We start from the raw sequence: 57671 nt of genomic DNA, 5'->3' as shown, positions 1-57671 counted from the left end.
CAGTCACTAACCTATTTACCAAATAATTGATTGATACAGTAAACGGACAATCACATAACCAAGCCTACAACTCGCTCTAAAAGGACGATAAGTAGCCGATTAATGTAATTGAAAGTGAATTGCTGACTGCTGATCTGCAAAGTGCAAATTGTTCCAATTTGATTAATTAAGTGATCGATTTAGAGACGAGAGCACCTTGTCGATAACACCGCAAAAAATTTGCTATTTAGTTGTTCTAAATAAGAAATTTTACGCTGTAGGCGTCAGATTTATGCTTTCAAATTGAGCAAGTATTAAGTCTAATTGGTATAAATATTGCGATTACGCAAACAGACAGCGGTATCTAAACGGAGGAGCACGACAACCATGTGCGCTGGGCGCCGGTTGAGGGTGTATAGCCTCTGTAGAGGCGAATACCATTTTGCGTAGCACGATGCCAGCGCGTGTAGGCAAAATAGTATGGAAAACTAACCAATAAATACCAACCAGCAAGTGTAATGATAAAATAGGCTGAGCCAAAAACGCTCCGAGCATCACCACAAGAGAGTCTGGTAACGAATTATCTGCAAATAATGCTTCTAATTCAGCTACATCACCTAACATACCACTGAATAATAATACTGAGTTGGCTACCATTAACAGGCTAAGTACCGCAGCAACACGCCCAAATAACCAAACACGCGACGTGGTACTTCCTGAAACGGCAGTATCACTAACGACTGGTTTATCTGTAGCAAAGCTGTGTGAGGGCACGGATAGTCCTGATCTTTAATTGGGCTTAGTTAGTTTTGAACTTTCAGTTTAAACTGAAAATTCGCGTCGAAGTATAACAAAGTCGAAATGTGATTCAAGCGCTTTATGCAATGATCTACATCAATTTATCCTGCTTTAGCTCACTGCTCAGTTTTTTATTGAATAAACTTAACAACCCCTTTTATGCTAATTTTCGCAACAGTTAACATTCACAATCCTTTACAAAAAATCATTGTTAACATTTGAGCTATCTATCAAATAGATAGTCACCTCTGTGACTGGATAGATTATTACTTCTTTACTCAGAGTATTTATTTTTGCGCTGTTCTCAGTATGATCGGCCACCAATTGACATCGCTGTCAAAACTATCAAACCATTGTTATTAGGGGATCTCATGAAGCAGATGAATAAATTATTAGGTTTAATGAAAGTGCCCAGCAAACTCAGGCTTAGCCTAATTTTATCTGTTGTCATCATTGCCCTCGTTAAACTTTCTTCAGCGCTTGCTTTACGAGATAGTTTAACTGAAGAACGACGTACTCATGCAAAAAATCTAATAGAGAATACCATTTCGCAACTTAATATGGTTGCCACTGAGACAACTCTTAGCGAAACACAAAGAAAAGAAAAAATCAAAAAGCTCATTAATGCAGCGCGCTATGGTGACTCAGGTTACTTTTTCTTGTTTGACCTACATGGCAACATGGTGACGCATCCTATCAAGCCAACACTCAATGGTGCATCGATGGTACGGCATGACAAGCGCTTTATTCGCGAAGCATTTAGTCAGTTTGTTGTGATTGCTAATCAAAACCAACAGGGGTTTGCACAATATAAATGGCCAAAACCGGGGACTCAAAAGCTGGAGAGTAAGCTTTCTTTTATTGCTAATCTAAACCACTATAACTGGGCTATCGGCACTGGCATTTACCTTGAAGACGTCGAAGCACAGTTTCATGACCAGCTTATTTCCATGACCGCGGAAACCCTCGGCTACGCTATATTGCTTATTTTCCTCTCTAGCTTGATAAGCAAAAATATTACCAAGCCTTTGGACAAGCTTACCCGTACTATGGGGATCATTTCGTCACAAAAAGATCTGACAATTTTACTTAAAAGTGAAGGCAGAGATGAACTTACACAAATGGCCATTGCATTTAACCACATGAATGCACACTTTCGTGATGTGCTTCACGATATTAATGGAAATACGCACTCTTTAGCCTCTCAAGCAGAGGAATTATCCTGTATTACCGAGCAAATCCAAGCCGGAATTGCCCAGCAAAATACTGAAACAGAGTCGGTACAAAATCGGATGCTTTCTTTGAATCAGGTAGCCCAATCGGTCAATCATGAATCTAAACGCGCCCTTGATAAAGTAATGGCAACAACAGAACTTACCACTAAAGGACTGGCGCATGTAGACGAAAACGTATCAGTCATAGCCCATGCCTCTCAGAGCGTCGACTCAGCACAACAGGCAGTGCTAGACCTGCAGCGCTCATCAACGGAGATAGGTGTGGTACTTGATGTCATTAAAAAAGTAGCAGAACAAACCAATTTATTGGCATTAAACGCAGCCATAGAAGCAGCAAGAGCCGGAGAACAAGGCCGTGGTTTTGCCGTGGTTGCTGATGAGGTAAGAACACTCGCTCAACGGACACAACAATCTACCGATGATATTCAAGCCATTATAAATAGCCTGCACCATGGCGTCGCCACGACCGTTGAAGAGATGCAAAACTGTCGTACAGCTTCCGAGAAAAGCCTTAAAGTCAGTTTGGAATGTAAGCAAGCACTAGAGCAAATAAACCACTCTATCGCAACCGTAAATGATATTAACCTCGATATCGCCAAGTGGAGTGAAAAGCAATCTGAAGACATCAATGAGATGACAACCAATATTAGCGGCATTGCAACTATCGCAAACCAAACTGCTCTTGGCGCTGAGCATACTAAAGCATCGAGTCAACAATTAAGCGAAATGTCGCAGCGACTATCGCAGATGGTCAGTGAATTTAAGGTATAGTTTGATCTCTACCCACATACGCGGAAGCACACACTTGCCCACATACGCGGAAGCACACACTTGCGCGCATAAAATAATTTAACTTGAGGTCTGGATAAGGAATGTTCCAACTCATTGTTGCGAAAGCACAACCACGGTGATGAAATACCCAATCAGAAAAACGGCTCGGCGGATAAACCGCCTATTATCGGATTGGATCCACACCAAAGAAGCGGCTTTACGCAGCGATCTTTAAAAAACCTCACACTTCTTGATATACACACCTGTCATTAAACTATTAGCCCAGCAAAATCTACAAAAATTAATCAGCATAAGGGTAATGCACGTGACGCTGCTCTTGTAGTGTCATACCTAAATATTCAAATGTGCCCACCAGCATCTCAGTAAATGGTGCTGGCGCTTGTGCTTGGCATGAAGTTGATAAGATCGAAAAATGTTTTTCGCGCAAGGCTCTTAATTCTGGTTTAAGCGCTTCAATATCCATAAAGTCCGTGATCCTATCAACAAATGCTTTCATCCTTGGCGTTACGGCATACCAATAAACAGGTGATGCAAAAATAATATGATCAAACCCGAGCACCCATCTAAATAGGTTTATAAAGTCATCATCGCTGTGAGAATGTTTGTAGCAATACTCCCCTATTTTGTAACGGTCTAGGTAGATAAGCTCAGCACTTTTTTCTTCTGCTAACGCTTTTGCTGATTGGTAAGTATTTCCATTTGGGTTTGAGCTTGAGTAAATAACGATTGTTTTCATAATGTTCAATTCCAGTTGCACTATTAATAAATTGGGTGCTACCTTAAAACCTCACCTTAAGTTGAGGTAAAGTACTATTTTATGAAAACTGAAAAATTATTAAGAGATGAGCCAAACTTGAGTGTTGGTAAGGTTGCAACCAGAGCAGATGTTGCCGTTTCTGCATTACATTTTTACGAAAACAAAGGATTGATCCGCAGTTGGCGTAACAATGGTAATCAACGTCGCTACAAAAAAGACGTGCTACGTCGTATTGCCATTATTAAAGCTGGGCAGAAAATGGGGATCACCCTTGGTGAAATAAAAGATACGTTAGATACCTTGCCCGATTCAAGAACACCAACCAAAGAAGACTGGGCAAAATTATCAACAGCATGGCAAATGAAACTAGATGAAAAAATCGCCTATATGCAGCGCTTACGTAGCTATGTGGACGGCTGTATTGGTTGTGGCTGTTTATCGATGAAGTCCTGCCCCATCTATAACCCGGGCGATATTGTTGCGACACAGGCCAATGGTGCCGTGTGGTTAGATGAGCCAGACAAAGCAAATAAAGCGAAATCTTGTTATGATAACGAAAACTAATAAATAGGACACAACAATGAAAAAAACTGCCTTGTGTATGGCACTTGCCATGGCAATGGGCCTAGCTGGCTGCACCGCGCCGTCTTCTTCTACAAAGACAGTAGCACTCACGGAAGAACAAACTGTGGTGAAAAACCAACAATTTGCTCAGTTTTCAGAGCAGTTTATTGACGAACTTTGGCAACAATATCCTGAAGCCTCCTTGTGGGCAGGTTTCGGTAAATATGACGACTTAATTACCATACCAACACAGGCTAGCCGCGACGCCAATGCTGCGTTTTCAAAAACACAGCTGGCAAAATTACAGCAATTCGACCTATCACAGCTTAGCAACAGTCAAAAAATCGACTATCACTTGATTGAAAATCGCCTACAGCGCGATATTTGGCACATCGAAACGTTTAAAAGCTGGCAGTGGAATCCTTCTTCTTACAATGTTTCCTATGGCTTTGCTACCATTTTGAACAGCCGCTTTAAGAGTGACGATGAAAAGTTAAAGCTAGTATTAAAGCGCCTTCAATATGTTCCTGCCTATTATGAAGCTGCACAGAGTAATATTCATAATCCAACCCTTGAATATACCCAACTTGCGATTTCACAAAACCAAGGGGCATTTAGCGTATTAAATGATGAGTTACTTGATAAATTAGCGACTTCATTGCTTAGCGCAGAAGATAAAGCACTATTCAAACAACGCTTTGCAGCTGCCAAATCAGCGATCAACGGCTATGTTTCTTTCCTCACTAACCTTGAAAAAGAGTTAAGTGAAAGCGGCAACGCGCGCTCCTTTAGAATTGGTGAAAAGTTATACGAAGAAAAGTTCGCATTTGATATACAGTCAGGGTATACAGCAAAACAAATGTATGAAAAAGCACTTGCTGATAAAGCCCGCATTACCGAGGAAATGGTGCAGATCACAGATCAGTTGTGGTCGAAATATTTTGCCGATACACCTCGCCCACAGTCAGACAGAGATGCCATTGCAACCCTTATCAAACATCTGTCAGTCAAACACGTCAAACGTGAGGATTTTGTATCTGAAATTAAGGCACAAATTCCAGAGCTTGAGCAGTTCGTGAAAGAAAAAGATTTAATCACGCTCGATCCTGAAAAGCCATTGGTTGTGCGTGAAACACCAGAATATATGCGTGGTTATGCTGGCGCCTCGATCAGTGCACCAGGGCCTTATGACAAAAAAGAAAACACCTATTATAACGTCACTCCCCTTGACTCAATGAGTGAAGAACAAGCTGAGTCATACTTGCGTGAGTACAACCATTGGATCCTACAGATCCTCAATATTCATGAGGCAATACCAGGTCACTATACTCAGTTAGTTTACGCTAACGAATCCCCTTCTTTGATCAAGAGCCTTTTAGGTAATGGTGCCATGGTCGAAGGCTGGGCAGTTTATACTGAGCGAATGATGTTAGAAGAAGGCTATGGCAATTTCGAGCCTGAAATGTGGTTAATGTACTACAAATGGAATCTGCGCGTTATCTGTAACACTATTTTAGATTATGACATTCAAGTCAATGGCATAGACAAGGAAGCGGGCTTAGACCTGTTAATGAATGGTGCTTTCCAAGAGCGCGCTGAAGCGGAAGGTAAATGGCGTCGCGCAACATTAAGTCAAGTACAGCTGACCAGCTATTACTCTGGCTATCGTGAGATTTACGACTTCCGTGAAGCACAGAAAAAGGAGCTTGGTGAAGCATTCGACCTTAAGGCGTTTCATGAAGAGTTTTTAAGCTTTGGCAGTGCCCCGGTGAAGTATATTCGTCAACTTATGACAAAATAATACCAATTTTCTTAATTAAGTGGTCTATTTTGAGGTGAGAAAATCTTGTCGATAACCCCGCTACCGCGTCCTGCAATCGCCAAGGTACCTACATCCGTGTAGGCAAGGCAAAAACTTTGCTATTTAGTTGTTCTAAATAAGAAGTTTTTAACGCCGTTAGCGTCAGATTTACTCCTTCAAATTGAACGAGTATTAAGTCAAATTGGTATAATTTCACCCAATAACACAAAAAATGCCGACCTCTCGGTCGGCATTTTTGTGTATCAATACAAATTAAACCTGCAGACTACTTCACTATTTTCATTTCATCTAATAGGTTTTGTGCATTGTCGACTTTGTCCATTATCCAAAGCATGTAACGCGAGTCAACGTGAATCGAACGGTTCAGGTTTTTATCATAATCCCAATCGCCAATAATGCTTTCATAAACACCATCAAACAATAAACCAACCAGTTCAGCTTTGCCATTTAACGTCGGCGAACCAGAGTTACCACCCGTTGTGTCAACATTAGAAAGGAAGTTTACCGGTACCGTGTTCATACCACCTGTATACTGGCCATACACTTTATCGCGGATCAACTGCTGCTGTTTTTTAGGTGCATTGAAAGGATCAACATCGGTGTTTTTAGCTAGCAGCCCCTCTAGAGAGGTAAACGGTGTAGCAACTAATCCATCTTGAGGTGAGTATCCACCTACTGTGCCGTAGGTAACTCTCAATGTGCTATTAGCATCAGCATAGACAGGCTTATTTTGAGACTTGTTGTAAGCAATGATTGCTTCCATAAGCGCAGGACGTGCAGCTTGCTGTTTACCGGCTAGCTCTTTTCCTTCATCTTCAATTTGCTTCATCACAGCAAAAATCGCTTTAGCATACTGCATAAATGGATCAGCGCTTTGATTGAGTTGTTCAAGATCTAAATCTAGCATCCATAGACGAACTTTCTCATCTGCCAACTTAGAGTTTGCATACATTTGATCAAGCAGTGCTTGATGATTTGCCTTATCGAAGCCTTCTTCCAGTTGTAGTTGCTTGTCTACCTCTGCAATGCGTTTTTCTTTAGGAAGCGCAGCATACAGCTCCATAAAGTAAAGCATAATTGCTTTGTCTACGGTTTCGTCGTAACGACGTGTCATGCGCTCAAGACCTGCTTTGAGCTTTGGCATATCACGTTCTTGATAACCGCGCTCGCGCTCAGCATCAGGCTTTTGCTTTTCAACGGCAAGACGATATAACTTCCTTGCCGTCGCAATCATTTGTGAGCGGTGAATATACCCCACCATCATATCGCGCACATAGTTTTCTTGTGCTTGTGATACCAGTTGGCTCAGCTCAGTCAACACATCGCCGTATTTTGCTTTGCGCTCAGCATCGGCATTGATCCACGCGATAAGGTCACGCTCAAATTGTTGCTTAGCACTATACATACTGCCCTTTTTAAAACTCTCAATCATAGAGCCAAAGTTTTTGATGTAATTGTTATAGCTAGCAATCGTACTTTCATAAGCGATTAATGCTTGAGAGCCTTCTGGCGCGTTCTCTTTGATAAGCTCCACATACTTTGCGTTGTGTTTGCGCACCATTGGATAGACAGTGTTAAACACAAAATCTACTTCTGAGGCAATACGATAACGATTAGTACGGCCCGGGTAACCGGTTACCATAACAAAGTCGCCTTCTTGCACACCTTTAGCACTCACACTTAAGAATGATTCAGGGTTATATGGTACGTTGTCTTTAGAAAACTCAGCAGGTTTGCCATCTTTTCCGACATAAGCACGATAGAATGCAAAATCACCAGTATGGCGAGGCCACATCCAGTTATCTATATCACCGCCGTATTTACCAACACCCATCGCTGGCGTGTAGGCTAAGCGTACATCTTTAATCTCAAGTGATTTAATCAAGTAGTACTCAAGACCACCGTGGAAGGTATAAACATTACAACGATAACTTTCGTCTTGCTCACACTCAGAGACAAGCTGTTTACGTTTACTATCGATGGCGTCAAAGCGTGCTTTACCGGTCAAGGAATCAACACCCTCATTGACTTTGTCTGTGACGTTCGAGACTTCTTTCGTTACATAAATACGCGAACCTGGCGCTGCAGGTAGATCTTCGCTTGGTGTTTTCGCCAAGAAGCCGTTTTCTAAAATATTGTTGTCAGTCGTAGAGTTATATTGAATAGAGCCATACGCACAGTGGTGGTTAGTAACCACTAAGCCCTTAGGGGAAACAAATGACGCCGTACAGCCGCCAAGGCCAATCACCGCGTTCATAGGAAACTCAGTTAATTTAGAAATCGACTTAGGGTCAATCTCAAGTCCTTTAGACTTCAAGATAGATTCTAGCTCAGGTAGTTGATGTGGTTGCCACATGCCTTCATCGGCTGCAACGTACTGAGAAAAGGCCAACACCATGGCCGCGGAGATAGCTTTGATACGCATATTCCAATCCTAAATTGTTATATTATTTTAATTACGGTCGGTAATGTGACCTAAGATTATGCTAAATAGCAATTTATTTCGATAAAATTTGATAAACCGATGTAAACAAACTCTCTGAACAGATGTTGCTAAATCCAGTTTTTTCTCGTATCAAATTTCATTGGCAAATCCAGTGGCTTCTCAAGTGCCTTAAATCCACCTGATGCTTTTAAAACTTACTTTTTCTCATTTTAGCAACGCCTAATAAAGCCAGTACTTTCATCCAAATTTAATGTCTTACCAGACACTAAATGAATGTTTGCATTTACCAAACTTTTTGCATCATTTACCCCTTATAAATGTTAGGATCGCCGCAATTGTCAGTAATGAGTCAAATTTATGCTTTCGTGTAACAACATCACTATGCAGTTTGGTGCAAAACCACTGTTTGAGAATATTTCCGTTAAGTTTGGTGACGGCAACCGCTACGGCCTAATAGGCGCTAACGGATGCGGTAAATCCACCTTTATGAAAATCCTAAGCAAAGAGCTTGAGCCAAGTGCAGGTAACGTAAACTACGATCCAAACGAGCGTATCGCTAAGCTAAATCAGGATCAATTTGCCTACGAGCAATATACGGTTGTAGACACAGTGATCATGGGTCATAAAGAGCTGTGGGAAATCAAACAAGAGCGCGATCGCATTTACTCACTACCTGAGATGAGCGAAGAAGACGGTATGCGTGTTGCCGATCTTGAAACGCAATTTGCTGAAATGGATGGCTATTCCGCTGAAGCAAAAGCCGGTGAATTACTCCTCGGTGTTGGTATTCCAACCGAGCAACATTACGGCCTCATGTCTGAAGTTGCTCCGGGCTGGAAACTACGTGTGCTACTAGCGCAGGTATTATTTGCAGAGCCAGATATCATGCTCCTAGACGAACCAACCAACAACTTGGATATCTACACCATCAAGTGGCTGGAAGATGTATTGAATCAGCGTGATTGTACTATGATCATCATCTCTCACGACCGTCACTTCCTAAACTCAGTGTGTACACACATGGCGGATATCGACTACGGTGAGCTGCGTATCTACTCTGGTAATTACGATGAGTACATGTTTGCAGCAACACAAGCTCGCGAGCGTCTGCTTTCAGATAACGCGAAGAAAAAGGCGCAAATTGCCGAGCTACAACAGTTTGTTTCGCGTTTCTCTGCAAACGCATCAAAAGCAAAACAAGCCACCTCTAGAGCTAAGCAAATTGACAAAATTCAGTTGGAAGAAGTTAAAGCGTCAAGCCGTCAAAACCCATTTATTCGCTTTGAGCAAGAAAAGCCACTATTTCGTAATGCCCTTGAACTTGAGTCTTTATCACAAGGTTACGAAGAGACGTTATTCTCAAACTTAAACGCACTGGTTGAAGTTGGTGAAAAGGTCGCGATTATCGGTGAAAACGGCGTGGGTAAAACCACCCTCCTCAACACCCTTGCCGGCCGTCAAGCGCCACTGTCAGGCGCGTATAAATGGTCAGAAAATGCCAACATAGGTTACTACGCGCAAGATCACGCTGACGAATTTGAAAAAGATCTCGACCTTTTCCAATGGATGGAACAGTGGCAACAGCCAGGCGATGATGAGCAAGTCGTACGCGGCTTCCTTGGTCGTATGCTGTTTTCTCAAAACGACATCAAAAAGTCCGTGAAGGTGATCTCAGGTGGTGAGCAAGGCCGTATGCTATTTGGCAAAATCATGATGCACAAGCCTAATATTCTGCTGATGGATGAGCCAACTAACCACATGGATATGGAGTCTATCGAGTCTCTAAACCTAGCATTAGAGCAGTACGAAGGCACACTATTCTTCGTCTCGCATGACCGTCAGTTTGTATCTTCTCTTGCTACGCGTATTTGGGAAATCAAAGACGGACAGATCATTGATTTCCAAGGTACTTATGACGAATACCTTGCGAAAAAAGCAGCCGAAGCACTGTAAATCTATCCTGTTCAGGGTCGCTTACTGGCCCTGAACACGCCCCGATACCTTCCTATCATGGTGTATAGTTCTTATATATCAAATAAAAGCAGCTGAATTGTTCAATGCTCAAGCATAATACCAATTAGCATCAATGCTTGCTCAAAATAGACCTCTTAATTAGGATAATTGGTATCAGTCAGCGAATAGGCTTTATAAAAAATAAGCGCACCGAAGTGCGCTTCCAAGTTATTAACCTGAGATCAGGTTAACTAGGGACTGTTGTGCAATCGCACTCAAAACTATTTCACTCTACGTCTAAAACCCAGCGCAGCTGCAAGTAAGAAAAGACCCGCAAACATCGACCCACCAGAAGAGCCCGAATCTTGATCTGTTGACGGTTTGTCAGTAACTTGGTCAATCAAGGTATTCGCTTTTTGTGTTAATCCCACAGCAGAGTTAGGATCGTCATCTAACACTGTAATTGCATTGAGTGTTACAAAATTAGCAGCACCTGGGTCTGTTTCAGTGTCTTTACACTGCTCATCGGTAAAGTTAACTAACGGCACATTCCCACAACGTGGAATTTGGGCGATGGCTTCTAGTACTTCCATACCGTCACCAATTACTTGACCAAACACGGTGTAGCCACCATTTTCTACATCTAAATTACTACTATTATCCTCTAAGTTTATAAACCACTGACTGGTCGCACTATCAGGTTTATAAGCCACCTTAGCCATTGCAATTGTGCCTTTGACATTTGACCACTTAGGTTCATTTTTAACCGCATTATAGGTTTCAATCGCATCAAGCGGAACTTTACCTTCATAAATAAAGCCGCCACCTTGCACGACAAACTCGGGGATCACTCGGTGGATCACAGTATCAGAGTATCGTTCGTTGTTTACATACTGCAAAAAGTTTTCAACTGTCTTAGGAGTGCTTTGATCATATAGATTCACTTGAAAACTACCGTGTGAGGTCTGAAACTCAACAATTGTCGCGTTAGCAGTAACACTTCCTAACATCGCTGAGGCGAGCAATAGCGTATTTAACTTGAACATACTTTTCCACTTAGTTATTTCATATTTATTTGCGTCTTAGAATAAAAATTAATTTTTAACGCGGCTAGCAAATCATTGTCGATGGTAACAATTAAAAACATTTACAGACGTAGGTTTACAAAAACGACACAGCGACAACTAGGTAATTGTGCAGGTTTTAGTCAAACAAACGTATTTCACCGCATAACTCCTCTGAGTAGACGGTTTATACATGCAACTCTTAACCATTTTTTATATGATCCGCCCGATTATAATTCTAAATCCAGGACAACAAGTTTATGAGTAATTCCTCTGAGGCAACGATGGAGATGAACTCCGTCAGTAATAGCCGCTGGACAAAACATGATACCCACTGGGTATTGAGCTTATTTGGAACCGCTGTTGGAGCAGGTATTTTGTTCCTGCCAATCAATATTGGGATCGGTGGTTTTTGGCCACTTCTCATTATGACTGCCCTTGCTTTTCCAATGACCTATTTAGCGCACCGAGGGCTCGCTCGCTTTGTGCTTTCTTCAAAGCAAAAAAATGCTGATTTTACCGATGTAGTCGAAGAACACTTCGGCGCTGGTGCTGGCCGCTTAATTTCCCTACTCTACTTTTTCTCTATTTTCCCTATTTTGCTTATTTACGGTGTTGGTCTGACTAACACTGTCGATAGCTTTATTGTCAATCAGCTAGGGTTTGGATCCCCTTCACGTATTTTGCTGTCAGGTTTATTAGTGGCGGGCATGATTGCCATTATGCTAGGCGGTGAAAAGCTATTGCTCCGTGCTTTCGCTATTTTGGTTTACCCACTTGTTGGTGTACTTCTGTTTTTGTCACTGTATTTAGTACCTAACTGGCAAATGCCCGTAGTCAGTACGCCAGATGTTGCCAGTTTAACGCAGTTATTGTGGTTATCTGTGCCGATCGTGGTGTTCTCCTTTAGTCACGCAGCGGCGATCTCAAGCTTTGCTAATGTGCAACGTCGCCATTACAAGAGTGAAGCGGTGCAAAAGTCTGAAGCCATCTTGCGTATCACCTCAATTATGTTGATTGTATTTGTCTTGCTGTTTGTATTTTCTTGCGTATTTTCATTAACGCCAGAACAAATGGAAGCTGCAAAAGAATCAAACGTTTCCGTATTGTCTTACCTAGCCAACGTTTATAACAATCCATTTATTGCTATGCTTGGGCCACTGGTTGCGTTTATTGCCATCACCTCTTCATTCTTAGGTCATTTCTTAGGTGCTCGTGAGAGCTTCAATGGGCTGGCAACCAAACAAACTAACATGAGTTACAAAGTAGCTGACAAAGCGGGTATCGCATTTATGTTTGTTGCTATCTGGATTTGCTCAGTGCTTAACCCAAGTATTCTCGATATGATGGGCGCAATTTCAGGCCCTATCATTGCGATGATCTTGTTTATTATGCCGACTATAGCGGTGTTTAAAGTCCCTGCGCTACAAAAATACAAAAGCCATATTGGCACCTATTTCGTATTAATTGTGGGCTTATTGGCGGTTTCGGCATTGCTATATAACCTAAGCTTTGGCTAGTCACAGACATACCCAAAATTTTAGTAATATTGGGAGGCATCGCCTCCCGCTCCAACGCATCACCTCCATGGTAGTTAAGCGCAAATTGTGGTAGTTTTCAGTGTCTTAAAATGAACACTGCGACTGAACAATGAACTTTGACTTTGTGCCATCCACTAATGAAGAAATTGTAGCCTTAACACATCAGGTAGATGCGCTACCAGCGCAAGAGCAAACCTTGCTCTGCATTTTGGCCGTCGTTTACAAGCCAGTCTCAGCAATAAAACTCAAACGCCTAATACAGGCTCTTGTTAGTAAAGAAATTATTCCTAGCACTGAGTTTGAACAAGGAATAAGCCATAGCCAGATCATGAAGTGGCGCGCTGACGGTTTAGTCACGTTTAATGAAGATGGCGTACAAATCAACCTAAAACTCGCGACCGGTTTAAGTCAAAAAGTCATGGCCGAGGGGCAGTTTTTACCCATACTCAATACTGCCGAAGAATTTATACCGGTTCTTAATGCTTATGAATGGGAAAGACAATTTGCTGATGAACAGCGCCTCATTCGCGATTTTTTATTTATAAATCAATTATCAAAAGCACGTGCGCAACTAGGGTTTAATAAAGACCCACAAGCCGTGTGCTATAAAACCAACCAAGTACTACTGCCACTTTATTTTTATCCGTTCTCGTTGGAGCGATTTATCACCCTCCCCGAAGATTTGCAGTACCAAGCATTTTCAACCTTGCTGTATACCTTAATACAAAGTGGCCAAAGTATTGCCTTTGCGCTAGACACGCTGGAACAGGTTGAGGCCAAAACACAAAACCCACCATTAACGGCACTATTAGCAGAATACCAACTGTACACATTACAGTTAGATGCCGCACAGAGTATGGTAACTCAACATCACAGCAGCTACGAGTTACAGATACGAGCTGCGATTGCTTTTTTGCAGCAAAGTGAAGATGCCGTCTCAGAGTTTACAACAGCCCTTAAAGCGAAGGATAAAATCACCAAGCGTAAAAAGCAGTACTTAGGCAGAACCCTTGGGTTATTTCATAAACTGGCATTACTACAACAAGCCAATAACCAAGATGCTGCGCTTTTTGAAGTGTTATCACTACAATTAGAGTATGAAAACCAAGACAATAAAGCTCCCTTTTGTAATTACTTTGCCAATAACGTCTTACTCTATTGCAGTGAAAGCCTCTCGCAAAATAACCCATACAGTAGCGCACATTTAAAGTACTCTGCTTTGAAGCAGTCGCACTATTTTGACTATTACATTGGCCGCTTACTTGACTGCTTTGCATACTTTTGGTGTAACAAGACTTTAGATGCAACGGCGCTTGAACACCTTGATGATTGCGTGAACGCTTTTGAACAGCTGTCGATGTCGCTTTTTGCTCAGCTTGCTAAACAACTGCAACTTGCTCAGCATGGAGAGTTTCAGCCACTGACAAATGCTCTCAACATTAACCTCAGTACGCTTGTGGCTAAAAAGTCACCGTGGGATTTGGCGCTTGATAAACTTATCGCATTAAACCCAAGCAGTAACGCCACTCAAGCGGCCGATACGCAATACCGACTGATCTGGCAGCTTAGGCAAGGTCGCTTTGATATTGAATTTTTAGCCAGAGAACAAAAACGGGGAAAAACCGGCTGGGGTAAGGGTAAGCCTTTACCTTGTAAGCAACTTAAACAGCATCCTGAACGCTTCAGTTACATAAGCCAATCAGATAAAAAACTCATTGAGGCCATCGCATTGCAAGCCAGTTATGGCTACAGCAGCAAGTCTGATTATGTACTGGCAGGGATCCCAGCTTTAAGAGCTGCGGTTGGCGCAACAAACCTCTATCATGAGGACGACTTAACGCAGCCTATTACCATAACCGAGCAGACCCCTGAATTACACATTCGTCAGCACGGTGATGAGCTTTTACTTTCAGTGCCAAATCTACCGAGTTATTTTACCCAGCCGCAAAGCTACTCATTTTTCCAGCATGACGAACATCAGTATACGTTTATTGTATTTAATCAATCACATATACAAGTCGCTGAAATCATTGGCGAATCAGGGTTAAGCGTACCTGTTAGTGCAAAGCAAAAAGTACTGTCGAGTATTAAAGCCATTGCTCCTTATCTGAATGTTCAGTCGGATTTAGCCGACATTGACACAGGTCTTGATGTCACTGCAGCGCAGTCTACCCTCGTTATCAATATTCAACCTTACCATCAAGGTTTAGACTTTCATTGTGTGGTGATGCCGTTTGGTGAAAAAGGCCCTGTTTTCCACCCTGGTCATGGTACTGCCACGGTTAGTGCAGAAATCGACGGCAAACGCTTGTCTACCACCCGGGATCTCCTGCTTGAGCAACAAGGGCTTGATGAGCTTGACACCCATTGTCCGTTGTTTTTAGAGATGATTGACAACCGCCTCAGCTTGGCGCAAATGGATGAAGCACTGGAGGTATTGCAAGAGCTTGAGATGGTAGTCAACCAAGATCCTTGCCCTATGCAACTCAGGCTAAGGTGGCCAAAAGGTAAAAAAGTCCGCCTCAGTAACAAGCTTGAAAGCCAACATTTGCAACTGGCTATGACCAAGAAAAACGAATGGTTTGATATCACCGGCGAGCTGCAAGTAAATAATGACCAAGTGATTGAGCTAAAAACACTACTCAAGATGGTTGCTACCAGTAATGGCCGTTTTATTGCACTGGACAGTGAGCAGGTGATTGCCCTTTCAAGTGAACTAAAGTCTCAACTTGATAAGCTCAATCATGCCACCGAAGGCGGTAAATTCCATCCACTTGCTACGCCTTTGATTGCTGAAGCCACCACCGGCATGCGCATGAAAACCTTACCTGCATGGGAAGAGCAAAATGATAAAATGCACCAAGCCGTGGCGTTAACTGTGCAGCTACCATCAACATTACAGGCCAAGCTTAGAGACTATCAACAAGCAGGATTTGACTGGGCCATGCGACTCGCCCATTGGGGCGCTGGCGCGTGTCTTGCCGATGACATGGGGCTTGGCAAAACCATCCAAGCACTAGCGGTGATATTGGCTCGTGCACATAAAGGGCCTACGTTAATAATTGCTCCCACCTCGGTTTGTTTTAATTGGCAGCAAGAAATTCAAAAGTTTGCACCAACGTTGTCGGTAAAAGTATTTGCCGACTCTGCAAATTCAGAGGCCAGAGCACAACTGCTCAGTGATCTGCAGCCACTGGACTGTGTCATTTTAAGCTACGGCTTATTACAGCGCGAAGTTGACATATTAAAGCCCATTGCATTCGAAACGATTGTCGCTGATGAAGCCCAGGCGCTAAAGAACCCGCTTGCAAAGCGCACTCAGGCAGCATGTGCACTTAAAGGCAAATTTAAACTTATTACTACAGGGACACCAATCGAAAACAACCTTACCGAGCTGTGGTCACTATTTCGGTTTGTAAACCCGGGACTACTTGGCAACCTGAAGCGTTTTAGCGAAAAGTTTTCTGCGCCAATTGAAAATGCAAATGAGGACAAAGTCGCAGCACACCGAGCTCGCAAAGGATTAAAACACCTGATCCAACCGTTTATTTTACGTCGCATGAAGCACCAGGTATTAACAGAGCTACCACCACGTACGGAGATAAATGTAGCGGTTCAGTTAAGCCAAGAAGAGCAAACCTTTTATGAAGCGCTTAGGCAAAATGCCATTGATGAAATCTCCCAGTCCGCGCAACAAGATAGCGCCAATGAGCAGCGCTTTAAAATGTTGGCAGCGCTTACTCGTTTACGCCAAGCCTGTTGTCATCCAAAACTCTTATTGGCTGAAAGCCAAGTCGCCAGTGCCAAATTAGCGGCATTAGATGAATTACTAACAGAGCTACAAGAAAATAATCATAAGGCGCTCATTTTTAGCCAGTTTGTAGGTCATTTACAGCTGATAAAAAGTCACCTTGAAAAACGTGGTATTCGCTTTCAATATTTGGATGGCAGTACCCCTCCTAAGGCGCGACAACAGGCGGTCAACGCCTTTCAAAAAGGTGAAGGCGAGGTATTCCTAATTAGTCTTAAAGCAGGCGGCTCTGGCCTAAACCTTACCGCAGCGGATTATGTCATTCACATGGATCCTTGGTGGAATCCAGCGGTTGAGGAGCAAGCTTCAGATCGTGTTCATCGCATGGGACAAACGCGCCCTGTCACGATATATCGCTTAATCGCTAAAGGGACTATTGAGGAGCAAATTGTTGAGCTGCATCATCATAAAAAAGATCTAGCAGATCAACTGCTAGCCAATACGGATAAAGTGATGAAGCTCGATGTCAACGATGTCCTCTCGATGCTTAAGGAGACGCTGTAGTACAGATCTCTGGCGCTCGATACGGTAATCTCAACAAATCAAAGTAGTTCTGACCAAGCGCGATACGACGAAAAGCATTATCGTCAAGGCTGGCCAAAACACGACTGTTAATGTCCACTTCCTCTTTGTAGTCAGCAAAACGTTTGTTTTTGCTGGCAACAAAGTCACTCCCCGGTAAAAAACGCTCAGCATGGGCGTTGATAAACTCAACATATTGGCTGTTGACGGTTGGAAAGCTAAAATAATAGTCGTATAAAATTCGCCAAGAAAGATCCACTTTAAGATTTTTATAGCGGGCAAACAGCTTCTGCATGGTGCGAATATGTAAGCTGGGGTCAATACGGCTTAGCTCTTTTGAGATCCCCATGTGCATCCAGATGATGTCATTATTCGGGTAGCGCGTTAATACTTCCTCAAGTAACGGTAAGTAGCGAAGCGGCGCCTCGTTATCGCCCAAATCGGCATGCAGTGCCAGTGGAGTCTTCTTCTCTTGTAGCACTTGCATAAATGGCTGCCACTTAGCGATAGTATCCAGATTTACTGCTTGATGACCGTTATCAAAGTGCGCAGCTTTCACCATATTAACCTCTCCCATCCAACGAAATAGATCACCAAACTCTTCCTCAAGCAGCGCCATATTGGTCAGTATCGTGTCTGGTTTATGGAGATCAGCAAAGGTCATTGATAGGGTTAGATGTACTTTATCTGCCCCATGTTTTAGATAGTTATTGGCATTTTTAATATCATTTTCAATACTTGGTGCGATGACATGTGTGTAGCACCCTCGCTCACCAACACATCCTGATTTGCGTGTATAGATTTGGCCAATACCATACACATTGACAAACAACACCCCAGCACGCTCCGCCCAGTTAACCAATTTATTAAAAGGGACAGCGTCGCCGCGAAACGGCTGAAAATGATGATGACTATCAACGACAAAATAATTAGACTGACGCTGTCTGTTATAACACTGACTATTTTCTGGGCTAAACATTGCTAAGCTGCGCACACTTGTTGCCGATATGGTTTCACAGCTGCTGAGTAAAAAAGCACACCCCATCGCTATAAGAGTTTGTTTTATATTCATTTGGCTAACTTCATATTCCCTACCAAGGTACCTTAGCGCAGATCATATCTTTATACATAACCCAGTCTCCCATCAAGCTATATAACGGATATTGGAACGTCGCGGGTTTATTCTTTTCAAAAAAGAAGTGACCAATCCAAGCAAAACCATACCCCGCAACAGGCAACAACCAAAGCAACGACCACTGCGCCGAAAAAATGATATAGAACAGCAGCACTAGCACCACAGTTGAACCGACAAAGTGGAGCCTGCGGCAGATTTTGTTTTTATGCTCAGAGAGATAATAAGGATAAAATGATGCAAAAGAATTGAACTCTTTGTTATTGTTTTTAGTCATCTATATGTATTATTCGTTATTTGACCGTATTGCTCAGCATAGTGCAAAGCAATTACATTGAAAACAAAAAGGATTGGGCGTGGCAACAGGCTCAGAATAATTATGTTGAAACCCATATTAATATTTTCTGCCACTTTGCTATTAGCAGCTTGTAATGACACCACTTCAACCACTGATCCGCAGGCAAGTATGAATTCACAGCGCAACATTCAATGTAGTGTCGCAAAAGGTAACGACGCAACCATGAGCTATCCGGTCAAATTCACCTTTACCAACTTAGGGAACGAAGATGCTAAGTTCCTTATTTGGCATACCCCGTTTGAAGGATGGTGGAGTCAATTTTTAGTAGTAGAGCAAAATGGTAAAAAGCTCAATTATCAAGGTCCAATGGCCAAACGCCTCACGCCAGAGGCAAACGAGTTTTTGACACTTACTGCGGGGCAAAGCAAAAGCGTAGAGCTGGACTTAACGCTCGCCTATGAGATAAATACCGCACAACCTATCGCTATCACCTACAATAACCAGCTTAGCCATCCACTCGCACTCACAGCAAGCTGCAACAAGGTGCTATAAACTTAGCCTGAGTCTAGATTAATAAAAATGCAGCGGCCGTACGGAAAATAGAAGAGCAACCCCTTGTAGGAGCGACTTTACGTCGCGATCTCTTCTCGACCACACAGCCCGCTCATGCAGACACAATCTAAAGCGGGAAGTCATATGTACTGTGCACACAACCCCGTGTAGGAGCGACTTTACGTCGCGATCTCTTCCCCACCACACTGCACGCTCATACAGACACAATCTAAAGCTGGAAGCATATGTACTGTGCACACAACCCCTTGTGGGAGCGACTTTACGTCGCGATCTCTTCTCGACCACACAGCCCGCTCATGCAGACACAATCTAAAGCGGGAAGTCATATTTACTGTAGAAACAACCCCTTGTAGAAGCGACTTTACGTCGCGATCTCTTCCCCACCACACAGCGCGCTCATACAAACACAATCTAAAGCTGGAAGCATATGTACTGTGCACGCAATCCCGTGTAGGAGCGACTTTACGTCGCGATCTCTTCCCCCAAAACCATCAAGGCCTTGATATTTGAATAACCACCCGACGGTTTTTACCACGACCAATGGCATTATCATTGGTGTCCACATGACGCTTTTCACCAAAACCATCTGTCATAATCTTATCCTCTGCCACCCCAAGGCTTGCCATATAAGACTTTATCGCCTCCGCTCGTCTTTTTGACAGTCGCAAATTGGTGTCTCTACCGCCGTAGCTATCACTGTATGCAGAAATATAAATTTGCTCAATTTTAGGATCGTTCTTTAAGTACTCACCTATCATATCCAAACGTTGTCGAGAAGATTTTGTTAACTCACTGGAATTCTTTTTATAATTCATCACAGTAAATGCAATATCTTCAAAACTATAGGGCAATAAATTGTCTCGGCACTGCAAAAATGCCCAATAGGCTTGCTTAAAATTGACTGACGACAGTGCCACAGACACTTTGTCTACATCATTGTGCCAATCTTTATAATAAAACGTGGGAAAATACCCCTTTTCAAGCTCCGTTAGCAGCTCCCACGCCACATCATTGTCCAGCTCACCATCAAACTTTTTCAGTAACTTCATCTGCCCAATGCTTCTTGCAGGCTTACCGGCTCGCCACAACGGCGGCACCGACTCAAGACCAGCAAAGTCGTAACTTTCAGGGCGCACTACCATATCAAGATTAAACGTTAAGTCTTTATTTTTACTGGCATGGCTGGAAAAAATCGCTTCACCATAAAACGGAACTTCATGGTTTAACGCACAGCTCAAGCGGTTGGTTTGGTCAACTTGCCAATGGGATGCGTCTGCCTCGGCAGCATATTGCCGCATCGCAGCATCAGCATTAAGCGTCACGGCGCACAGGGATAAGCTTATCCAACTCGCTGATTTATAAAACTTAATCACTTAATACCTCACTACATTCACTCATTAGTATGCCATTACGGTGTGCCAATTTTGTGTGAACCGCAATACTAAACCATTATCTACAAATCAAAAGCAATAAATATACCACTTTGAACCCTTGCAAGTCGCTCGCATCTTGCCGAGGTATCAGTATAATAGGCCGCTCAATTTCACAAACCAAGAAGATTATGTCTGATACCGAGCAAACGCTATTTTCAAAACGCTTTCGCGGCTTCTTTCCTGTAGTTATCGACGTGGAAACCGCAGGCTTTAATAAAGATACTGACGCCCTACTAGAAATCGCAGTCAGTATGCTAAAAATGGATGATAACGGCATATTAAGTTTAGATCAGACGGTACATTTTCATGTCGCACCTTTTGAAGGGGCTAATATTGAACAATCAGCAATAGAGTTTAATGGTATCGATCCATTCTCTCCGCTTAGGGGCGCAGTTGCTGAAGATGAAGTTATCAAAGAAATCTGTAAAGCCGTCCGCAAAGCCCAAAAAGCCGCAGGCTGCCAACGCTCTGTTGTTGTAGCTCACAATGCCGCTTTTGACCATGGCTTTTTAAATGCCGCAATTGAGCGCAATAATATAAAACGCACACCCTTTCACCCTTTTGTAAGCTTTGACACAACTTCGCTTGCTGGACTGGCGCTTGGACAAACTGTCCTTGCCAAAGCTTGCCGTACCGCAGGGATCGAGTTTGACAATAGCCAAGCTCACAGCGCTTTATATGATACTGAACGCACCGCTGAGCTATTTTGTTATATCGTGAATAAATGGCAGGCATTAGGCGGTTGGCCGCTACCAGAGCCTGAAGAAGAAGAAGGCCAAACAGAACAGTAATACCAATTAAACTTAATACTTGCTCAATTTGAAGGAGTCAATCTGACGCTAACGGCGTTAAAAATTTCTCATTTAGAACAACTAAATAGCAAAATTTTTGCCTAGTTATCGACAAGATTTTCTCGCCTCAAAATAGACCACTTAATTAAGATAATTGGTATAAAAACTCAAATGCCAGCTAGGTTGCTGGCATATTTTTAGGCAATTTCTGCGGTTTTTGCAGTGGTAAACTGCTGCATCAGCTTACCTTCATGTAATTTAACAAAATTTGGCGGGTATATTCTTGAAAACAATTTAGTGTCTTTGGCTATTTTGACTTCAGTGCCTGGGTGCATCAATTCGTTCACCGTGACCCGGCTTAAGCGCGTAAGTCGATGAATTTTTTGTTGTACTAAACGAATGTTGCGCTGGTTAAGGCCATAGTGCTTATTGATTTGTTTTTCACTGTGTTGCAACTTGGCCAAGTAAGCGTCGCGTTTTGGTGATTGAGAAGACGCCTTCGCTCGCTTCATCGCCAGCTTGATTTCAATTACCTTAGCAGCAAGTACCTTTTCAAGTTCTACCAGCTCACGGTGCTTATCATGTAGGCTGTCCCAATCTTGCGCCAATGAAATTCGCGTTCTTGTGCCAGAAGGCGCGCCTAACTCACCGGTTTCAATTCGCATGGCATCAAACACATTGCCACCAATTAGTTTACCTCTTGGGGTATCGCCTTTACCGACTTTGATCAATCGCTTTGATGTCAGATCACAATGCAGCGCTTGACGCTCTATTAAGATGTCATGCTCACTTTCAATTTGGCAATACTGCGCATAACCCAAAGAGATACTGCGCTTGGCTTGAATAGAACATGAAAATGCCTCCCCTTCGTTTCGCTTACGGCCAATCGCCCCAAGCATTACCGTCACCGCACTGCTGCTTTCTAGTACCGCAGACTCAACAAAGCCAATAACGGTAATGTCACCCGAGGCTTTTACTCGCATCCCATCTTTGATGTCGCCACTAACAATAATGCTACCATCAAATTCAACATGTCCTGTTGTTACATCAATATTGTCGTAACACAGCACGTCATCTACACGCATCCCTCTGGGAATAGCCACAGGCACGCCTTTAGAGTCTGCAATCAATAAGTTGCTATCGCTTGGGTCGAGTTTAGTACCTTCAGACACTTCCAGCGGCGCGTCTTTACCCGGTTTTGGCTCAATCACATCGCCAAATACCGTATATCCCGGCTCACCTTCCGTTGGAGGCACTTTTTTCATCAATGGACTACCAGGTTTAACGGTGATGATTGCGCCTAGGTTGCGCATATCCACTTTACCACCGCTTGATTGCTGCGGGCTGAGCACTCTGTCTTGCGCTGTCATGCACAGGCGCACAAACTTTGCATCACTGCCATCTTTTGCGCGTTGACCGTGGGCGACTATGCCTTTGTAGGTGTGCCCCGCAGGCAACTCAAGTTGTTGACCAAGCAGGTTATCAAGTGCTTTACCACTCACCCCTTTTTTAATACCGGCTTGTATTAATGCTTGCTTGGCTTTGCTCATGCAGACCAACTTACCACCTTTTGCCGTGGTAATTTTTGCCTCCGCAAGCATATTCCCTTCTTCAATATGAACAGATATTGACGCATCAATGGCACGTGCAACCACCAAAGAATCTTGCTCTGGCGCTTCACTGGCAGTAAATAGTTGACCAATATTGGCATGGATGATTTCAAAATCCGCATACGGCGAGCCTTCAATCATCTCAACCAACTGAGACGAACTTGCCGGAAAACCAGATTCTACGGGATGAGAGAGCAAATAAACGTAGCCCTCATCCTCATCAAAGCGAAATAATGACATTCATCAACCCTGAAAAGTATGCACAAACTTATTGTTATATGTTGTTTTTAATGCAGCGACTTCATTTGAGCACAAGTTCTTTTGATTGTTAAGCTTAACATCGTGTGAATTGCTACAAAATATAAATGAATGTAAATCATTCTGTGCATCAAAAATACAAGTTATTATTTTCCCTACATTAATCGGCTTTACACGCAAAACCTTTAGGTAAACTTTTGCGTTAAACGCCAATTTCATAACTAAGTATGAGTAATGAGTAGCCTATTAGGCTGTTTCAATATAGGGTAATTGGATTTTAGGAAAAAGAAAGTGAATTTTTTAAAGCAATGAATTATCGCAAGCTCAGGGCTGATTTTAACGTGTGTTTGTTTATTCAATGCCTAGACGACGAAAAGCCAAAGTACGACCTTGTTTCTTCAGGAGGTGAAGACATTGATGTGTTTTGACTCTTTTTCGTTAAGCTATCGCCCAATATGGGCGTTGAAGTATAGAGTTATTCACTGACAAGTGGTGATGGCACTTTTTGATTCAACCGGGAATACGGCGCTGTTGTTAGACTCTGAGGCTAAAAAGTCGATGGGTTTTGTTGAAAGTAAAATAAAGCCATACTTTTGTGAGGTGTTTGCCAATGCCGTTACCGCTTGATGAGATAAGCTTTGAATGGGTGCGATGTCGCCATGGCGTTTTGAGTCAGCCATTATCCAGTAATGTCCGGTTTGGCTCGCGGTGTAACCTGCTACGACCTTGTAATGGCCAACACAGTGATAAATGATGAAGTTTTCTTTTTGTGTGAGCCAGTTAGCAATATCTGAAACGGCAATCTGCGCCAGCATATCACCAGTTAACAAGGCGCTAAATGGTGCCACCTTGTTGGTTTTACACACACTGTTAAACAAACGAATAATGTCAAAGTTACTCATGCCTTTTGGGTCTACTAATGCCATATTTTCAGTTGCTGGGTCAGCAGAGTCTGAGACTTTTCGCTTGGTATAAAACCCCGCATTAAATTGCTGATGAAATGAGTCTTGAGTAAACTCGTCATCAAACAACGTGTTAACCACTGCGATTAATGAACAGATCCCACAAAAGTTTTTATATTGCGGCTGAATAAAATGCGTAAATATACCCTGATCAAAATAACGAGGTTTGGTAATGGTCGTCACAGGCTTGCTTCCAATTAATATAAATAAATATCTTCGTTTGATTTATTCAGCAAAATAGCCGAGACTTCTCCGGCAAAAAATAAACCGCCACAAACAAACACAATGGCATCATGAGCTTGCGCGTATGCTTTGGCTTCCATCACGGCTTGTTTAAGATCGTCTGATTGCGATGCTGCCAGTCCATGATTTTTGAGCTTGTCTTGTAATAGCGTAGGCTCTGCGCCTTTAAAACTGGCTTTGCTCACAACACAGTGCTCTGCTACCTCAGCTATCCTTGCTGCCAATACCGTTTGGTCGCGCCCTTTTGAGATCCCAGCTAGCACCACAATACGCGCTTGCGGGAAGTCTTGTTTTATCGAGTCAAATAACATGTTAAAAGACTCATCGGTATGGGCACTGTCTACAAAAATTTTCGGCGCATCACATACCAAGCTTAACCGGCCATCATTTGTAAACCGGTTGATTGCGTCGCTATATTGCTCAGCTGAGATAGTAAACCCCATGTCTTTTGAAAAGACTTCTGACATCAAAATAGCGGTTTTTATATTTTCTTGTGCAAACTTGCCAAACGTCTTGGGCGTGATACTAAACGGTGCATTATCATCTAATGTCACTTGATACTGATTAAAAGCGCTTGCTTGCTTGTTAAGCTGAATGTCGCTATTAAAGTAGCATTGTATGTCTCTTAACTTTGCATACGCGCGTACTTTACTTTTGAGGTGCTCGTCGATATTCCCCACCACCAAGGTACCACCGTGCTCACAGCCGTCGATTTTATCAAAGGCGATCAGCTCTTTGGTGTTACCAAGAATGTCACAGTGCTCAAGATCAACTGACGTGAGTATTGCAAAACGTGATTTGAGTAAGCGGATTGGGTCATATCGCCCACCTATTCCCGCTTCCATGATAATTAGCTCAACTTTTTTGTGCTTAAACACAGTTAACGCGACTAAATATAAAAACTCAAATACCCCAAATTCTTCATTTAAGGTCGCTGCTATTTTGTTAAGGGTTGGCACAATATTTTGCGCAGCGTGATTTAACTCTGCATAGTCAACAAGCTCACCATTTACTGTAAACCGCTCGTTAAATTCTAAAAAGTGTGGCGAGGTGAATAAGCCTGTTGACTTGCCTGCACCGCACAAGATTTGATTGGTGAGCTTGGCCACCGAGCCTTTGCCGTTCGTTCCGGTGATCACTAACTTCTTGGTGGTCTCAATATATGCGTCAAGTGACAAGTGCTCAATAGCAAGTTGCAACCGTGCTAAACAGATCCCAGAGCCAAACTTAGCAAACGATTTTGTCAGTGCTAAAAACTGCGTTTTATCTGTCATGGTTAAAAATCTCTTCAATGATAAATGCCCACAGTCTTGTGACTATATCGGTCGTTGAATGCTTTTCTGCTGACTCCAAGCTCGGATTGCCATTTATTTCTAAAATTGTTAACGCCTCTGCTTGATTTATATCATCGGCTTGGCTGTAAACATCTAAACCAAAAACACGCAGATTGAATAGCTTAAAGATTTTGTCGGTAAATGCGTTCAATTCATCACTAAAACACTCTGAATAATCCACCACTTCACCACCGAGTGCAATATTCATTGCTGGTGAAAAGTTAAATGTTACCCCTTTTGCTGGAATAGATTGCAAGGTTAACTGATTAGCCGATAAATATTCTCTAATATATGAGCTGTCCAAACTTAATGAGCTATGGCCATACTGCGCTTGTGTTTGCATAAGCGCTTGTAAATGCGCCGAAACCGTTTGTACGCCATCAAACGTAATAAATGGCGGGCGACGTTTATAACCAAACCAGATTTTTCCGTCTACCACAAATAGCCGATATTCATGGCCTTGCAGAGGCTTTTCTATCCTGACACAGCTCAGTTTTTGCTGATTTTTGTCAATGTAATTTTGCAGATCTTGGCCGTTATAGAGCTTTTCGATAAACGCGCCTCTTGAGCCGTCATTAGGTTTAATAAATAGCGGGTAACCTTGACGTTTGGCATAACAAAGCGCGTCTTGCTTTTCTTTGCCTACGCCTCGGTACATAGCAAATGCACTTTGCAAAAAGAAGTAATCACCTTCTGGGACATTAAAGCCGCTTGCGCTTAGTACATTGACGGTGTGCGATTTATCTTTGGCTAAAAAGGTGGACGTTGCCGAATTGATAGGAAACGAACAAATATTACCAGCGCCAAATATAAACGCTTTATTCTTGTAGCTCACTTTTAAAATTTGCTCAGAGAATGAGTCTAGGTTTTGGTATCGTATTCCTAAGCTGTCGCACGCTTTTTTTAATGACTGGATCTGGTGCGGAGTTTTAAATTTGGCTGCTTGGTTCATATTGTTTTATTCGAGCGTATAAGGCTAATTTGCGTTAATGTTTGCGCAGTTTAAAGGTTCTGCTCAGGCGCTGCTTTCATTAAAAAGTGCTTATGTCGCACACCTGAGCCGTAAAAAGTTTGTGTTACCCATATGAATGTCAGTACCTTGGTGCAAGCACAATACAGTAACGGTATTATCGACAAGATTTTCTCTCACTTCAGAATAGCGCTTTTATTTGAGCAAATTAGTATAAAATTTGATAGCGTAATCGCAATTGTTGCCTTGTAAAGCATGCGCATAACAAGGTTCAATCACAGGTCATTTTGAGCCGCCACTGTATTAGAAAGCATATGGTTTGTCGAGCTTTCATCGTTATTCTCACCCGCCAACAATACCCAAGTTATTTGGTGCTAATTGTTATGATAATTACGCCCCATTTGGGAATAACGCTCGTTTGAGCAAGTATTAAACCAACATGTTATTCTCTCATACTTAGTCCAGCACTAATCTATCAGCCTTATGTTTTAGGTAAATAAAAACTAAAACTAACAAGGAGACCCCTAGCGAACCCAAAATCGGTAATGAGAGCAATTTAGATAAGTTAAAGATCAGGGTGTTTTCTTGCACGCTAACAAACGACGCCGAAAACAAGGTCAAGGATATCGAACCGGCGCTCAACAGTAGCAATAAACCGTTAGTCTTCTCAGAATTGATAACTTGTTCAAGGCTGGTGTAGTTTTCTAAATGTTGCTCAAAAGATTGGTGCAACTGTTTGGCATCGTCTAGTTTTTCTTTTAGTAAAAACTCTTCATCATTTACTAAGTCATCACAGAATGCTTTTACAACTGCATTTTTGGTTCTATTTTTGGTAAAAATAAATCGCTCAATGTTTAGCAGCTTGATCCGGGTATCTAATATTGACTTGGTAAAATGGTGCTTTTCTCCGGTTCTTTTTGGTCGAAGCTCCATTGATGTTTGCACTCGATTGATCCGCTGTAACATCAGCCACGCTGTCATATAAAATGCAACCAGCGTGGTTTTACAGGTTTTAAGCGGCACCTCTTCAAGGTGTTCAACACGCTCTAAATACCAATTTATACCAATAAAGCTGTCACTTTGTTGCGCTGCACAGTGCTGCAACACATCCCCGCAATCAAGCGGCGCGAGCGCCTTGATAACGCTTTTTCCAAGCCTGTCTCCTTTTGCGCTAGACTTCAGTTTTTCAATTGTATGATTGTTAACACTCAAGTTGATACACACAAAGCTGTTTTCTTTACTCGACATAAAGCCCGTTTTGGTTTTAAACAACTGTATATTATGAAGCGTAGCGGTTTGTTCAAGAAATTGAATTGGTTGCTCGACATCAAATATTGGCAAGCAAATAGACGAAAACACGTTATAGAGCGTCTGTCTAAACCCCATTGTTACATAGCTTGGAAAGTCAGACTCTGAAGCAGTCATGATGCGCCCAGCAATTGATGTAAAGTCCAAAGGCCTATCGCCTAGGCTAATGCAGAGATATAAGCTGTTCATTTTTAGTTTTTATAATATCTTGGCTTTGATCGTAGGTTGCTGTTATTTAAGCACACTTACTGAGCAATTAGTAATGTTAAAAGTCAGTATGTAAAAGCACGGCTTAGGCTTTTTACGACTTAGCAGGCACCGTTGCTCAATACCTCATGCGACTATCCACAAAGCTTCTCCCCTTCAAAACGGTGAGTAATTAATCAAATAAACTGTATACTGCGTTAAATCACCTCTTAATAGCGTGATAAGCCATTGTAAAGACATTAATCCTATGTATAATGCAAAGCATAGTTAGTACATAAGTAGTTAATTACTAACACGTACTGAATTTATTCAGGGGCTGATTAGGATTCGACGGGATTCAAGAAGCCTGAGGTGCATGTCGAGGTGCGGTTGGCCTCGTAAAAAAGCCGCATTTAAAGTAATCGCAAACGACGATAACTACGCTCTAGCGGCATAATAGCCCGCTAGCACTCCTCCATGATATTCTTGTGGATCTGGTTCTGGAGTGTCACCCTACACAAGATCGCTACGGAAACCCTGGCCGGGGTTGAAGGGCTAAAACTAAGCGGCCTCGCCTTTACTTATCGTGTTCGTCCGAGATTTAAAGGTTAACCAATAGACGATACTAAACATGTAGGACCGAAGGTCGACGCTTTCCGGACGGGGGTTCAAATCCCCCCAGCTCCACCAAATTTTAGCGTTATAAAACAGCCAGTTAGAGCAAAATTCTTTAACTGGCTTTTTTGTTTTCGGGGCAAACATCCACATTTCTATAGATTTTCTTTAAAACTGACCCCTACCGGGCGGCCACTCATAGTATCTACTCTTGTTTTTGTTGATTGCTGAACACCGTCTATAGGTAGTTGGCTTCTTTTCACCATTTAACAACGAGCTTTACACTTATTATCTGAATTCGGGGTACACATTATAGTGTTCAATAAATTAATAAAAAATAAAGATAGCAAAAAAAAGCATTAAACTATAAGTAAATAACCTCTGAAATAGAGTCCTTTTCCGGCTCTAGCATTCTATTAGATGATTCCACTTCACCATTTCCGGAGTTATAACTATTTATCACCCTTATATAAATCTTAGACTTTTTGATCGTAAAATTACCAACAAAACAACTATCAAGTAATAGTCTAGAATTTTCTTGAAGCATATGGAAAGAGCTAAAAGATAATTGTTTCACCATGCACATAGATATATCAATTGCAGTTTTTTTCTTGGTTTTATTATTCTTTATCTCATTCAACTTTTCTCTCTTGTAAAGGCTATTTGTAAAATTAACCTTTATAATTCTACCACCATTAATTTTCAAAGAAAGCTCAAGTGTTTTTCTAAAGCTCACATTATTGAACGTACAATCTTTTAGAAACATCTTACCTCTAACATTATCAAAATTAACATTTTTGAAGTTACAATTAGTAAAAGTCAAATTATCACAGGACATACTTTCAAAAAGGGTGTCATGAAAGCTACAGTTGATAAAGCTAGAATTGTAAAACCTAGAATGTGAAAAGTTATAATCACTAAGATCATGATGCTCAAATTTAGAACCATTGAAACTACATTTAGATAGATTTCTATAAAGCAGAGACTTATACCCTAGCTTGAATAATTCATCATATTTAACTAGGTCTGCCATAGGAACCAACGGCCGTTCATTCAATTCATTATCCAGCCAATTTAGCTTTAGAGCTAAGATGTAAAAGATAATTTCTAACGTAATTGAATTTCTAGATAAGTGTAATTCTTCTCTATCGGAGTCACTCTCATAAAACCTTTTGTATAGTAAATGACAAATCAGAGTACGAATAGCAGTGGAATCTTCAATGTTAAGCCTATTAATTCTCCAAATTAGGAATTCAATTGTTATACCCGTGATAAGATTCAATTTATCTTGCTCTAGCCTATAATTTTCCTTTAACTTTATAAACAATTTTGATTGATAAATTAATTGCTCTAGAAAATACTCAGACAAAAAGTAATGAAGTACGTTATTATCCTTAAACCTAGCTTCATTATCGTTGTAATAGAAAAAGTAACAAGACAAGAGTGACGACATAACTTCATTCTTCTGCTGCTCGGTTTTTAATGAAATACTAGTGTTTTTTTCAATAAAGCAAGAGCTTATATTTCTCACTTTTTCATATGATGATGTAAAGATAATTTTATTCGGATCAATAGGCCATGAACTACTATAGTCAATATCAGAATTTATTTCCCTTTTATTTGCTATTGAATTATTAAAAATTGTCGCTGAAGCATTTTTAAGATAATTTCTGTACTCTTTAACCAAGTCATGTTTATTTAAAAAATTAGCTCCCACTCTCGACTCTTTATGGAATTTTCCTTTTACCGTTTTTTCAACGAAAAAGTCGTAATATTCGCAAATATCTATAACGTCGGAAGATTGTGATTCACTCATTAATTTTTCAGAAAGAACAAACAAGCTTAATGGATTAGAGGAAACATCTCTTGTATTTTTATTTTTTAAAAAAAGATTCAACTTATAACTCTGCTCACTCTTCTTTATTGCTTGAAGGTAATTATTTACCCACTCCTTCCTCTCTTCAGACTTGAAAGGGTTTAAATAGACATATTCATCATTATAATCACCTTCACAATCATATAACTCTGTAAAATAATTACAAGTTTGCTCTATATCAGGAAATATATCTCTCATTGAAACAATTATTTTTAAGTTTTTAACTTTTGACAAAGAACTAAAAATGTCGCATAAAGATGCCCAGCTATAACGTTCACCATCATTTGCTTTGATGTCAACACAATCTTCCAATGAATCTACAAATAGATATGTGGCTTCATGTAATTGTCCTAATTCTTTTCTTAAACTCTCAATTTCTGGTGAAGTATTAAGAAATTTTTTCCAATTTCGTCCAGAACAAAATATTACGTTTTTACCAGCTTGAAAATTATCCATTGCTAACTTTCTTAACAGGATGGACTTACCACTACCGTATCCACCTAATACAAAAATAATATTCTGTGTAGATAATTTTTCATTTATAAAGGAAGTTACCTGACCTGAAAGTGGAAGTGTTGTTTCTTCAAAAATATTAGTTATTTCACATACTGGGTTGATGAAGAGTTCAGAAACGCTAATTGGTGTATTAGGAAATATGGAGTTGATCTTACTTGAATCACTCAAAGAATTTTCAAACAGAGTATTTATAATACTTGTCTGATTTGGATGAGAAAACTCTTTTCGTATGGCGCTAACCATTCTCTTTTCAAGGCCTTGTAGTGCAGAACGTAAAAATTCAGGATGTGAATGGAAAGTGGTATCAATTCGCATTGACAATTCATCAAGAATTTTGACTACCTCTACTTTAGGAAGGTTAAAAAAATCTGCGCGTTCTGTTTCTGGAATCTCTTCTCTGACATTTTCCCATCGCTCCAGTAAACTGTCTAATATTAGATCTTTAGAAGGGATGTCAAACCGGTTTATACAGTCAACTAACTCTGAACGTTTTGAGTTCCCGTCACATCGATGCTCTGAAATAAATAATTGTCCAAATGCCTTGCTCCCTCTTAGATTGGTAAACTCAGTTGCTATTATATTTAAATCATGGATTAGACCAGAATTAAATTTTTTATCTATTTGACTAGCTATTAAGCTACTACCAACTCCTAAAATAAAACCTAAAATATCCATAGATTTCCTCAAACAAAGAATTAATATTTTTGTTACTATCTCAAGAATTTTAATTTTTAGCAAAGCTCAAGTACAGTTCCACAAAATAGCAACACCGAAACACAGTACGCAATTATTGTGTACTTAATTTCTAGTCTGGATTTAATTGCCAATTAGCCTTTGAAGGAGTAAATCCAACGCTAACTACGTTAAAATTTCTTATTTAGAAAAACTAAATAGCAAATTTTTATCTTGCTTAAAGGATGTGGGTGTGATGTTATCCACAAAATTTTCTCACCTCAAAAGAGGCCGTTTAATTAAGATAATTGGTATAAGTGTACAGATTGGACGGTAAAAGTAGCGCCCTGAACTTATTGCTTATTGCAGTGATTTGATTTGTAAACTGTGCTTAACACAATCAGCACAGTTTATTGTTTTATCATATAAAATAGCTACTTAACCCTTATTGATAGAATATAGCCAGCTCCCAAATTGCTAGTAAGAAGCACGTATTTCTCAACAGGTTTTCTTTATTTCTGTAACGGCTTTTTTCATAAAATAATGCGACTGTAAGTACCGCCATCTGCATTAAATTGTGTCCTGCAATGTACATAGCAACCATAATATGTGCGCAGGTTTGTACACATTTAATCCCCTCAATAATGCCAATCTTTGCAATATCTAAATCAGCTTTATATCCAACAATACGAGGAGCCCAAATGCTGCCGCATGCTGAAAGTAGTCGGATCCGAAAGTCTGCATTAGAAACAACCCCAGCGGCAAAATATGCCAAGGCTCCAATCGACAAATTAGCTTGGGTAACCAGAGACGATAAGGTTTCCACCCATTTTGAAGCCGAGAATAATATTAAGCCAAAAACGAGCCAAATTAATGAGTAGCCCAATACAAAAATGAGTAAACTGCGCGATTGTCTAGCTACAGGTATTCGATTTACGATGGCACGAATGGTGCCACTGGTCATCGGGAGCATCATGGCATACACCATTATCATCCAATCTAGTAAAGGCTTAAAAAATACAGTTTCAGGACTCTGGTGCATGTTGTGGTGTGCGTGATGAAGGTGAGCTTCGCCACTAAAACCTACTTGTTGTGCCAGATAGTAAACCCATAATAGCGCAGCAAAAAGTATAATGAGCCAGTGAGGATTAGCTACCTTTAGGTAACTAATCCGCTTTAATGTCGACGTTAACATGGGCGGTTATACAACCTCAGCCTTCACACTTACCCGTCCCACCGTCACTCTCGCCTCACCAAGCTCCCTATTTGGCTCGATCTCAATTTCTACTTTTTCGAAACTCCAGTCTGGTTGTGAGCGTAACTGGTTAAATGCCTCCGTTGCATCAAGCTCAACGTTAATACCTGTACCTGCATGCCTAACACTTGGGGTTGATGCTTGAGTCAAACCAAACAGGCCAACTTTGCCAACTAACACACGCTCAGGAGCAGCAGATGTTTTCACAAAAATACTTAGTGGCGCAACAACGCCAGAGCCCGTTACGTTATCGAGTGCAATGATAACCTGATTCGGTCTTTGGCTACTCGATTTCGCAAGCGCTGAAACCTTGGCAACTTGCTGCTTTTCGGGTAAGAACTCAAGCTGTGCTGGCGTCGCTTGAGAACCAAGTGAAAAGGATTTTGTTGTTGCGGCAATGGTATCGAACATTTCATTTCCTACTAAAGGAGTCATTGCGAATAGCTTGCTATCTTTTTCTTGACGCACTTTTACGTCTGGATAATTTTCACTGTATGTGTACCCTAGCGCTTCCGTTGACAGTACTTGCTTCACTTGAACAGTCACAGGCTTACCATTGGCATCGTGAAACTCAAATGCCTGATTGAGCCAACTAGGATCACTGGTATTTTCACGCCCTTGGTCAATCCAGCTCTGCCATAAGCGGTCTATATTTGCATGATGCAGCCAAAATATAGGATCGAGCGCTGCCGTGTTAGGATCCCCCATTGCACCACCGATATCCACATGGATCAAGTTGTGTGGATTATTTTCTAGCTTGCCAAAAGTACCTGAGTCGTGACTAAACCCTGTTCTTACACCACCAAAGCTTTGCGAAGGAATAGGCGTTGTAAAGTTTTTCAGTTGCATAGCAGCTTCACAGCTAGCATCGGCTTTCGACGACACTTTGTAATGTGCCCTTTCTACCATCCACAACCCAGGAAAATCCGAATTCGGTTGCTCTGCACCAAACTCTGCAGGCAACTTCAATGCTTGTAGCTGTTCATTTTCATTGAGTGCAGGATTGTTAGCGTCGCAATAGTTCCAGTAAGGGAGCGTCCAGTCTTCTGGGCCTCCAAGTTCAACGACTGTTTTGGCGACTATTTGCTCAAAAAACTGTAAATACATTCTGTGCCAAGGTAAAAAGTACCATGTTCCATGCTGACATTGCTGCCAGTAAATACTGTCAACTAAGTCTTTTGGTGGTGGAAAGTCTGTTGCTTGTTGCCACACACTAAGCTCACTCCACGTCTTACCAGGAGCTAGATTAGGACTGTTATCTAGACCAAACCCATGGACAGCACCTTGGTACCACCAACTCGTCGGATCTTTGATGTCTTTTTGCTTCATCGCCTCTACAGCTCTTGAATACCAAAGTAGCGTACCATCACTGATGTTATTAACATTTTTCCTTACGCGCATTGTCGTTCGCTCCATAAAGTAATAGGAAAACTATGTGTACTTCGCTTGTTCATGCCTCTGCTTCTATCTCTTTCACGATATGTGAAACCACATGAACATCGAGAAAATAAAGCGATAGAGGCTAACCAAATCTAGGTATAGCAGAGAAATGGAGCGACGCGATTACAGGACATTACACAGACTGTACCAAACCAAATTAAGGATATGAGAACGAGTGGCGCTGATTTTTGAAGTGGCTTCCTATAACCTCAAAATTATTTGCTCACATCAGGATCAGTGCCACTTCTTTTTTACTGCCTAACAAGACAAACCGTTGCTAATAGAAGACTTCCTGACATCAACAACAACTTTGCTTATTGGTAACACTGTCTGGAAACGTTAAACGTATTTCATTGGCTGACATTTCATCTCCCGCCAATTTAGCAGTGATCGAGCGTACCTGCTCATATCCATGTAACATCAAAAATGATGGAGCACGGCCATAAGATTTCATACCAACGATATAAAAATTGTTATCAATATGTACCAATTCTTTGGCACCATGACCAGGTACTGAACCACAATTATGGGCGTTAGGGTCGACCATACTTGCAATACCTCGCGGTGCTTCCACGACTTCGTCAAGGTTTAGCCTTATCTCTCTAAGCATGTGTAAATCTGGTTTAAAGCCTGTAGCAACGATTATCTTGTCGACATAAATATGAGAACCACAACCGCTGGATGTCAGTGATACCTTCAAGCCTTCAGCTTCGCGACTAATTTGCTTTACATTCAGGTCAGATAAAAGAGTTAACTTACCGCTATCGATGGCACTTTGCGCTGCACGGCCAAGCTTAAGACGGGCTGGCACTTTATCGTTAATACCACTACCTAGCAGTTTATCGAGGTTTTCTCCCCTTAAGCCCCAATATATTTTGGTATCAGGAGCACTGTTTTGCAATGCAATAAGGTTTAACCCTACATTTATTGCTGAATGTCCACCACCTATCAATAAAGTTGTTTTCCCCTGATAATCATCACGCGCTTTGTCTAGTACATCAGGAATGCCATAAGCAATAGCATCGCTATTCTTGGTTTCGCCCGGTACAGGTAGACCGTCTCGCCCTATCGGATTTGGTGAAGACCAAGTCCCGGACGCATCAATAACGGCTTTAGAATGAATGATATGCACATCTTGCTCTGCATCTCGATAATGAATAACAAAGTTCTTTTCATTACGGTCTTGAGTTGTGTGTTTACTGTGACCCTCTTTTGCTATCGCAATCACTTCTGCGTTATATCGAATATACTTAGATAACTCTACCGCGTTTGCCGCTGGAGCTAAATACTGGTCTACCAACTCTTTGCCCGTGGGGGCCTCATCAAGATTAGGCATTTTCCACCCCTGATGATTTAGTATTTTTTCAACCTCTTTATCAATTAAATACGACCATTTAGTAAATAAGCGCACGTGTCCCCACTCTTTAATTGCATTACCAACTGTTACTCCTTTTTCTAAAACCAATGGTACTAATCCATTATTTTTAGCATGAGCAGCAGCCGCAATACCAACAGGGCCTGCACCGATGATAACTACATCAAATACTGTATTCATAATAAGCTCCTCAATAACCAACTAAAATACTACTGAATACAAATAACCCGCGGCCATTGCCATGCCGAGTACCACGGTCAAAAATGCTGCTATCATTTGCTTTTCAAATATCGACCGCAACAAAATCACTTCTGTCAAACTTGCGCCCGCACTACCTATGATCAGTGCCATCACTGACCCCATTGCCATCCCTTTTTTAACCAACCCAGCACTTAAAGGAATAATGGCAGACGCCCTGATGTATAAAGGGATACCTATCACTGCGGCTATTGGAATGGCATACCACTTATTTTCTCCTGCATACTTAACAATCAGTTCTGTAGGTACAAAACCATAAATAATGGATCCAATAGATACACCCACTAATAAATACGGCAGGGTTTTCTTAAAATCTTTCCAGGTTGAGCGCCAGATTTTTATCCAACGGTTTGGTTCAGTTGATGGCTTTTCACTGCTTTTATTTGAAGGGGTGCATGATTTCTCTTGTTCGGCATACGCTTCTGGTCGCACATACTTTTCAAAACCTAGCTTTTCCAATAACACTCCCGCACTTATTGATACCACCATGGCGATGACAAAATAAAAAACAGCGAGTTGAATACTGAAAGTAACAGCAAGAATGCCAATAATTAGCGGGTTTAACAGCGGACTAGACAACAAAAATACGATAGTTGGGCCAAATCCTGCTCGCGCTTTTAACAACCCTTTTAAAAACGGGATTGTTGAGCAAGAGCAAAACGGAGTTATCGCTCCTAGCACCGCTGCAATCACATATCCACGGCCATTCTGAGAAGCTAACAACGTCTGAACTTTCTCTTTTGGCACGTACTCTTGTAGTACACCTATTGCATAACTAATGACGATGTAAAGGATGGTTAACTCAATGGCTAAAAACATAAACATATTTAATGTTTCGTTTGCCATACTGATAAATTCTGTAGACATAAAATGCTCCTAAAACAATTTGACATTACCAGTATATTCGAAATAAAGATTCGTTCAATATTTATTTCGAAGAAATTCGAAATATCTGTTTTTACTTTGGTCTGAACCCATGAAAAATGTATACTCTCCATACGGGTAATGAGGGCAATTCAGAGGTATAAATGGAACTAGAGCATGTAGCAAAAATACTAAAAGAATTAGGGCATCCTGTACGCTTGACGATATACAAAGAGATAACAAAAGTGGGCTATAGCGGTATCCCTGTTGGTGATATTCAAGCCAAAGTAAACATACCAGCTTCAACACTCACACATCACATATCTTCTTTAGTGTCAGCAGGTCTGATAAAGCAAAAACGTGAAGGTAGAGTGCTACTTTGTTCTTTGGAGTGCGGCGCTTTAGAGGCTGTCATAGAGTATTTGACATCGGAATGCTGTATTAACGATCACACTTGTTCAAACACGCTGACTGACAGCATTGACCAAGTTTAATATCCTAGTCAGGTATTGAAGCTGCTAGCGAGCAGCTTATGATCCAAAGCAGTGGTTTTATCACTTGAAGTAAGTTAACCGCTCACCGCATTTATGGCGAGCGGTTTAGTTTATCTTTTCGAGTATCCAGTTTCTCAATAAAGTACCACTAACTAGCTTAAAATTTTGCGCTGCTTTGGGCATTACATTATGCCCATCTTGGACAACCAAGAGTCCATCGGGCAGCGCTTGGCCAAGGTGATGACTTGTTACATCAAGTCCATCAGTTTCTGAGGCACCATCTATCATTTTTGTCCAGTTCGCTCCTACAGCAAAAACACCAAGATATTTGTTGTTATCATCAACTGCATAAACAGCGTATCGATTATTACCCTGACTTGAAACAATAAGGTAGTGTTGATCGTTCACCGTAAATAAGCTCATGCCTTCAATATCAGCATGCACGTCGCTTGTAGCGGTTGCTATCAATGTATCAGCCGATTTCTCGTCCAAGTTTTTCAACCATACTCCCGTTGACTCTTCACCGTAAAATAGTCGCAAGTTCTCATCATCACTAACACAGCCTTCAGGCTGACTTGGCACCGTCCACTGCATAGTCATTGTTGCGGTGGCCATATTATTGTTAAATTCAATATTGTATCTTTGAAAGCGGCCATCCGTATCGTTTACCCATACCGCCAAATCTTTGCCGTATTTACCCATACATAAGCCATAAGGATCTGCCAGATCGGTTTTTAAGTCGCCAAGCAGTGAGGGTAAGCCGGTTCGTCTGTCTATTTTAAATAGGCTAATGCTTTGAGAGGTACGGTTGCTGGCCGCAGCAATATCTACTGTTTCACCATTTACGTTAATGTTGTAGCGAATATCCACATTATTCACCCGTCCAACTGGCAGAGATTTGAGTAATTTTCCCTCTAGGTCATAAACATTTAACCCGGACTTTTTGTCTGTGCCATAAACGAGGCTTTGTGATGGTACTTTACTATTTACCCAAATAGCAGGATCATCTGCCGCATCACCATATGATTGCACCGGCTGTGTTTGACCATAAGGTGTAAAGCTTGGCTGCGCTTCACCTTGTGTTATACCACCTTGCTTGGTTGGAATATCGCTCAATTCGATGTTACGACTGTGCCCTGATTTTTCATCGAATAGATGCGCAACTAACGATGTACCCTCACGTTGTAATTGAAGTGTTTTAGGTGCCACATGATGTGTAAGCGCAATTGGGTTGAAGGTAGTATTTGTAGAGTCAAGTAACCAGATATGATTGGAGTCCGGTGATACCACTGCAACATCGCCAAATGAGGTAGCATCTACATATTCAACTTCAAGGTCAGTGGGTAGTTGTAACAATGTACGATTTACCTCATGCTCGGGGTTGGCGGAATAACGCCAAATACCAATGTTTTCTTCTGCGATATATAGAGTTTGAGCGGTATCGTCCACGGTACAAGATTTTATATTAGGCCCCACGGTAAAATCTCTTACAGGCTGCAAATACCAGTGCTCGATATTTTTGGTATTGATGGCCAATTGCTGCACACTGCCATCTACATCCACGGTATAAAGTTCAACATGCTCAGACGAACTACCAACACATAAAGCATCGATAGCAGTGTTTTTTGCCGAAAACTCAGCCATAGCTCTAAGCTCTCCCGCGGCGACATCTACTTTTATCAACTGAACTTTACCTGAGTTAATATCAAGCGTTGATAATATTCCCACTTGTGAAGACTCAGGGAGCCATCGAAAGTCTAAGTGCTCCGACTTTATATCAATGCTCGAAAGCACCTTGCCTTGTGTATCAAGTAGTGCCACTCCTTGTGTGCTACTGACAGCTAAGTATGGCCGTTCATCTACACCCAAGGTATTAACAGGGTAAATAAACTCTGCATGCCTTAGCCATGGCTCATCTGACGCATAAGCATTTGTTGTACACCCATAGGTAAATAAACCACATAGAAACCAAGATAAGGGGAAAGATAAACATTTCATACTGCACTCTCATTTATTGCTCAGGTTTGTTAACTTGGCGCAGACAGTAGCTACCCTTTATGACAAAGATATTTCAACAAACAACGCAAGCATGTAAGCTTGGCTATATTTGCTCAGATTATCGCATTTACATGGCAAATTTGAGCTAATTTGACCTTTTACCTTAAGTATTAAGATAAGGTCGGGGCTTAAAAATATAGATGTCGACTAACTATGACCTTTCTCGCTGTCAGCTTTGGCACTCACTTAAGACACCAATCGCATTACGTAAGCGTAAATACGTAACTATACAGTAAATAACTTGGGCTTCGGATAATTGATGTGCGCTGATCCGACCCTAGAAAGCACACTCCCCACCGCAACTTAGCTTGGCTCGGGATAAGATTTGAGTTAATCAGCTAATATTGCAAAGAAATTTAACGCTGTTGAAAGGTATAACAGCGTCAAGAGAACAAGTTATTATCGACAAGCTCATTACTTAGGTGAAAAGTCCGGTGCAACGGCACACAATTTGTCATATAGCGCTTCATCACCATTACTGCGCTCGGAGCCTGGTAAGATGATACCATGCAGCTGTGAGCGCAGCTCATCCCAGCGAGCATGCAGTACCTGCCAATTGTATTCGTCATAGGTGCCTTTAAAAATCACAGGTTTTATTTCAATAAAGGGAAGCTCACCGTTACTGGCTTGATTTGCTTGATGCGCTTTAAATTCTTTTTGCCACCGCGAGCCAATCCTGTCAACTCGTCCAATTTGCTGCTCTACCACCCCCGGATTCCACTCTGGATGTAGTAAATACACCACTCGACAAGCTCTATGGAGATTAAGCCCTTCTCGACCAACGGTCGATTGAGCAACCATGACTCTGGGGTAACTGTGCTCGCGATTAAACCCGAGCTGCATCACTTTACGACTATGCGGATCGGTATCACCATACATAAACCTAGCCATCGCACCTCTCACGTGTCCAAACTCTTTACTCACCCGCTCCTCAATCAAACGCCACTGTTCGTCAGAAACTCGCATATTAGGATTATCGCTTTCACTACATGCCGCTTTTGCACTTACCGCATCCATTAAACTCATAAAACTTTTAGCCAACTCTACCGATGAAGGGATCGACGAGGCTTTATCCGCCAGTTCAAAAATAGCGTGCATAAAAGGCGTTATGTTTTTACTCTTTGACCCGGCTTGCTGCGACGTTTGAAATTTTTCAAATAAGGCCAGAGTCCTTGAGTCAAAGACCTTTTTGGATTTTGCAATCTTCTTAATGAGGGTGTTTTTTTCCCGACTTAACCGTTTGTCATTGGCTTTATATTGCTTGCGTAGTTTTTGGTTTATTTCAGTCAGTGTCCAACTGATATTTAGCTGCTTGCATGCCATTTTCACAGCAAATTCTTCTGACTCTTCGTGGTTTTTTCCACCAGCCCATATCTTACTTTGTGGCCAGTACGTTTTCTTTTTTAGTGACTTGAGCATGGCTCTGGCGTTCAATAAATTGGTTAGCGCTCGCATCGGTCTGGTCATTTTGCCAAATACTAATACTTTTTGCCCTTGTCGCAAATCTTGTTCTATTTCATTCACCACCTTGATAATGGCAGGGTGACTATACAGTGACGCTTCGCCTGATTGGTAGGATTGTGTAATGACAGATTGCCACCAGTTTGCCCTTTGCTGCTTTTTATAAGTGGCGACGTCGGTATCTTGGGTTTTGGTGTACTTAGGCGCTTTCATTGCACTGTCTATGATTTCTGCAATTCCATGACCACTGCCAAGCGTTAACCTCGCTCTTTTTGATTTTCCATCTGGTAGCTTATGGGCAGCCGCTGAGAATCCCTCAACGGCACACACAATTTGCTTCCACCGCGGCGATAGTTCTGAAACTTCTATCAATATCGGCATATATCGCCGGTAAGCATTGATTGATAGCCCAGAGACTCTACAAAAATCACGAATATACTTATCTTGACGTTTGTCTCTTCTTAGTAAATAAGGCGAAAGTGCTTGTTCAAAGCGCTTAGATATAGCCTGATACTGTTGCACAATTTTCTGGTCTGCACGCCATGTTTTTCTAAGTTGAGTTATGGTTTGCACATATTGGTATGCCACTTTCAAAATGTCGTCTCGTTGAGATTGTGGCACACAGATCCGATTTAATATGTCGCCCCACTGCCCCACATCAAGCTCCACTGGAGTGGCGGTCATGGCAACACGACGTGCAGTGGCGGTTTGTAGTACAATATGCTCTAAGATAGCATTTAGGCTACTTTCATCACCCCGACTTTTATGCGCTTCATCAATCACGACAAGGTCAAACTCACCAAGCCCTAAGCCCACCGCTTTTTTGAGTAAGGTTTTATTTTGCTCATCAGAAAAAAAGTTGCTATCTAACATAGCGCGACGCCAATTAAACTCTTTGACTATCTCGGTCAATACAGGATGGGTATCAACGCGTTGAACAATCTCTTTGGCACAGTTTGCAGCTGTGCTAACGTGCATATCTGACCAATTTTTATATCCATTTGGGAAGCGCTTACTGATGCTTTTACAATGCTGCGCAAAAACTTGAGGTAGCAAAGCAAAACGCGCAGAGTTTGAATTTTCACTCACTCGCCAACTTGCAAAGCGCTGAGAGAGCAAGACTATTTGCTCATTTGACCACGCAGAAGCGTGTTCGGTATCACTGTAGGCATCTAAGAAGCGCCATAAACTGGTCAGTACAGGCTTGGATTTTAACCATGGGTCTCGCGCAGCCAATTCAGTTTGCCATTGAAACCCCAGATTAGACGGGATAATGACCAAAACACGTCCGCCTGCTCGCTTAACTGCATTAATTATCTCCACTGCTATTCGGGTTTTGCCCATGCCTACTTCGTCTGCGATGATCACACCCGACTTCTGCAAGCGTTTAATCATTGCTCTTACACTGATTTTTTGCCCTTCATCTAGGTGGTTATTGTCATCGACTGAGTTAAGCAGTAGATCCGCAACCTGTTGCCAACCATCAAATTGCATCACCTGTTCCTATTCTATGTAATTGCGCTAGCTCGAGCTTTTTCTCAATTCGACTAAGCGTTTTTTCGTAACGTTTACCGTGCTCATTTTCTACTGTTTCAGCAAACTGAGGTCGAAACGGTGAATGCCAAAGTGGCGACAAAGGATTGACCGCAAGCTCCTTAAAATAAGCAAATGCCTCATTTTGCTTTAGCTGCAATAGCGTTTGCTCAAGTCGAGCACACCACTGTGGCCAATCTTGCTCTAACACTTGTGTTTGCTTTTCGGCAATTAGCTCAACTAATCCCATCATTGCGTTAATAAGATAGCTTTTATCTTCCGAAGACGTCGAGCTAGAAGCACTGGCAGTACCGCCGCCTTGCCCCTTTTGGTCTATACTGTCATCAGCAACACTCAGCGGATTTGGAAAGGCGCTAAACGCTTGCCACGCATCATCAAGTTCTAACTGTGGCAGCACAGTTGCGGCAATACGACCAAACTCATCGATCACCGGTATATCTGCACTCAAAGTCATTCCATCATGATGATAACTAACCGTGAGTTGTCGAGGTGCCTCTCCATACCAATTTATGCGTTCAGTATTTTTAACACGATATTGACCACGGTGGCGCTTATCGAACTTACATTTGGACGTAAAAGGGGCATTTGGTTTTAGCACACAATACTGCTGAGCTGTGTGTGTAATTACAAAGTACGCAATGGGTAACGCAATATGTTGTGATTGCTGCTCTGTAAACTCGCTGCCTGATTGCAGACTGTTAAGATCAGTAACCTGGTATTCTTTTTCTAAGCACACCGGAAACTTGTTGCTAATCGCACTGTCTGGATTATCTTCGCCATCCCAAGTTAACCCCTTAGGACTGAATACGATGCCAGCCTCTAAGTTTCCCCCGCGATAAGATGCTTTTTGGGTAAAGCCTGGCTTAGTGAGATTGCCAGATCCTAAGTACACCCATGCCTGTCCACAGCTATCCCGATTACGCTGCTTATACGCAGAAAAAATAAATTTTCCGTGTAGGCTTCGGATTTGCTTGCCTTGTTTTGAAAGCGGATCATAAGCTCGGTACACTTGCCATTTGTCTTTTATTAAACTGCCAAAGCTATGCGCTACTGCTTGACAAGAGTCTGGATTAACAACAATGTGTTTTTGTGCGCCTAGACTGAGTAACCCTTGTTCCAAAAGAGTGTTATGAATATGGCTAAGTACTTTAGGCGAGCCGCGGTGCTCCGAGTTTTCGTAAAAGCCAGATCCTAATAGTAAAAGATTGCGTTTTTTATCACCACTGTGATGTTTTATAAGTGGTGCGAGCTGCGCGCACAGCGCTTGCTTTCGGTTGTCGAAAAACCTAGCTTTTATGCCTTGAGTGCGCTTTATTCCTGTCAGTATACGATGAAAGTTGTAATAATCTCGCCCACCAACTATGCCGTGGATATTTCCTGCGGCGGGATTAAAAATACGTGTATCTACATTAGTTAAGATGTCGCTCAATAAGTGATAGGCCGCGGCAATATCAGCAATACCTTGTTTATCATCACTACGTAAGTCCACATCTATCGACCACACAAAATCTAGACTGTCTTCAAGTGTCTGTCGTGTCCAGTTACCTGTCGATACGACTAACCTAAAAAGATGGTCATCAGATGCGAGTGACTTAAACCCCAGCAGCGCCACTTTACTGTGGAGTAAGTTAAAGTTTCTTTTCTCCTCACTGCGAAACGGAAGGTGAATAAGGCCAGGACATGCTGTTGGTGACAACTGTGCACGTCTTGGGTCTAAAACAAGCGCTAATCTCATCGCTCCTTGATACGCTCTTTGCATTGTTGTTTGCAGCGTGAATTTTTCACTTGCCGTGTTTAAAAAATGCACATCCGCTGAGTAACCAACAATAAGACCAAACATCCCTGCATAGCCTGCTGGCGAGATAAACTGATCACTAAGTGCTTTGGCCTGCTCCTTACTCATCAGTGTCATCCTCCTTACCTTCAAAGTCTCTATTGAGCTGATACATATTCGGTACTCTGTATGAGATATTTGGAGCAAAGCGCTGTGTTTTATTGTCTGGCTCCGAATGGACAGGATCTGGGTCGCCAAAGGCTGCCGCAGGTAAGATACATTGCTCTATGTAACGCAGCACAACTTCATCTTTTTCAACTAAAAATTGGATCACTGCTATATCACTTTGCTGAGCACATGACTTTGCAAACATTGTCGCTTCTTTATTGCCTGTGGGATCATAGGATAACGCCAAAAATGCGGTGGCAGCTTGTCTCAACAATGTAGTGGCGTCCTGAATGCCGTTAGGTAGCTTAACCGACAATTTTAGCTTTTTAGACTGCAACCCCAGGATATGAACTTCAATCACATTCAGTAAATCCAGTGCCTTGTCTCTAAGCGCGAAAAAGTATGCGCCACTTTTTAGGTCGTTGAAATGAGAGGCATCAATACAATGCGGCCGTTGCCAGTTTTTCCAAGCTTTACACTCTGCGTACTTTACCCACTCCAGTATCGCTTTTCTTCTTATCACTGCGGTTTCATTACCCGACAACAGCGCTTGGCGAAAAATGGCTAAAGCCATTGTATCAAGCTTAATGTGAGGCGCGAGTACCCGAGTTAACTGATAAGGATGATGAGGGAGTTGTTTTAGACCAAGCACCCATTGAGTAAGAAAATTTGTTACGTTAATTTTCGTGATCGCACAACCTGCGCTAACCAGATCAGCTCCTTGCTCACTGAGTCTAAAGTTATTAAAACGTTCGCCTTTGGAGTTGACTAAACCAAGAGCTGGTAAAGCTTGTACCGTACTCATTCTCATTGGTTGAGTCACATAAAAGTGCGCGGCGCTAAATGTGTCATAGGTCGTATTTTTTGGCGCTCGTAACTTTGTGATCCCCCTTAAACGCCGATTTGGTTGCCAATTATTTTCTTTGTAACCTAAGTAACAAGCCAGCGCCTCAATGGCATTCGTAACCTGAAGGTTATTGACATGCTTGCCCAAATCACGCACTTGTTGAGCAACTTGTATCCCCAAACACGCAAGAAAAACAGGTTTGACATATTTTACACCGCCAAGGCCAGGGACTGCCAGCTCATTAAACTGGCGGGTAACTGAGTTAAGCCCCAGGGTGCGGGTTCGCTTTTGTGAACCTATTTGCTCTGGTGGCATGACTCCCCACTGCATCATAAAATCCTTATCATAAACTTATATCTGTGCTCGCATTACTATCAAAAGCAATCTGTTCGCCATCAAGCATTGTTAAATATTGCCCAAGCTATACTTATGTTTAACAAACTATTTAATCTGAACTCGATGTAGAATGTTAGTTAACTAGCTGAAATATATAATACTAAGCTTGCCAGATGTTTTTACCCAATACTAGATAAGCTTGCGTACTTGTCGCTAACCTCTCACACAGTTGTGAGCAGCAACAGCTTTAAGCACACAAATTACTAGCCGGTATAAAAACTATTTTTCCTATCTATTCAATCTGACCTCGACTACCATAAGACGTAGACAAACCGTGCAAGGAAACTAATGTGCCACTGCCGAGTATTTATCAAATTCGACTTCTGCCGCTCATTGCCGCACTGGCTGTACTTATCGTTGGAATGGCTTATGGACTAGTTTTATTTGAGCAAGAAAAACAGCATCATGCGGAGAAGGTTTCATCAGCATTGTCTTCCCGTTTGGCACATATTACCGAGGGAGTCCGAGAGCGGGTTACTTTATATTGGTATGGGGTTCTAGGTCTTCGCTCTGCCATCTACGCAAATCCACAGCAGTTTAATTATCAAGCTATGCAGCAATATATTCAGTCTTTTAACTTTGAGGTTGAATATCCCGGTGCTCGCGGACTTGGGTTTATAAAATATATTCCTACGGCACAGCTCGATACCTTTGTTGCTCGCGCTCAAACTGAGCGTAGTGATAATAACTTTGCGATAAAATACTTAAACCCACACTCCGACAGTAATTTTGTTATTCAATATATTGAACCTGAGATAAATAATAAACAAGCCGTGGGACTAGATATCGGCTCTGAGGAGAATCGTAGAGCAGCAGCTTTGGAGGCAGCAACAACCAATTCGCCGAGACTTACCGCTCCTATTACGCTTGTGCAAGCTGACAACAAAATTAAGTATGGCTTTTTGATCCTCGCCCCCGTTTACAACACTCTTACAGATATTAGCGAGGAAACAATCCACCTTGATAACCTCGTCGGTTGGACATATTCACCACTACTTATTGATGAAATTCTCTCTACCTTGTTGTCTTTTAGACAAGATGTATCCGTTCAAATATCTGACGTCACTAACGCAGGAGCTGCAATCCCCTTTTACAACTCTATACCCAAAGGTACTGTGACAGCAACGCATATGTCAACCAAGCAGCTATATCTATTTGGTAGAGTGTGGGAGGTAACTACCTCTCCTACCCCAATGTTTATAAAATCACTAAACCTAACTTCTCCCAACTTGATACTCCAAGTCTCTTTACTGGTTTCATTTTTACTCGCCGTTATCACCTACATTATACTGTTGAGCTATCTTCAGCAGCGCCTTGCAGAAAAAGAGAAACTAGCGGTAGAGGCCGAGAAAGCGCTGTCACTTGGAAAGCTGAACTCATCTTTAGAACAAGAAGTAAAAGCCCGCACCAAAGAAATAGTCAAATATAGTCAACTTCATACAAGCATTGTTGAAGGCTCTGGGTACGCCATAATCGCAACCGACAAAAGCGGAAATATAACCCAGTTTAACCCCGCCGCAGAGCGCTTGCTTGGCTATAAAAAAGCTGAGCTAATTGGTAAATACTACCCAGATAGCTGTCACCTAAAAAGTGAAGTAATAGCAAAAGCACATGCCCTTACCGATGAACTGAAACAGCCGATCCAACCTGATTTTGAAGTCTTTATTGCAAAAGCGAAACAAGGCGAGGTAGACACTAGCCGTTGGACATACGTCACCAAACAAAATCAACATGTCCAAATAAAATTAAACGTTACTGCTTTGAGAGATGAACAAGGTCAAATCGATGGCTTTTTGGGGATCGCAAACGATCTTACAGAGCAGCTTAAACACGAATGGGAGCTATCGCAGGCAAAAGAAGCTGCAGAGCAAGCAGCAAAGGCCAAAGCAATGTTTTTAGCAAATATGAGTCATGAGATACGAACACCAATGAATGGCCTGTATGGCACCCTACAATTATTAAAATCAGAGCCGCTTAGTAACACTGCATCTGATCTTGTGGAAAAAGCCACTTATTCTATTAAAGCCCTAAATACAATTATTAACGATATATTAGACTTTTCAAAAATAGAAGCTGGCCGGATCGAGCTAGAGCAACGGGTTTTTGATATTGGTGTGTTGATAGAGCATTTGCACTCTGATTTTTTAGTACTAGCTAAAAATAAGGGATTAGATTTTAAGGTAGACATGATGCTTGAGCATAAGCATTGGTTGGGAGATGAGGTAAGGACGAGGCAAATATTACTCAATTTACTGTCTAACTCGATTAAATTTACCGAGTCTGGTCATATTAAGATACAAGTAACAACACTAGAAAATGAGACAGGTTTGCTTATCAAAGTGATAGATACAGGGATAGGCATGAGCGACACAACCATACAAAAGCTATTTTCCCGGTTTGAACAAGCCGATAAATCAACAACCAGAAAGTTTGGAGGAACAGGCTTAGGGCTATCAATTACTCGCTCACTAGTAGAACTCATGGCGGGTAAAATTAGCGTAGAAAGTAAACTTGGCCATGGTAGCGTGTTTACTGTCGAGCTGCCGCTACAAAGATCTACGCAAATAACAACTTCATCCACGCATACTGAAGACTCGGCACCAGATCTTAGTGGAGTTGCCATTCTTCTTGCAGAAGATAATCCAATCAATCAAATGGTTGTCCGTTCAATGATCAACAAATCCAATGGTGACATCACCCTTGCAAATAACGGAAAAGAAGCGATTGAGCTGGCTACTAAACACTCCCCCGATCTCATTTTAATGGATATTCAAATGCCAGAGATGGATGGTGTTGATGCCTGTAAATACTTAAAACAACATCACCCTCAAATTCCCATTATCGCTCTAACGGCTAACGCATTTGCAGAGGACAAAGCACTCTATGAGCGAGTTGGTTTTGACGGATATGTCGCCAAACCAATTGACCAAAATGAGCTCATTAATGTGATAGGCACTGTACTCAACTCTCGAAAATAACACCTTAGTATTATATAAAAGTATAGACATCATGAATTAATATAAAATAAATATCCCCTTTTTACTTTGCTGATGACTCATTTTTATATTAAAAAATGGCTTCTCAGGGCCAGTCTATAATGCCATATTCAAGTTATATTCCACTTAGTTTACTACTCATTCTTTGTGCATTTGAAGTTACCGCAACCTGTTTTAAGACGTTACGTGTTGGTTTAAATGAAATTTATTGGCCACCCTATATTGAGCACCAAGACAATACCTTATCTGGTCTTGAGATATCAGCATTAAACACCATTTTTACTCGCCCAGCGTATTGCCTTAAATACATAATTTACCCTTCATCAGCGAGAATGTTTGCAGAGATCAAAGCTGGTAATATCGACTTACTTGTTGCCGCAACTCAAACCCCAGAACGAGTAAAATATGCCCACTTTACTACAGCATATCGTCAAGAGATCATGGCGTTATTCCAACTAAAAGAAAACCCAAGAACCGATATGCATATCGAGTCGCTTCTACTTACAGACAATACCTTTGCCATCAATAATGGCAGCTACTACGGTGATACCTTTGCAACGTTGACTCAAAACCACAACAACGAGCAGGTTATCCGCCTCCCAAATGCGACACGGCGCTTTGACTTACTGCGGATTGGTAGAGTCGATTATGCAATTGAAGATAAGTTGGCTGGTAATCATTTGATCAGATCTTCTAGTTATACGGGTATTGTCTATGCAAATGTTGATGCCTTTAGCACACCAGTGCGTTATATGCTTAGTAAAAAAACCATCACCTCAGATGAGTTAAGTACGATCAATCAACTCATTAATGCGAAGCAAGCTGAGCTACATGCTTTATTTATGTCCGATACGAAAAGCGGCACTTTATAATATCAATTGAACAACCAGAGATATTGAGCGAAGCCATGACGATTGAGAAATCGCTTTCGCTCAATATTTACACCTCATTCTACTACGTAACATCAGCAAATAGCCAAACTCGGCTTGCCACATGTTACTGCAAGCGACTACATTTATTATATTGACTACGGTACTGCGAGGCAGATTTGCGACGCTCGATTGTTTTCATTCTTTGGCTGATTTGTATGATAAAAGCAGCTCTAGCTGATGACTCGACGCAGTTTGCACAAAAACTAGATGAAGCTAAGGACTATTTAACCGTTAATCCAGCTCACTCTCTAGTCATTTTGGATAGCCTAGAAGGCTTGTCAACCGCTCCTGTTGACCTTTATATTCAATGGCATTTACTAAATGCTCGTGCATCAGTTCCAACTAATCAGCAAGACCGCCTTTATGACTCAATCAACGCTGTTTTCGCTCATTCACATACAGTGACATTCAAAGCAAACCTTCCTACTGTGCTGAGTGCTCTGGGCATTTGGTTACGACACCAAGAATACTTGCAGGACGCTGAAATGAGTTTAGAGTGCGCGTATAAGTACGCAAAAAACGATCGCCAAAGATTATCTTTGATGAACAGTATCGCACTACTTGCACGCAACCAAAATCGTTATCAAAAAGCCCGTAACATTTATCACAAAGCACGTCAGCTTGCCATTGAACTGAAACAAACTCCTATCCTTGCAATGTTGGAGAGCAATTTAGGGAGTTTGGCGTTAGATCAGGGAAAAGTACCAGAGGCTGAGCAGTATTTTCGCAGTGCGCTACTCGGCTATCAGGCTATTGATAAACGAGCTGGACAAATATCCGCAGGGATCAATCTTATGTTTGTTTTTCTAATTCAAAAACATATTGTCAATTACGAACGACTACAAGGGCCAACTTCAACACTAACTAATGCTTTTCCAAATGTGGCAAAACAAGCGTGGTTACAATGGCTAGAAGCACGCTATCATCAATTAGAAGGTGAAATTATCAGTCAAGCAACAAGAGATGAACTGCAAGTCGCTTATACACAATTAGAGAGTGATAAGGTAAAAATACTGGTACATCGTTATTTAGCGAAGGAGCTAAGTGTTGACATCATCGCTCCCCAACCGATAACAGAAAAATCTTTTTCGAGTTCATGGTTTGCAAAGGTAAAACGCTGCCAATGGTAGCGGGGCATCAAATAGCATAATCGGCTACATTTAGCGCTAATACCAATTTTCTTAATTAAGTGGTCTATTTTGAGGCGAGAAAATCTTGTCGATAACCAGGCAAAAATTTCGCTATTTAGTTGTTCTAAATAAGAAATTTTTAACGCTGTTAGCGTCAGATTTACTCCTTCAAATTGAGCAAGTATTAAGTCAAATTGGTATCCGCACGTTCTTACCCTCAGTCACTGAACATAAAAAAGGCCACCCATTTTGGTAGCCTCTTATAAGTCGCTCACTTTTACCCTCAAGTATTAAGCCGACTTTGGTATTGCAAGCGGATCCGAGGTTTACTCAGCCGCTTTCGATACCATCACCATAGCAGGACGCAATAAACGGCCATTTAGAGTGTAGCCTTTTTGCATCACGGCTAGCACAGTATTTGGCGAAACGTCGTTACTTGGCTGAATAGACATAGCTTGATGTAATTCGGGGTTGAACGCTTCACCTTGAGGGTTTACAGCCTCAACGCCAAACTTTGCCAACGCATCAGCAAAAGACTTAATCGTCATATCGATACCTTCCAACACAGGCTTAAGCGTTTCATTTTCTTTGTCAGAAAACTCAATCGCACGCTCTAGGTTATCAATGACGGGTAGCAATTCATTTGAGAATTTTTCAAGTGCGAACTTATGCGCTTTTTCAACATCTTGAGCTGCACGACGGCGTACATTTTCTAGCTCTGCTGCGGCGCGAACTACGCTGTCTTTTTGCGAGTCAATGGTCTGCTTAGCCGTTTCTAGCTGCGCATACAAGCCAGCAATTTCTTCTTCTGGGCTCAACTCACTCACATTTTCAGCTTGTTCTGATTGTTGCTCTTGTGCTTCAACCGTTTCTGCTTCCACTTGCGTTTGTTCTTGATCAAGCTCTTGCTCTGTGGCTTTTGTCTGCTCAGACATGTGATTATTCTCCGATTCTTTACAACTGCCGTAATTATGGGGATTGAAATGAGAGTTTCAACCCTTTACTGAGGCAATTTTTTGAATTCAGTTAAGATTGCCTCAATCTTCGAGTCTGCGGGACAAATCGCGCAGAAACGACTTTGATATTGTCCTTTAGAAAAATAGGGCACACTTAGTACAACTACCCGACCTAAATCAAGCATACTCAGCTCCTCCCCCAATAATACCGATACGCCATCTTTAAATGCTAAGCGATCTTCAACCTGCTCTAAAAAACCAACGCCAATGTTAATTTCTTTATCCAGTTCTAGGCGGTTATATAAATAACGCTCGCCCACAACAATTGCGTTGTCAGAGCCCAGTTGCTGACTTAATTGCTTTGTCCACTGTGCCAAAATATGATGACAGCTTGGTGGCGCACTATGTGCCATCGCCCGCATCCGATGCAGTCCTTCAACCAAGTTCTGTTGGCTAAACACGGTATTCATCCACGCCGCAAACTGATAACGCAGCGCGTCGGAGTCATCAACGGGTTTATCAATACAAATATTGTGAGACTGCCCAGCCCTGTCTATTAACAGCACCAACCAATTTTTGCGATCAAAATCGAGTACTTCTACACGAAACATCTGCTTGCTGCTAACTTGTGGTAAACCAACGCAGCAACAGACCTGAAAGTTTTGGCTTAGTAAATGGGCAAACGAAACAATCGCTGACTGGTCAGGTTGCCAATGTACAGCCACGTCAGTCAGTGGGAAAAACTCTTGTAACCAAAATTTTACCCCTTGATCCGTCGGTACGCGTCCAGCTGAAGTATGCGGTGAATATAATAAGCCCTTATTTTCAAGGCGTGCCATCGAATTGCGTACAGTAGCAGAGCAAATAGAAAGCCCATCTTGCTGTGCAATTTTGCTTGATGCAACAGGTTGGCCATCACCATTACAGTAATGACGCATAACCGCGCACAGAATTTGTTCATCTCTAGGATTCAGTTTCATAAATATTTTAATATGGGTGTCAATTGTCAGTTTCAAGCACTACGCTTTTAAGATAATCTTGCTATAAAAATATCAAGGACAAATGACTGAATGACGACCACGTTTAACACTATCGGCTTAATTGGCAAACCCAACCATGAGGGTGCGGGAACGACCTTACAACGACTTTATACTTTTTTGCAAGCATTAGGATATGAAGTACTCGTTGAAGATCGTGTCGCTGATCAGATTAAAACCCTAGATGAAACGTGTGTTGTCGAATTAGTTGAATTAGGAAAACGCTGCGATTTGGCAATTGTTGTAGGTGGCGACGGTAATATGTTAGGTGCAGCAAGGGTACTTGCTCGCTTTGATGTTGCTGTGATAGGGGTGAATAGAGGAAACCTCGGTTTTTTAACTGATCTCAACCCCGAAGGGTTTGAAGCGCAGTTAGAAGCGGTACTAAGTGGTCAATTTATTGAAGAGTCCAGGTTTTTATTAGAAGTTTCCGTATACAGGCATGACCAACTCAAAAGTGCAAATTTAGCAATGAATGAGGCGGTGCTTCATGCTGACAAAGTCGCGCACATGATTGAGTTTGAAGCCTTCATCGACGATGATTTTGTGTTTTCTCAACGTTCCGATGGTCTGATAGTATCCACACCAACGGGGTCGACGGCTTACTCATTATCCGGTGGCGGGCCTATTTTGACACCCGAGCTTAATGCCATGTCATTGGTTCCCATGTTTCCCCATACACTGTCTAGCCGGCCACTTGTTGTTGATGCTGACAAAGAAGTTAAATTAAAGTTGAGCTTGGAAAATACCGATAGCTTACAGGTAAGTTGTGATAGCCATGTAGTACTTGCAGTCTTGCCCGGAGATGAAGTGGTTATAAAAAAAGCAGAGAAAAAGCTTAGACTTATCCATCCTAAGTGTTACTCCTACTACAATGTTCTTAGGCAGAAATTAAATTGGGGCAGTAGGCTTTACTAAGTACATAAAGTTACGCAAAATAACCTTGGTTAATTTTCTAAATTAGGTAAAAAATAATAAAATGGCTTACGTTGTATTTTTCACATTAGCGCTGCTTATCACTATACTCTCCGTGTATTTAGTGATTGAAAACAATAGAAGAAAAGCCCGTGAAGCTGAAAAAAAGGCCTTTAATGACCGTCTTAAAGTAATAAGCAACCACTTTAAACAGAAAGTAGCAGAGTTTGTAGAAGCAAAGATCTTGCGGCCCAAATATGCCCCGCAGATCAATGCAATTGTCGGTAATTTTTTTGTTGTGCAACCGCACTCTGAGGAAAACCTCGCTCAACTCGAAAAAGTCAGTGAACTATTCATTTATTCAGTCACGAACGAGTTAAATAAGTGCAGACAAAACGGCAATATAGATTTACTTGCCGAACAGCTACAATATTTTGTTGCAGAGTTGCCAAACGCAGGGATCGCATATAATCGCGATTTTTATCGTGAGATTTTACCTGCACTCATTGCACGTATTCAAACACCAGACACCCCCACTACTTTGCAAGATGATGAAGCCGAAAACATCCAGAACCCAGCAGTGGAAGCGCCAGAACCACCGACGCAACAAAAACAATCAGCTCCGGCTATGAAAGAGCGCGCACTCAGCTGAATACACTTAATAGTGTCGCTTAATATCTGAAAGAAATTTTATGATATAAGTTGCTAAACACCCAAATACTGTATAAATTAACAGTGATCATTTGTTAAGGTGTACAGTATGCTTTTGGCTCTGAATATACAAAATTTTGCTATTGTTAGTGCGCTAAATATCGACTGGCATTGCGGTATGACCGCAATAACTGGTGAAACAGGCGCTGGTAAATCTATCGCTATTGATGCGCTTTCTCTTTGTCTTGGCGAGCGAGCTGATCCTGCAGCAATCCGTCCGGGCAGTGAAAAAGCCGATATATCAGCTCAGTTTGATGTGTCTCAGCTCCCAGCAGCTAAGCGTTTTCTTACCGAACATATGCTAGAAAATGAAGAAAATGAATGTATTCTTCGTAGAGTGATCAGTAAAAATGGGCGCAGTAAAAGCTATATCAACGGCTCACCTGTCACGGTTGGTCAACAAAAAGAGCTTGGGCAGCACCTAATTGCTATTCATGGGCAGCATGCTCATCAGTTGTTATTGAAGCCTGAATATCAGTTACAGTTACTAGATGCTTATGCTAATCACACCACGCTCTTGCAAGCAGTTAAGGGACAATATAGTCACTATCACAAGCTACAAAAAGAATATGTCGATCTTCAAAAGTCACAACAGGCACAAGCAGCAAAAAAACAACTTCTTGAATATCAAGTCGCTGAGCTTGATGAGTTTGCTTTACAAGAAGGTGAATATGAAGATATTGAGAGTGAACATTCACGCCTAAGTCATAGCCAAACAATTTTAGAACAGTGCCATCGCGAATTATCTCGTCTATATGAAAATGACGAGCAGACTGTATTATCGCAACTACAGCAAAGCGCTCAAGTATTTTCTGAACTTACCAGCTTTGATAAAACCCTTGAAAACATTGCGCAAGTGCTTGATGAAGCAGCAGTTCAAGTAGAAGAAGCCAGTAGAGAGATCCGCAGTTATTCCGACTCAGTTGAGCAAGATCCGATGCGACTACAGGAGCTAGAAGATAGACTTTCACAAGCCTTAGATTTGGCAAGAAAACATCAAGTTCAGCCTGAGTTGCTCTATCAACATCACCAAGCACTGCAACATGAACTTGAGTCTATTACCTCTGACTCCGCAAGACTCGATGCGCTAGAAGAAGAAATAGCTGAAGCGATTAACGCCTACAACCAAGCTGCTCATGGATTAAGCCAAAGTCGCCAGCAGGCCAGTGCATCTCTTAACGAGCGTATCTCTGCGAGTATGGAAGAACTTGCAATGGGCGATGGCCAGTTTGAGATCCAGTTAACACCTAACCTAGGTGGAAAGCCGAGTCCACTTGGATATGATCACATTGAGTTTTATGTCTCTACAAACCCTGGACAGCCTTTACAGCCTATGGGGAAAGTCGCCTCAGGTGGAGAGCTATCGCGGATCAGCCTAGCCATACAAGTTATTATCGCAACACGCGTCACCACCCCTACTTTGATTTTCGATGAGGTGGACGTCGGTATCTCTGGGCCGACAGCGGCAACAGTAGGTAAATTACTGCGCCAACTTGGCCAGTCTACACAAGTAATCTGCGTTACGCACTTACCACAAGTAGCGTGCAGTGGTCACAACCAATTTTTTGTCGCAAAGCGAGTTGAGAATGGTGAAACCTTTACCAAAATGACGCCGATGGCACATAACGAACGTATCGATGAGATCGCCAGATTAATCGGTGGCGATAGAATAAGTGATACAACAAGAGCGAGTGCAAAGGAACTATTACAAGTACAAAGTGCGTGAATGCCACTTTTGACTTGAACGATTTATCATAAAGATAACTGGAGAATAAGTGCAGCGGTAACTTTGCATTGTGTGGCATGACTAACGATATACGTAGTTATGCCACTCTGTATGTAAAAACTGAGTTGTGCATTTGGCTATGGCCTTTTCTAGGCTAAGTGGTGATTCACTTTGAGCCAATGCCTTTAGATAACTTTGTCTTTGAGATATTTCGGTTAAAACTTGCTCCGCTCCAGAAATTGGATTTCCATGGGAGAGTAGTAACGTTAGCTCAGCGTAGCTTTTTAATTTTTCAAGAGAATCAAAATGTGCTTGTGCGCCACTAATATGAACAGCTGGCAAAAGTGCTTCAGATTTATTTGACGTCATAATGTCATCAGCTACGTGGATGTATTTATCATTGATGATGGTATACAAACCACACTCCACATGCCCAGAAATAAACTCAAATTTAAAATCGAACTCACCGAAATGCAAAACCGAGTTTTCATTAAGCTCGTTGAGCCCCTCAAAATAATGATGCTTAGTTTTATCTATATATTTATTTAGTGTATTTTTATAATGGTGATTTCCATATAGTTCTGGCATTGCAAGCGCTGGCAGACCAGAGATATGATCCGGGTGGAAATGAGAGAATAATACCTGCGTAATATTAATACCCTGGCTGTTTAGATCTTCATGAACAGCTTTTCCATGTGCTTCAAATCCGGTATCAAGGAGCATAGCCGTGTTGTCTTCAATAAAAGCATAAATATTATAGCCAACATGATCCCCTTCAAATGGTGGAAATTGATAGAGGTACAAGTTTTTAGTTATTCTGAATTTTTGCATTTGTTATTTTTCATTCCTTTCTATTCTTTTTTGTACGGAGTATAGTGTGAGCATTATAAAAAAACCATACTATAATACCAAATCAGCCTTAATACTTGCGCAGTTTTAAGGGAATAAGCCTGACGCTAGCTGTGTTGGAAACTTCTTATTTTAATAACTAAAGAGCAAAGGTTTTGTCTTGTCTCCATGGATGTTGGTACTTCGAAGGTAGCAGTGCTATCGATAAGATTTTCTGGCCTAAAAATAGATTGATTAATTAACGTACTTGGTATTAATTCACTGATATTCATCTCTTAAATTACTGAGCTTTAGAGTAATAGCCCCCGAATTCAGATAATAAGTGCACCACTCATGGTTAATCGGTGAGGAGAGATCAACTGCCTGTTGGTGGTACTCTGTAATCGCCAAAAAACAAGAGTAGTTACCATGAGT

At 41.7% G+C, this 57671-nt stretch carries 39 protein-coding genes and 1 other RNA gene; 16 read left to right on the top strand and 24 right to left on the bottom strand.

Annotation, left to right across the window (positions count from 1 at the left end; translation table 11 throughout):
* Window positions 1–321: 321 nt before the first annotated feature.
* The gene (locus HUZ36_RS05990) at window positions 322–753 is read right to left on the bottom strand and encodes a hypothetical protein (protein ID WP_225740695.1); all 432 of its coding nucleotides are present in this window, start codon (window positions 751–753) and stop codon (window positions 322–324) included.
* 395 nt (window positions 754–1148) lie between these two features.
* Between HUZ36_RS05990 and HUZ36_RS05985 the strand changes: the two genes are divergently transcribed.
* Entirely contained in the window at window positions 1149–2783 is a 1635-nt protein-coding gene (locus tag HUZ36_RS05985) for a methyl-accepting chemotaxis protein (protein ID WP_176032345.1), read from the top strand.
* Between the two features lie 301 nt (window positions 2784–3084).
* Here the strand turns inward: HUZ36_RS05985 and HUZ36_RS05980 are convergent, their stop codons facing one another.
* Window positions 3085–3540, bottom strand: a complete 456-nt coding sequence (locus HUZ36_RS05980; protein WP_125253819.1) for a flavodoxin family protein — start codon at window positions 3538–3540, stop codon at window positions 3085–3087.
* Window positions 3541–3621: 81 nt separating this feature from the next.
* Here HUZ36_RS05980 and soxR point away from each other — a divergent pair, with 81 nt between their 5' ends.
* Both soxR and HUZ36_RS05970 read left to right on the top strand, forming a co-directional pair.
* Window positions 3622–4125, top strand: coding sequence for a redox-sensitive transcriptional activator SoxR (gene soxR / locus HUZ36_RS05975; RefSeq protein WP_147391355.1), 504 nt, complete (start codon window positions 3622–3624; stop codon window positions 4123–4125).
* 16 nt (window positions 4126–4141) lie between these two features.
* Complete coding sequence (locus HUZ36_RS05970; RefSeq protein ID WP_176032344.1) at window positions 4142–5926, top strand: DUF885 domain-containing protein; 1785 nt, start codon at window positions 4142–4144, stop codon at window positions 5924–5926.
* A 286-nt stretch (window positions 5927–6212) separates the two neighbouring features.
* Here the strand turns inward: HUZ36_RS05970 and HUZ36_RS05965 are convergent, their stop codons facing one another.
* Window positions 6213–8372, bottom strand: a complete 2160-nt coding sequence (locus HUZ36_RS05965) for a S46 family peptidase (RefSeq protein ID WP_176032343.1) — start codon at window positions 8370–8372, stop codon at window positions 6213–6215.
* A 378-nt stretch (window positions 8373–8750) separates the two neighbouring features.
* On the opposite strand from HUZ36_RS05965, the gene HUZ36_RS05960 reads away from it, so the two are divergent.
* The gene (locus HUZ36_RS05960; protein WP_125253815.1) at window positions 8751–10346 is read left to right on the top strand and encodes an ABC-F family ATPase; all 1596 of its coding nucleotides are present in this window, start codon (window positions 8751–8753) and stop codon (window positions 10344–10346) included.
* A gap of 281 nt (window positions 10347–10627) precedes the next feature.
* On the opposite strand, the gene HUZ36_RS05955 is transcribed toward HUZ36_RS05960, so the two are convergent.
* Window positions 10628–11392, bottom strand: coding sequence for a peptidylprolyl isomerase (locus HUZ36_RS05955; protein WP_176032342.1), 765 nt, complete (start codon window positions 11390–11392; stop codon window positions 10628–10630).
* 278 nt (window positions 11393–11670) lie between these two features.
* Between HUZ36_RS05955 and HUZ36_RS05950 the strand changes: the two genes are divergently transcribed.
* A complete protein-coding gene (locus HUZ36_RS05950) occupies window positions 11671–12930 on the top strand; it encodes an aromatic amino acid transport family protein (RefSeq protein WP_125253813.1) in 1260 nt (419 codons plus the stop codon).
* Window positions 12931–13060: 130 nt separating this feature from the next.
* Window positions 13061–17266, top strand: coding sequence for a DEAD/DEAH box helicase (locus tag HUZ36_RS05945; protein ID WP_176032341.1), 4206 nt, complete (start codon window positions 13061–13063; stop codon window positions 17264–17266).
* Here the strand turns inward: HUZ36_RS05945 and HUZ36_RS05940 are convergent.
* Together HUZ36_RS05940 and HUZ36_RS05935 are read right to left on the bottom strand one after the other, a co-directional pair.
* Window positions 17250–18356: an amidohydrolase family protein gene (locus HUZ36_RS05940; protein WP_176032340.1), complete on the bottom strand. Its 1107-nt coding sequence runs from the start codon at window positions 18354–18356 to the stop codon at window positions 17250–17252. The genes HUZ36_RS05945 and HUZ36_RS05940 overlap by 17 nt on opposite strands.
* A 19-nt stretch (window positions 18357–18375) precedes the next feature.
* Window positions 18376–18693: a DUF962 domain-containing protein gene (locus HUZ36_RS05935; protein ID WP_125253810.1), complete on the bottom strand. Its 318-nt coding sequence runs from the start codon at window positions 18691–18693 to the stop codon at window positions 18376–18378.
* Between the two features lie 102 nt (window positions 18694–18795).
* Between HUZ36_RS05935 and HUZ36_RS05930 the strand changes: the two genes are divergently transcribed.
* A complete protein-coding gene (locus tag HUZ36_RS05930) occupies window positions 18796–19266 on the top strand; it encodes a protease (RefSeq protein WP_125253809.1) in 471 nt (156 codons plus the stop codon).
* A gap of 512 nt (window positions 19267–19778) precedes the next feature.
* On the opposite strand, the gene HUZ36_RS05925 is transcribed toward HUZ36_RS05930, so the two are convergent.
* On the bottom strand, window positions 19779–20657 hold the full coding sequence (locus HUZ36_RS05925) for a flagellar protein MotY (RefSeq protein WP_176032400.1): 879 nt from the start codon (window positions 20655–20657) through the stop codon (window positions 19779–19781).
* A gap of 191 nt (window positions 20658–20848) precedes the next feature.
* On the opposite strand from HUZ36_RS05925, the gene rnt reads away from it, so the two are divergent.
* Window positions 20849–21511 carry a ribonuclease T gene (gene rnt / locus HUZ36_RS05920; RefSeq protein WP_147391486.1) on the top strand — a complete coding sequence of 221 codons (663 nt, stop codon included), beginning with the start codon at window positions 20849–20851 and terminating at the stop codon, window positions 21509–21511.
* Between the two features lie 197 nt (window positions 21512–21708).
* On the opposite strand, the gene HUZ36_RS05915 is transcribed toward rnt, so the two are convergent.
* The 5 genes from HUZ36_RS05915 to HUZ36_RS05895 form a co-directional block, all read right to left on the bottom strand.
* The gene (locus HUZ36_RS05915) at window positions 21709–23361 is read right to left on the bottom strand and encodes a DUF342 domain-containing protein (protein ID WP_176032339.1); all 1653 of its coding nucleotides are present in this window, start codon (window positions 23359–23361) and stop codon (window positions 21709–21711) included.
* Window positions 23362–23858: 497 nt separating this feature from the next.
* On the bottom strand, window positions 23859–24524 hold the full coding sequence (locus HUZ36_RS05910; protein WP_176032338.1) for a hypothetical protein: 666 nt from the start codon (window positions 24522–24524) through the stop codon (window positions 23859–23861).
* Window positions 24525–24538: 14 nt separating this feature from the next.
* Window positions 24539–25858 (bottom strand): bifunctional folylpolyglutamate synthase/dihydrofolate synthase, encoded by a 1320-nt coding sequence (locus HUZ36_RS05905; RefSeq protein ID WP_176032337.1) that lies wholly within the window; start codon window positions 25856–25858, stop codon window positions 24539–24541.
* A complete protein-coding gene (locus HUZ36_RS05900) occupies window positions 25848–26870 on the bottom strand; it encodes an ATP-grasp domain-containing protein (RefSeq protein ID WP_176032336.1) in 1023 nt (340 codons plus the stop codon). Before HUZ36_RS05900 ends, HUZ36_RS05905 begins: the two co-directional genes overlap by 11 nt.
* Before the next feature lie 474 nt (window positions 26871–27344).
* Complete coding sequence (locus HUZ36_RS05895; protein WP_176032335.1) at window positions 27345–28385, bottom strand: hypothetical protein; 1041 nt, start codon at window positions 28383–28385, stop codon at window positions 27345–27347.
* A gap of 330 nt (window positions 28386–28715) precedes the next feature.
* On the opposite strand from HUZ36_RS05895, the gene ssrA reads away from it, so the two are divergent.
* Window positions 28716–29072: a transfer-messenger RNA gene (gene ssrA, locus HUZ36_RS05890) on the top strand.
* A 289-nt stretch (window positions 29073–29361) separates the two neighbouring features.
* Here the strand turns inward: ssrA and HUZ36_RS05885 are convergent.
* The 5 genes from HUZ36_RS05885 to HUZ36_RS05865 all read right to left on the bottom strand — a co-directional run bounded on the left by HUZ36_RS05885 (window position 29362) and on the right by HUZ36_RS05865 (window position 37256).
* Window positions 29362–32064 (bottom strand): pentapeptide repeat-containing protein, encoded by a 2703-nt coding sequence (locus HUZ36_RS05885; RefSeq protein ID WP_176032334.1) that lies wholly within the window; start codon window positions 32062–32064, stop codon window positions 29362–29364.
* Between the two features lie 442 nt (window positions 32065–32506).
* The gene (locus tag HUZ36_RS05880; protein ID WP_125252482.1) at window positions 32507–33256 is read right to left on the bottom strand and encodes a DUF2182 domain-containing protein; all 750 of its coding nucleotides are present in this window, start codon (window positions 33254–33256) and stop codon (window positions 32507–32509) included.
* Between the two features lie 6 nt (window positions 33257–33262).
* Window positions 33263–34717, bottom strand: a complete 1455-nt coding sequence (locus tag HUZ36_RS05875; protein WP_176032333.1) for a tyrosinase family protein — start codon at window positions 34715–34717, stop codon at window positions 33263–33265.
* A gap of 337 nt (window positions 34718–35054) precedes the next feature.
* Entirely contained in the window at window positions 35055–36311 is a 1257-nt protein-coding gene (locus tag HUZ36_RS05870; protein ID WP_176032332.1) for an NAD(P)-binding domain-containing protein, read from the bottom strand.
* A gap of 21 nt (window positions 36312–36332) precedes the next feature.
* Complete coding sequence (locus HUZ36_RS05865; protein ID WP_125252479.1) at window positions 36333–37256, bottom strand: permease; 924 nt, start codon at window positions 37254–37256, stop codon at window positions 36333–36335.
* A 161-nt stretch (window positions 37257–37417) separates the two neighbouring features.
* Here HUZ36_RS05865 and HUZ36_RS05860 point away from each other — a divergent pair, with 161 nt between their 5' ends.
* The gene (locus HUZ36_RS05860; RefSeq protein WP_128730969.1) at window positions 37418–37747 is read left to right on the top strand and encodes an ArsR/SmtB family transcription factor; all 330 of its coding nucleotides are present in this window, start codon (window positions 37418–37420) and stop codon (window positions 37745–37747) included.
* A 105-nt stretch (window positions 37748–37852) separates the two neighbouring features.
* Here HUZ36_RS05860 and HUZ36_RS05855 read toward each other — a convergent pair whose 3' ends face one another.
* The 4 genes from HUZ36_RS05855 to HUZ36_RS05840 all read right to left on the bottom strand — a co-directional run bounded on the left by HUZ36_RS05855 (window position 37853) and on the right by HUZ36_RS05840 (window position 45942).
* Window positions 37853–39745, bottom strand: coding sequence for a phytase (locus tag HUZ36_RS05855; RefSeq protein ID WP_176032331.1), 1893 nt, complete (start codon window positions 39743–39745; stop codon window positions 37853–37855).
* Between the two features lie 474 nt (window positions 39746–40219).
* Entirely contained in the window at window positions 40220–42760 is a 2541-nt protein-coding gene (locus tag HUZ36_RS05850; RefSeq protein WP_176032330.1) for an SNF2-related protein, read from the bottom strand.
* Window positions 42750–44732, bottom strand: a complete 1983-nt coding sequence (locus HUZ36_RS05845; RefSeq protein ID WP_176032329.1) for a hypothetical protein — start codon at window positions 44730–44732, stop codon at window positions 42750–42752. Before HUZ36_RS05845 ends, HUZ36_RS05850 begins: the two co-directional genes overlap by 11 nt.
* Window positions 44716–45942: a hypothetical protein gene (locus tag HUZ36_RS05840; protein ID WP_176032328.1), complete on the bottom strand. Its 1227-nt coding sequence runs from the start codon at window positions 45940–45942 to the stop codon at window positions 44716–44718. Before HUZ36_RS05840 ends, HUZ36_RS05845 begins: the two co-directional genes overlap by 17 nt.
* 353 nt (window positions 45943–46295) lie before the next feature.
* Here HUZ36_RS05840 and HUZ36_RS05835 point away from each other — a divergent pair, with 353 nt between their 5' ends.
* The 3 genes from HUZ36_RS05835 (at window position 46296) to HUZ36_RS05825 (ending at window position 51063) form a co-directional block, all read left to right on the top strand.
* On the top strand, window positions 46296–48983 hold the full coding sequence (locus HUZ36_RS05835) for a CHASE domain-containing protein (RefSeq protein ID WP_368659789.1): 2688 nt from the start codon (window positions 46296–46298) through the stop codon (window positions 48981–48983).
* Between the two features lie 119 nt (window positions 48984–49102).
* On the top strand, window positions 49103–49873 hold the full coding sequence (locus HUZ36_RS05830) for a substrate-binding periplasmic protein (protein ID WP_176032327.1): 771 nt from the start codon (window positions 49103–49105) through the stop codon (window positions 49871–49873).
* 215 nt (window positions 49874–50088) lie between these two features.
* Window positions 50089–51063 carry a tetratricopeptide repeat protein gene (locus tag HUZ36_RS05825; RefSeq protein ID WP_444428303.1) on the top strand — a complete coding sequence of 325 codons (975 nt, stop codon included), beginning with the start codon at window positions 50089–50091 and terminating at the stop codon, window positions 51061–51063.
* A gap of 326 nt (window positions 51064–51389) precedes the next feature.
* On the opposite strand, the gene grpE is transcribed toward HUZ36_RS05825, so the two are convergent.
* Complete coding sequence (gene grpE, locus HUZ36_RS05820) at window positions 51390–51998, bottom strand: nucleotide exchange factor GrpE (protein WP_176032325.1); 609 nt, start codon at window positions 51996–51998, stop codon at window positions 51390–51392.
* 65 nt (window positions 51999–52063) lie between these two features.
* Window positions 52064–52999 (bottom strand): HrcA family transcriptional regulator, encoded by a 936-nt coding sequence (locus HUZ36_RS05815; protein WP_176032324.1) that lies wholly within the window; start codon window positions 52997–52999, stop codon window positions 52064–52066.
* A gap of 90 nt (window positions 53000–53089) precedes the next feature.
* Between HUZ36_RS05815 and nadK the strand changes: the two genes are divergently transcribed.
* The 3 genes from nadK to recN all read left to right on the top strand — a co-directional run bounded on the left by nadK (window position 53090) and on the right by recN (window position 56408).
* Window positions 53090–53974, top strand: a complete 885-nt coding sequence (gene nadK / locus HUZ36_RS05810; RefSeq protein WP_125252470.1) for an NAD(+) kinase — start codon at window positions 53090–53092, stop codon at window positions 53972–53974.
* A gap of 61 nt (window positions 53975–54035) precedes the next feature.
* On the top strand, window positions 54036–54623 hold the full coding sequence (locus tag HUZ36_RS05805) for a hypothetical protein (RefSeq protein WP_125252469.1): 588 nt from the start codon (window positions 54036–54038) through the stop codon (window positions 54621–54623).
* 108 nt (window positions 54624–54731) lie between these two features.
* Entirely contained in the window at window positions 54732–56408 is a 1677-nt protein-coding gene (recN, locus tag HUZ36_RS05800; RefSeq protein WP_125252468.1) for a DNA repair protein RecN, read from the top strand.
* Between the two features lie 81 nt (window positions 56409–56489).
* Here recN and HUZ36_RS05795 read toward each other — a convergent pair whose 3' ends face one another.
* The gene (locus HUZ36_RS05795; RefSeq protein ID WP_147391323.1) at window positions 56490–57239 is read right to left on the bottom strand and encodes an MBL fold metallo-hydrolase; all 750 of its coding nucleotides are present in this window, start codon (window positions 57237–57239) and stop codon (window positions 56490–56492) included.
* Window positions 57240–57671: the final 432 nt, after the last annotated feature.

Origin of the sequence: Pseudoalteromonas sp. McH1-7 (assembly GCF_013366255.1) — a bacterium.
Classification (GTDB): Bacteria; Pseudomonadota; Gammaproteobacteria; order Enterobacterales; family Alteromonadaceae; genus Pseudoalteromonas; species Pseudoalteromonas peptidolytica.
Note: the sequence above shows the minus strand (reverse complement) of the source record. Positions and strands in the feature narration are given on the sequence as shown.

Excerpts from the sequence above, each read along its gene's own strand:
- HUZ36_RS05985 (WP_176032345.1), top strand. The coding sequence starts at position 1,149 with ATGAAGCAGATGAATAAATTATTAGGTTTAATGAAAGTGCCCAGCAAA.
- HUZ36_RS05980 (WP_125253819.1), bottom strand. The coding sequence starts at position 3,540 with ATGAAAACAATCGTTATTTACTCAAGCTCAAACCCAAATGGAAATACT.
- soxR (WP_147391355.1), top strand. The coding sequence starts at position 3,622 with ATGAAAACTGAAAAATTATTAAGAGATGAGCCAAACTTGAGTGTTGGT.
- HUZ36_RS05970 (WP_176032344.1), top strand. The coding sequence starts at position 4,142 with ATGAAAAAAACTGCCTTGTGTATGGCACTTGCCATGGCAATGGGCCTA.
- HUZ36_RS05965 (WP_176032343.1), bottom strand. The coding sequence starts at position 8,372 with ATGCGTATCAAAGCTATCTCCGCGGCCATGGTGTTGGCCTTTTCTCAG.
- HUZ36_RS05960 (WP_125253815.1), top strand. The coding sequence starts at position 8,751 with ATGCTTTCGTGTAACAACATCACTATGCAGTTTGGTGCAAAACCACTG.
- HUZ36_RS05955 (WP_176032342.1), bottom strand. The coding sequence starts at position 11,392 with ATGTTCAAGTTAAATACGCTATTGCTCGCCTCAGCGATGTTAGGAAGT.
- HUZ36_RS05950 (WP_125253813.1), top strand. The coding sequence starts at position 11,671 with ATGAGTAATTCCTCTGAGGCAACGATGGAGATGAACTCCGTCAGTAAT.
- HUZ36_RS05945 (WP_176032341.1), top strand. The coding sequence starts at position 13,061 with ATGAACTTTGACTTTGTGCCATCCACTAATGAAGAAATTGTAGCCTTA.
- HUZ36_RS05940 (WP_176032340.1), bottom strand. The coding sequence starts at position 18,356 with ATGAATATAAAACAAACTCTTATAGCGATGGGGTGTGCTTTTTTACTC.
- HUZ36_RS05935 (WP_125253810.1), bottom strand. The coding sequence starts at position 18,693 with ATGACTAAAAACAATAACAAAGAGTTCAATTCTTTTGCATCATTTTAT.
- HUZ36_RS05930 (WP_125253809.1), top strand. The coding sequence starts at position 18,796 with ATGTTGAAACCCATATTAATATTTTCTGCCACTTTGCTATTAGCAGCT.
- rnt (WP_147391486.1), top strand. The coding sequence starts at position 20,849 with ATGTCTGATACCGAGCAAACGCTATTTTCAAAACGCTTTCGCGGCTTC.
- HUZ36_RS05915 (WP_176032339.1), bottom strand. The coding sequence starts at position 23,361 with ATGTCATTATTTCGCTTTGATGAGGATGAGGGCTACGTTTATTTGCTC.
- HUZ36_RS05905 (WP_176032337.1), bottom strand. The coding sequence starts at position 25,858 with ATGACAGATAAAACGCAGTTTTTAGCACTGACAAAATCGTTTGCTAAG.
- HUZ36_RS05900 (WP_176032336.1), bottom strand. The coding sequence starts at position 26,870 with ATGAACCAAGCAGCCAAATTTAAAACTCCGCACCAGATCCAGTCATTA.
- HUZ36_RS05895 (WP_176032335.1), bottom strand. The coding sequence starts at position 28,385 with ATGAACAGCTTATATCTCTGCATTAGCCTAGGCGATAGGCCTTTGGAC.
- HUZ36_RS05885 (WP_176032334.1), bottom strand. The coding sequence starts at position 32,064 with ATGGATATTTTAGGTTTTATTTTAGGAGTTGGTAGTAGCTTAATAGCT.
- HUZ36_RS05880 (WP_125252482.1), bottom strand. The coding sequence starts at position 33,256 with ATGTTAACGTCGACATTAAAGCGGATTAGTTACCTAAAGGTAGCTAAT.
- HUZ36_RS05875 (WP_176032333.1), bottom strand. The coding sequence starts at position 34,717 with ATGCGCGTAAGGAAAAATGTTAATAACATCAGTGATGGTACGCTACTT.
- HUZ36_RS05870 (WP_176032332.1), bottom strand. The coding sequence starts at position 36,311 with ATGAATACAGTATTTGATGTAGTTATCATCGGTGCAGGCCCTGTTGGT.
- HUZ36_RS05865 (WP_125252479.1), bottom strand. The coding sequence starts at position 37,256 with ATGTCTACAGAATTTATCAGTATGGCAAACGAAACATTAAATATGTTT.
- HUZ36_RS05860 (WP_128730969.1), top strand. The coding sequence starts at position 37,418 with ATGGAACTAGAGCATGTAGCAAAAATACTAAAAGAATTAGGGCATCCT.
- HUZ36_RS05855 (WP_176032331.1), bottom strand. The coding sequence starts at position 39,745 with ATGAAATGTTTATCTTTCCCCTTATCTTGGTTTCTATGTGGTTTATTT.
- HUZ36_RS05850 (WP_176032330.1), bottom strand. The coding sequence starts at position 42,760 with ATGCAATTTGATGGTTGGCAACAGGTTGCGGATCTACTGCTTAACTCA.
- HUZ36_RS05845 (WP_176032329.1), bottom strand. The coding sequence starts at position 44,732 with ATGACACTGATGAGTAAGGAGCAGGCCAAAGCACTTAGTGATCAGTTT.
- HUZ36_RS05840 (WP_176032328.1), bottom strand. The coding sequence starts at position 45,942 with ATGATGCAGTGGGGAGTCATGCCACCAGAGCAAATAGGTTCACAAAAG.
- HUZ36_RS05830 (WP_176032327.1), top strand. The coding sequence starts at position 49,103 with ATGCCATATTCAAGTTATATTCCACTTAGTTTACTACTCATTCTTTGT.
- HUZ36_RS05825 (WP_444428303.1), top strand. The coding sequence starts at position 50,089 with ATGATAAAAGCAGCTCTAGCTGATGACTCGACGCAGTTTGCACAAAAA.
- grpE (WP_176032325.1), bottom strand. The coding sequence starts at position 51,998 with ATGTCTGAGCAGACAAAAGCCACAGAGCAAGAGCTTGATCAAGAACAA.
- HUZ36_RS05815 (WP_176032324.1), bottom strand. The coding sequence starts at position 52,999 with ATGAAACTGAATCCTAGAGATGAACAAATTCTGTGCGCGGTTATGCGT.
- nadK (WP_125252470.1), top strand. The coding sequence starts at position 53,090 with ATGACGACCACGTTTAACACTATCGGCTTAATTGGCAAACCCAACCAT.
- HUZ36_RS05805 (WP_125252469.1), top strand. The coding sequence starts at position 54,036 with ATGGCTTACGTTGTATTTTTCACATTAGCGCTGCTTATCACTATACTC.
- recN (WP_125252468.1), top strand. The coding sequence starts at position 54,732 with ATGCTTTTGGCTCTGAATATACAAAATTTTGCTATTGTTAGTGCGCTA.
- HUZ36_RS05795 (WP_147391323.1), bottom strand. The coding sequence starts at position 57,239 with ATGCAAAAATTCAGAATAACTAAAAACTTGTACCTCTATCAATTTCCA.